This window comes from Gemella haemolysans, assembly GCF_901873445.1.
Classification (GTDB): Bacteria; Bacillota; Bacilli; order Staphylococcales; family Gemellaceae; genus Gemella; species Gemella haemolysans_C.
On record NZ_CABFLN010000016.1, the window covers coordinates 1 to 57,671 of the forward strand.

Genomic DNA, 57,671 nt, shown 5'->3' on the forward strand with positions numbered 1-57,671 from the left:
TTTTTATAAAATATATTCTTATTTTTAATATTATTATACTTAGTGAATTCTTTATTTTTTACCTTTGTTTAATTTTAAATTTTATTAATTTAAATTATTATTTTCGTAATTATATTGAATATAGATTATAAAAATCTCTTTTCTTTAGTTATTTAATTTACATAAACAACTTCAAACACTGTGTGATATTCTTAGTTTTTTAATCTTTTACATATTAAAACTAATATGAATTTATCTATTACAATACACTGATTTTCATTTCTAAATCCAGTGGTTTATTGATATCTAAATTCACTTTATAAAAGTTTTGTAAGTATATGCGAGGGGGTCTCAATAGAATCTATTTCTCTGAAATCAAGATTTTTAACGCTTCCATCATACTTTTCACATTAAGACATAAAAAAAAAAAAAAATAAAGCTATAAATTAACTTGAAGTCACAAAAACATTTTTCAACTTCAAGCCAATTTTATAGCTCTACTTTATCTTCCTAATTTTATTTTAACTTTTCTAATCACAAAAACTAAAAGATTCATCATAATACTAGCAAAAACAATCGGCATATATACATTAAGCACTGATGCTCCTACTTCTTGTCCTTCTATTAATTTATAGTGTATTCCTATGAATAATACTGCCAACGCAAGCGCATTTATTAATAGTGGTGAAAGCCAAAGTTTTTTAAATGCTACATTTAAAATATGGGTAATAAACCAAGCTCCTAATATATACCATTTACTATATGTATACCAATACGCTAATAAAACTAATACACTCATTATCTCAACTCACTTAAAAACCTTGTCGCAATTTCTTGCGGTCTTGTTATTGCTCCACCTACAACTATACAATGCGCCCCCGCTTCAAGCGCTTGCTTCGCCTGTTGAGGTGTATGAATTTTACCTTCCGCGATAACCGGAACTTTTACATTTTCTACGATCTCTTTTACTAAGCCAGGATTAAATTGTTTTGAATCTTCCGTGTATGGTGTATATCCATTCATAGTTGTCCCAACAAAATCAACGCCAGCTTTTTCAGCTTCAATTGCTTCTTCTAAATTCGAAATATCTGCCATCAATAAGATATTCGGATATTTTTCTTTAATTTCTTTTACAAATTCACTTGGAGTTTTTCCATCTCCTCGCTCTCTATTTGTACAATCAAGAGCAATAATATCAGAACTAACTTCAACTAATTTATCAACCTCATCCATTGTAGCTGTTATATAAGAAGCGTATCCTTCATATGATTTTTTTATTATTCCAATTACTGGTAAATTTGTTTGTTCTTTTATTTGTTTGATATCTAAAACTCCTTGAGCTCTAATAGCTTTTACCCCTGCATTTTTAACAGCTTGCGCCATTAAACACATTACTCCACCTTCTTCTTTATATAAAGCTTCTCCTGGTAAAGCTTGACAAGAAACTATCATTTCTCCTTTTAGATATTCTAATAATTGTTGTTTGTCCATAAGATTATCCTTTCACCGCTCCTAAAGTAACACCTTGAGTAAAGTAATTTTGGAAACAGATGAACACAATTATCATTGGTAGTGAAGCTAATGATGCCCCTGCCATTAGTAATCCGTAGTCATTAGAGAACTCTTGACCTTGTGCTAATGCCGCTAATCCTAATGGTAATGTAGACATATCAGGTGTGTTAGAAAAGATTAATTGTGAGAAGTAATCATTCCAACTAGCAATAAATGTAAAGATTGCTAACGCACCAATACCCGGTTTAATAATCGGTAATGCAATGTTCATAAATGTTCTTACTTCACCGCAACCATCAATTCTTGCTGATTCCAGTAACTCCGTTGGAATCGCTTGAGAGAATTGTCTCATTAAAAATACTCCAAATGGCCACCCTACCGCTGGTAAAATCAATGCATAGTAAGTATTCATTAAGTTAAATTCAGTAATTAAGTTTAATAAAGGTATTAAAATTACTTGTTTTGGTAATGCCATCGCAGCAACAAAGACCATGAAAATTACTTTAACTCCTGGGAAATTTTTCTTAGCTAATGCATATCCTGCTAATGCCGATGTTGCACATACTAAGAATGTTGTCATAACTGAAATAAATACTGAGTTAAAGAACCATCTTAAAGTGTTTGATGTAAATAACTTTTCATAGTTTTCCAATGTTGGAGTTGATGGCCACCACTCAGGTGGAATTGTTATTGCTACATCTTGTAGTTTAAATGAACCCGATGCAATCCAATAAAATGGGAAAATAAAGAATATAGTTAACCCAATTAATATTATCATTGATACTATTTTAAAAATACTTATACCTTTCATTCTAAATCCTCCTAATCATTGTCTGTAGATAGAAACTTGAATTGTAAGATAGAAATTATTCCAATAATTACTGCAAGGATAATACCCATCGCACTAGCTACACCATGATTTCCGTTTTTAATTGCTGCTTCATATACTAAATACATAATTGTACTTGTTCCGTAGTTCGGTCCCCCAGCTGTTAATAACTGAATTAAGGCGAAAATTTGGAACGAGTTAATTGTTGTTACAACAACGATATATAATGTTGTCGGTTTAATCAGCGGCCAAGTGATTTTTGTAAATACTTGCCATTTTGTTGCTCCATCAATTTCTGAAGCTTCTAATAATTCTTTTGGTACGTTACCTAAAGCAGCAACATAAAGAATTATTGGTTGTCCTAATGAAGTAGTAATCAGAATCGTAATAATAGCATATAATGCTGTTTTCGGATTTCCTAACCAGTCGACATTTTCACTAATTAAGTGCATTGACTTAAATACATAATTTAAAATTCCATATTCTGGGTGATAAATCCAAGCCCACACTACAGTAACAGATACTACTGAAGAAATAGCTGGGATATAGAATACTCCACGGAAGAATGATCTTACAACTGCACTCTTATTATAAATTGTTACCGCAACAAATATTGAAACTAATACAACTATCGGTACTGCAACTACAGTTACAACAACTGTATTAATAAGAGATTTCATAAATGGTTCATGGATTGTTGCTCCATTCCCACTGAATAGTAAATCTGAATAGTGTTTCAATCCTACAAATACTGGATTTTTCTTAGCAAAACTATATAATGATAACTGAAGCCCACGTAACATCGGGACTAATACGAATGTTATGAAAAATAAACTAACTGGCAAAATAAATAGATATGCACTAAAGTCTATTTTTTTTCTTTTCTTAGTAGTTTTCATATAACCTCCTAAAAAATTTATTTTTTATCTGAAAAGGGGATAGAAGCAACTCTATCCCCTTCATACGTCAAATTACAATGCTTCTTTTATTGTTTTATTTGCATCTTCAACAAATTTATCTAATCCTTCTTTAGGTGTTGTTTTACCGTTTAATACACCTTGAACCATATTGAACCATAGAGGTCTCATTTTTGCGAATCCAGGAATAGTGTTGTAGTAAGTTGCATATTGTCCAGTTAATCCTTCAGCAAATTTAAGTTCTTCAGAATCATATAGTCCTGTTTCACCTTTTTTAGCTGAGAAGTTCCCAGATGCTAGTAATGTACGTTTACCCCAATCTTTATCATTAACCATGAAGTCTACGAATTTTTTAGCTGCTGCTGCTTTATCTACATCACCATTATCAAAAATAGCTGGTCCAGCAACTAAGTAGTCGTATTTAGCTTTTCCACCATTATTAGGGAATGGTAAGAATTTATAGTTAAATCCTGATGCGTGTGATGCTGCGATACCAGGTGAGAATAAGATTGTACTTGCTGCACGTCCTGATTTGAATGCTTCAAGAGCGTCTTTAGCTTCTAATGCGACACCTTGTCCTAATAATCCTTCATCATATGCTTTTTTAACCCATTCTAATCCTTTAACACCATTAGCATCGTTAATAGTGTATTTACTGTTAGCATCATCTGTAATCCAAGAGTTGTATAAATTTGCTACAAATGCTCTTGGTCCTTGGTCACCCGCTTGTGATTTAGTGTAGAATAAAGCTGGAGTGATACTTGAATCTTTTTGTTTAACTGCTTTTAAGAATTTTTCATATTCTTCAACAGTCCAACTTCTATCTTGTTTGTTAAGAGGTAGAAGATCTGTTACACCTAGTTTATCAGTTAAATCTTTGTTAACACCCATTAAGAATGGTGCTACACCTTGTGGATACATGTAAAGTTTATCTTTATAACTAGATGCTTTAACAGCTGCTTCACTTAATTTTGATTTATCAACATCATCTAATGGAACTAATAAATCTTTTGCTGCCCAAGCAATTACACGTCCTGGTGCATCATAGATTACGTCTGGAGCAGTTTTCGATTGAATAGCAGTTTCAATTTTAGCTGGCCCATCTGTAAATTCAATTTTTTGATAATTAACTTTAATATTTGGATTTTTCGCTTCGAATGCTTTTATTAACGCCGCATCGAATTCCTCAGTTTTCTTAAATTCTTTATCTTTTGTGAATTGTGGGAAGTCCCAATAAGTAATTTCTACTTTTTTGTTCGGGTCAGCTTGTTTTTCTTCTTTTTTACCACCCACACATCCTGTTAAAACAAGTGCAGTAGTTGCTGCTACAGCAAACAGTTTATTTATTTTTCTCATAATATGAGCCTCCTTATTTATTTTATTATTTTTAAAAATTTGACGTCTTATTTAAATTATTCTAAGATACTAAGCTCTGTATCTACATCGAAGAAGTGTGCTCTGTTCATATCTAAAGCAAATGTCAATTCATCACCCATTTTAATATTTTGTCTTGAGTGAACAATTGCTTTAATGCTTTCACCGTTTAAATCAGTGTGAACAATATATTCAGAACCTAATAATTCAGCAACAATTACTTTTGAAGTAATTTTAGCATGTGAATAAGTTTCTAATACTAGTGGATCATTTGAAATGTTTTCAGGTCTAATTCCTAAAACAACTTCTTTTCCTTCATAACCTAATTCTTTAAGTCTTTCATAATATCCAACTGGTATCTCTATCTCTCCTCCACCTTTTGTAACGAAGTTACCTTCTACAACTTTACCTCTCATGAAGTTCATCGTTGGTGCTCCGATAAATCCAGCTACAAATAGATTTTCTGGGTGATCGTATATATCTTTAGGACTACCTACTTGTTGAACTACACCTTTTTTCATTACAACAATTCTATCGGCCATTGTCATCGCTTCAGTTTGGTCATGCGTTACATATATTGTAGTTGCACCTAAAGTATTATGAATTTTGATGATTTCCGCTCTCATGTTACTTCTTAATTTTGCATCTAAGTTTGATAACGGTTCGTCCATAAGGAATACTTTAGGACTTCTTACAATTGCTCTTCCTAATGCAACCCTTTGTCTTTGACCACCAGAAAGTGCTTTAGGTTTTCTATCTAGAAGCTCTTCTAATCCTAAAATTTTTGCGGCTTCTTCAACTTTTGCTTTAATTTCCTCTTTTGGTACTTTTCTAAGTTTAAGAGCAAAAGCCATATTGTCAAAAACTGTCATATGAGGATATAAAGCATAACTTTGGAATACCATCGCAATATCTCTATCCTTAGGTTCAACATCATTAACTAATCTATCACCTATATAGAATTCACCTTCTGTTATGTCTTCTAAACCTGCAATCATCCTAAGAGTAGTAGATTTCCCACACCCAGATGGTCCTACGAATACTACGAATTCTTTATCTGCTACTTCTAAATTAAAATCTGTCACTGCACAGAAGCCATTATCATATTTTTTATAAATATTCTTTAATGATAAACTTGCCATATTAGCCTCCTATAAATTTAATATTTATCTTGTCACTAAAATAGTACCATATATGAAACCGTTTGTAAAGATATATATTTAATAATTTAATGTTGTAACTTTATAAAACAACTATTATTTTCACATTTCATTTAAACATTAATCAAACTTGTTACTTTATAAAATAAAGGGGATATCCTCAAAAAGAACATTTAATAATAAAAAACAAACATTTTTTAAATTTTATATTTATTATATTTTATAAGTTATTTAAATCTTAAATTTAACACGTTAACCTTAATCTGATTTTATATATCTATTTAAAGTATTTATATTTACCTATTTTCAATCTAAAATTATCTTATAGTTTGAAATACTTCATTGTAATCGTTTTATTGATATTTTTTTAAATCTGATTAGCCCAATACTGACTCTCTTTGTTATATTTTATTATGAAATATCCTTAATATATTTATATAATAAATTATATAAAACTATAATTTTTTCAAACTAAAAAAGCAAGAGCCTTTAGCTCTTGCTTCTTTTAAAATATTCTAATTAGCGTTTGATGTTGTAGAATGCTTGAACACCTGGGTATACAGCTGTAGCATCTAATTCATCTTCAATACGTAATAATTGGTTGTATTTAGCAATACGGTCTGTACGGCTAAGTGAACCTGTTTTGATTTGTCCTGCGTTAGTTGCAACTGCGATATCTGAGATTGTAGAATCTTCAGTTTCTCCAGAACGGTGAGAAATTACAGCTGTGTAACGAGCACGTTTAGCCATTTCAATAGCGTTTAGAGTTTCAGTTAAAGTACCGATTTGGTTAACTTTGATTAGGATTGAGTTACCAACACCTTGTTCGATACCTTGTGATAATTTTTTAGTGTTAGTTACGAATAAATCGTCCCCTACTAATTGCACACGGTTACCGATACGGTCTGTAAGTAATTTCCATCCTTCCCAGTCGTTTTCATCCATACCATCTTCGATAGTGATGATTGGGTATTTGTTTACTAATTCTTCTAAGTAATCAACTTGTTGTGCTGAAGTACGAACTGCTCCACCTTCACCTTCGAATTTAGCGTAGTTGTATACTCCGTTTTCGTAGAATTCAGAAGACGCACAGTCAAATCCTAAGAATACATCTTTACCTGGTTCTAATCCAGCAGCTTTAATTGCAGCTAGGATAGTTTCAACAGCATCTTCAGTTCCTTCGAATGTTGGAGCGAATCCACCTTCGTCACCTACTGCAGTTGATAAACCACGGTTGTGTAATAATTTAGCTAAGTTGTGGAATACTTCAGCTCCCCAACGTAAAGCTTCTTTGAATGTAGGAGCACCTACAGGTAAGATCATGAACTCTTGGAATGCGATTGGAGCATCTGAGTGAGATCCACCGTTTACGATGTTCATCATTGGAGTTGGTAATTCTTTAGAGTTAGTTCCTCCTAAGTATCTGTATAGAGGTACTCCTAAAGAATCAGCTGCAGCGTGAGCTACTGCTAAAGATACACCTAAGATAGCGTTAGCTCCTAGACGTCCTTTGTTTTCAGTTCCATCTAATTCGATCATAGCGTAGTCAATTCCTACTTGATCAAATACATCGAATTTACCTTCTAATAAAGGTGCGATTTCTTCATTAACGTTAGTTACAGCTTTAGTTACACCTTTACCTAAGTAACGCCCTTTGTCTCCATCACGTAATTCAACTGCTTCGTATTGTCCAGTTGAAGCTCCTGATGGTACTAATGCACGTCCAAATGCTCCTGATTCAGTTGTTACTTCAACTTCTACAGTTGGATTACCACGTGAATCTAAAACTTCTCTTGCATATACTTCTGCGATAATATCAAATGTTTTTGCTAACATTAACTTTCTCCTTGTTGTTTAAATTTATAATTCTATTATACTATAATTTATTTAATTTTGCTAAAATTAAGCTAATTTTCCACCTTCTAGAAGTGCTAAGAATGACTCAGCTTCTAGAGATGCTCCACCTACTAATGCACCATCAACATCTGGGCATGATAGGTATTCTTTAACGTTTTCAGGTTTAACTGATCCACCGTATTGAATACGAACTTTTTCAGAAACTTCTTTACCGTATAATCCTTCAACTACATCACGAACTGCTTTACACATTTTTTGTGCATCTTCTTTTGTAGCAGATTTACCAGTTCCGATAGCCCAAATCGGTTCATAAGCGATTACTGATGAAGCTACTTGTTCAGCTGTTAAACCAGCTAAAGCACCTTTTACTTGAGCTCCTACAAACTCAGCTGCTTTTCCTGCTTCGTATGTTTCAAGACTTTCTCCACAGCAGATGATTGGTAATAATCCATTAGCAAAGATAGCTTTTGCTTTTTTATTAATATCTTCATCTGTTTCGTGGAAGTAATCACGACGTTCAGAGTGACCGATTACTACATAGTTTACTCCCATTTCAGATAATACTTTAGGTGAAGTTTCACCTGTGTAAGCTCCTGAATTTTCAAAGTAACAGTTTTGAGCTGCAACTTTTAATTCAGTTCCTTCTGCCGCACTAAGTACTGCACTTAAATCTACAGATGGAGCTGCAATTCCTGCTTCTACTTTATCTGATGATGGTAATTTTCCAGCAAGAGCTTCAACAAACGCTTTAGCTTCTTGTGGGTTTTTGTTCATTTTCCAGTTTCCTGCGATAAATGGTAATCTTGACATAATGTTACTCTCCTTGAGTTTTAATATTATTTATTAGATAATGAATCAATTCCTGGTAATACTTTTCCTTCTAGATATTCTAGAGAAGCTCCGCCACCTGTTGAGATGTGTGAGAATTTCTCAGCATATCCTAAAGAAATTGCTGCTGTAGCACTATCTCCACCACCGATAATAGTAGTAGCACCTTCTAAGTTTGCGATAGCTTCACAAACACCAATTGTACCTTTAGCGAAGTTAGGCATTTCAAATACACCCATAGGTCCATTCCAAATTACTGTTTTCGCACCTTCAAGAGTTTTCTTGAATAATTCAACTGATTTTGGTCCGATGTCTAATCCTTCTTCATCAAGTTGAATATCACCTTGTGCTACACGACTTGGTGCATCGTTAGAGAATTCTTTAGCTACTACTGTATCGATTGGTAATACTAATTTTTCTCCTGCTTTGGCCATTAGTTCACGAGCATATTCAACTTTATCATTTTCACAAAGTGAAATTCCGATTTCTTTACCTTGTGCTTTCATGAAAGTATAAGCCATACCTCCACCAATAATTACTTTATCAGCTTTTTCTAATAAGTTTTCAATAACTGCAATTTTATCAGAAACTTTTGCTCCACCTAAGATTGCAACAAGAGGTCTTTCTGGGTTATCAACTGCTCCCCCGATAAATTTGATTTCTTTATCAACTAAGAATCCTGAAGCAGAGTTCCCTTCACCAATGTTAGATGCAATACCTACGTTTGAAGCATGAGCACGGTGAGCTGTACCGAATGCATCGTTTACGAATACATCCCCTAGAGAAGCCCAATATTTAGCAAGTTCTGGATCGTTTTTAGATTCTTTTTTACCTTCAACGTCTTCGAAACGAGTATTTTCGAACATTAAGATTTCTCCATCTTTTAACCCTTTAACTGCTTCTTCTAATTCAGCTCCACGAGTTTCAGCTACGAATTTTACTTCTTTACCTAATAATTCTGATAATCTAACAGCAACTGGTGCTAAACTTTTAGATGCTTTGTCAGCTTCTTCTTTAACACGTCCTAAGTGTGAGAATGCTACTACTTTAGCACCTTGATTTAAAGCATACTCAATAGTTGGTAATGCTGCAGTAATACGATTATCGTTTGTAATTTCACCATCTTTTAATGGCACGTTGAAATCAACACGCATTAAGACAGTTTTCCCTTGTAAGTTACCTAAGTCTTTGATAGATTTCTTCATGGAAAGCTCCTTTAATTTATATTTAGAATATATGAGACAAGATATAAGTCACTTATGACTTATATCTTATCTATTCTTCTATTACCTATTATAGATTATTTAATTAATCCTGCAAAGTATTTTAATGTTCTTACTAATTGAGATGTGTAAGACATTTCGTTGTCATACCAAGAAACAACTTTAACTAATTGTTTATCTCCAACTGTTAATACTTTTGTTTGAGTTGCATCGAATAATGATCCGTAAGAAATACCTACGATATCAGAAGATACGATTGGGTCAACGTTGTATCCGAATGATTCGTTAGAAGCAGCTTCCATAGCAGCGTTAACTTCTTCAGCTGTAACAGTTTTTTCTACTACTGCTACTAATTCAGTTAATGAACCTGTTGGTACTGGTACACGTTGTGCAGCTCCATCTAATTTTCCGTTTAATTCTGGAATTACTAATCCGATTGCTTTAGCAGCACCAGTTGTGTTAGGTACGATGTTTTCTGCTGCTGCACGAGCACGACGTAAGTCTCCACCACGGTGAGGCGCGTCAAGTGTGTTTTGGTCTCCAGTGTATCCGTGAATTGTAGTCATTAATCCTTCAACTACTGTGAAGTTATCGTGTAAAGCTTTAGCCATTGGAGCTAAACAGTTAGTTGTACAAGAAGCACCTGAGATAACTGTTTCTGTTCCGTCTAGAGTTTCGTGGTTTACGTTGTAAACGATAGTTTTAACGTCGTTTCCACCTGGAGCTGAGATAACAACTTTTTTAGCTCCTGCTTGAACGTGAGCTTCAGCTTTTTCTTTAGAAGTGAAGAATCCAGTACATTCTAATACTACATCGATTCCTAATTCTCCCCATGGTAATTCAGTTGGGTTAGGGTTAGCGAATGCTTTGATTTCTTTTCCGTTTACTACTAAGCTTCCTTCAGCTGCTGATACTTCTCCGTCGAAACGGCCTTGAGTTGTGTCATATTTTAATAAGTGAACTAGTTGGTTAACTGGTGTTAAGTCGTTAATCGCTACTACTTCAATTCCTTCTACGTTTTGGATTCTTCTTAAAGCAAGACGTCCGATACGTCCAAATCCGTTAATTGCTACTTTTACTGTCATTTTTTAGTTCCTCCTAAAAATTTTTATTAACTTTTTTTATTATTTTTTTGCAAATAGCCTCGTCAATAATTAATGTCGCGTTTGCTGGTTTAGTATTTAAGTAACTAAATACTGCATCAGCTTTCTCTTCTCCACCAACTATCGTAAAGACATTATCAATGCCATCAACATCTTTAAAACTCATACCTATAGTAGAGGTTTTAAAGATTTCACAGCCGTTTTCATCGAAATAACTTCCAAACGATTCACAAACAGCATTTTTTTCTTCCAATACTTTCAAAATATCTTTAGAAGATTTTCTTCTATTCGCCATTTCAAAAGCATTCCCTATACTATGGATAATTATCGATGTTTTACCTATAACATCAAGAGCATTTTTCACGACTGGTTCTTTTACAAGTTCTTCCAATGCTTTTTGTCCTATATTATCTGGTGCATGTAACAATTGATAATTATGCCCAGAATTTTTGGCCATCTTCGAGGCTATATCATTGGCTTGATATTCTGTATTTACTACAGATAAACCACCTCTTATTGGCGTTATAGTAACATCTTTTCCATAACCAAATGTTTCATTAGCTCTGCCGGCTATGTAGTACATCGTACTACCACCACTGACTCCAATTACGCATTCTTTAGTTATCTTAGCATTAACCTTATCCAAGAGTAAGTTAGTCATTTCTTCTCTAGTGGCCTCATTATTTATAAAGTCACCCGCTACAATATGAACTTGTTTTATCGAAAAATGATTTTTTATAAAACTTCTTTCCTTTGCAAAAGCATCATTTATAACTGTTTCTCTTATCTCCAGTAGAAGTTCTTCTCCTTTTTCCGTAAGATTCATTCCAGTAGCTTTCTTAGTTATTAACCCTAACTTGGATAAAACTTCACATTCCGTACGTAATTGTCTTTCCGTCATATTTATAAAGTTCAATAATGTTTTTCTTCCTACCGGTTGATTAACTTTTATTGCAATAAGCAATTCATACCTATTACTAAACTTCATAAACATATCAGGTACAAGTCTACTTTGCATATGTAACAAATGTAAAATATCCATCTTATATTTCCCCTGTTTATTCGAAAGTTTTTTTTGTGGGCACTCCCCGTCCAGTTAGGTCGTTTTTTGACCAACTTATTTCAAAAAAATAAACTTTCTGATTAAAATTATAGCGAAGACTTATAAAAAAGTCAAGTCTTTTCTATAAATTTAATCAAAAAATTCATCTTATTTCAATATTGTTAGTAATTCGATTAGAATAATGAAATAAAATACAAAAATCATTTCATATTCCTTATAATCAATCGGTAGACTAGAAATATATTGGCTAGGATAATTTACCTCGATATCTTTTTTTAAATTAGCAACATTTATATTATCAAAATTATATCTAGACAATAAATCATTTAATTCTTTATCGCTGTAGTAAAATATCTTCTTCACCTTTGATGAAAATAAACCATCTGCAAGTATAACATTCTCAATCACTGACAATACTGACAACAAATCACGTTGCCCATCTTTTGAATTCTCAGAAATTAATCCATATAACTTTTCCAATAAAAGTCTAGGTATTTTATATTTCAATTCTAATACTTCAAAATCAAATGTTTCAGTTTTTTTCTGAACTTTTGGTTTTGTGACATTTTTGTTTTTATCTATCTTTCCACCGTCTTTATCAACAAAAACTACAAACTTATCATCTATATCCAATATTTCATGTTTATTAAACTCAAATTCATCATCTAAATTCTCTAAAGTTTTCTCTTGATTTAATTTTTGGTATGGTCGCTTAAATTTATTATCTTCTAACAGATAAAATCCTCTATACGACTTATGATATTTAAATTTCAACTCTACACCTCTTTCCTAATTTAAATCATTTAATATACTACCATATTTATAAAAAATATTCAACCTTCTATATGTTTCAATAATTCATCATAGTTAGTTTAAAAATATTCCTTTAACCTATCATTACTAATTCCCGCTTCTAATAAAACTAATAATTTTATCCTTGCCTTTTGACCACTTAAACCCGTTGTAAAAATAACTCCATCTTGTTGGAATTTTTTTCCACCGCCTTCATAATCATAAACGTCTTGAGTAACACCATTAAATGCTCTCGAAACAAACACAACAGGTATATTATTTTTTAAACATTCTTTAATTGCTGGAACAGTTCTCGGTGGAAGGTTTCCTGCACCTAGCGCTTCAATTACTAATCCATCAGCTCCAAGGTTAGCTACCGCTGTAATAAGCTCCGCTCCCATACCAGCATATGCTTTTAATAAGAATACTTTCTTCCCAAAACCATCTACATCATAGTGTTCCTGTTTAATTAATTTTTGAAAATATATTACACTATTTTTCGAAACAAGTCCGATAGGTCCGAATGTCGGTGTTTGAAATGTCGCAACGTTAGTAGTATGTGTTTTTGTAACATAGGTAGCGGTATGAACCTCATCATTCATAACAACCAACACACCCTTGTCACTACTCTCATCACTAATTGCAACTACTAAAGAACTTCTTAAATTAGCTAGTCCATCAGCTCCTATTTCATTACTAGAACGCATCGCTCCTGTAACTACAACCGGGATATTGACATCTAATGTCAGCTCTAAATAATAGGCAGTTTCTTCAAGTGTATCTGTTCCATGCGTTACTACAACTCCATCATATCTCTCATTTACCGCTTCAACTATCCTATTCTTTATCCCTAACATTTCATGTTCTGTTATCTGAGGAGAAGCAAGATGATATAGATCTTCAACTACCAAATCTCCAAGATAAGAAAATATATTTCCTCCAGCTGCTATAGGATTCTTATCTGTAGGCGAAACTTTACCAGTTGTCTGATCTTCACTCATAGAAATTGTTCCACCTGTATTTAAGATTAATATTTTCTTCAAATTCCTATCCCCTTTCTATTTTCTTAGATTTTCATAACCATTAACAACTAAATCAACCTTCCCATTACTTGGATCTATTACTAAACCATGTACAGGAACATCCTTTGGTATTAATGGATGATTCATAATCATATTAACATCATGACTAACACTTTCTTCAACATCATCAAATCCATGTAGCCAAGTATTTAAATCAAGTCCAGAGTATTGAAGAATATCAATAGTTTCTTTCCCAACACCTCTATCTCGCATTTTTTCCATAATTAGATTAGTATCAATATTTTGCATACCACAGTCATGATGTCCCATAACTATAATCTCATCTGCTTTTAACATATATACTGCTATTATCAAACTTCTCATAATCGATCCAAAAGGATGAGTTAATATAGCACCTGCATTTTTCACAACTTTAACATCCCCTGAAGATAGATTCAAAGACTTTGTTGCAAGTTCAACTAACCTTGTATCCATACACGTAAACATTACTACTCTCTTGGCTGGATATTTATCTTCTGTTTTATATTTTTCATACTCTTCAAATTTAACGAAATACTCATTGTATTCTAACATTGAATCTAACAGTCTCATATCTTAACTCCTTTTGAAAATCATCATTTAAATTTTTCTTATATTTTCATTATACTATACTTCATGCTTAACGTAAACTTTCCTAACTAGCAACCCTTTAAAGTGCACCTACACTGCAAAAAAATGTATTGTATGACATAAAGTCTTACAATACATCTTAATAATTATTTAACCCAATCTACTAGATTATCAGCTTCTTTTGGACCTTTTGAACCTTGTTTATATGTATATAATGGAGAACCTTGTTCTTCGTACTTAGCTATAAGTTTATTAACAAATGTCCAAGACTCAACTATTTGATTCCATTGAGAGAATAATGCTCTATCTTCTCTAAAACAAGCTTCTAGTAATCTCTCGTAAGCTTCAGGTGTATTTATTATGTTTTCTAGTATACAACTTTGACAGAAGTCTAACGAGATTGGCTGTAATTCTTGTTCTGTACCTGGTTTTTTAGCATTAAATTGGAAATACACACCTTCTTCAGGTTGAATTTTTATTATTAATACATTTCCTGGAGAAGTTCCTACAGATTTAAATTGAACAACTACTTGAGTTTCTCGTTTTTCTAGTTTCTTACCAGTTCTTATAAAGAATGGTACACCTTCCCAACGTTCATTATCTACAAATAATTTAAGTGCTGCATAAGTTTCTGTTTTAGAATCAGCAGGAATATTTTGTTCTTGTAGATATCCTTCATATTGCCCCATTACTAAACTTCCATGAACATCTTCAATCGGTTTAAGCGCAGAAAGAAGATTGTATTGACTCTCGTGAATACCACGACTTCCCTCTTCTTTTGGTTCTTCCATAGCTACTAATGACATAACTTGAAGTAAGTGATTTTGAATCATATCTTTTAAAGCTCCACTCTTATCATAGTAACTTGCTCTTGTTTCAACTCCAACTGTTTCATCAGCAATAATTTGAACATTCTCTATAAAATCTTTATTCCAAATACCTTTAAAAATAATATTTTCAAAACGTAAAGATAAAATATTTTGAATCATCTCTTTGCCTAGATAATGGTCAATATGATAAATTTCATCTTGATTAAAGAATTTAGCAAGCTCATCATTTAGTATCCCGGCTTTTTCTAAATCCTCTCCAAATGGTTTTTCAATAATAACTTTCGCATTATTTTCTGAGCAATATTTTTTTAGACCATTTGTAATAGTTATGAAGAATGATGGAGCCACCGCGAAGTAGTATACATGATTTTGTATATCTTGTTCAGCATAAAATGCTTGTAACATCTCATAGTCATCTTCATTTGTCATATCCATTTTAAAATAGATAATTCTTTCAGCATAAGCGTCGAATTGTTCATCGTCGAATTTAGTACGCGCATACTCTTTTACCCACGTACGAGCAATATCTATATATTCTGACTGTGTATAAGCTCTACGACCAATCACAACTATCTTAAAATCATCAGCTAATTTCCCTAATACATTTAAATTATATAATGCAGGTAACAGTTTTCTATATGTAAGATCTCCTGTTCCTCCAAAAAGTGTTATTGCTGTTTTATTTTCCATTGTTTCCAACCCAGTCATAGTGATAACTTCCCTCTTTATCAGTTCTTTCAAAAGTGTGTGCTCCAAAATAGTCACGTTGTGCTTGAATTAGGTTAGCACCACTATCTGCTGTAGTGTAGATATCTAAGTAAGAAATTGCTGAAGTCATAGCACTTAGTGGTAATCTATTAGAAATCGCTAATGCTGCGACTTCACGTAAACTATCTTGTCTTGTTTCAATCACTTCTTTAAAGAATGGATCAAAGATTAAGTTTTCTAATTTTGGATTATTTTGGTATGCTTCGATAATATTTTGTAAAATTTTCGCTTGAATAATACATCCACCACGGAAAATTTTAGCAATTTGTGAATAATCAAATGTCCAGTTATATTCTTTTTCAGCAGCTTGTAATAATTTAAATCCTTGTGCATAAGATACAATTTTAGAAATAAATAACGCATCTTTTACAATATTTTTTAATCTCTCTTTATCTTCTACAACTGCATAAGGTTTACGAGCAAATTCTTTTTCAGCACGAACACGTTCTTCTTTAAGATTTGACATATATCTTCCATTTAACGCAGCTGTAATAACTGATACATCAATTCCTAAATCAATAGCTTGTTCGTTAGTCCATTTCCCAGTACCTTTTTGTTGAGATTTATCTAAGATTTTATCTACTAAGTAGCTTCCATCTTCTTCTTTTACTTTGAAGATATTAGCTGTAATTTCAATTAGATAAGATTCTAATTCACCTTTATTCCACTCTTCAAATGTTTCTTGTAATTCTTCATTAGTGAAACCACCTAGGTGTTTAAGCACTTTGTATGCTTCAGAAATTAATTGCATATCTCCATACTCGATACCATTGTGAACCATTTTCACATAGTGACCTGCTCCACCTGTTGAAGTATAACTACAACATGGAACACCATTAACTTTAGCCGCAATAGCTTCTAAAATAGGACGAATTTCTTCGTAAGCTTTTTCATCACCACCAGGCATTAAAGCAGGACCAAATCTAGCACCTTCTTCTCCTCCAGATACACCTACACCAAAGTAGTTAATTCCTTTTTCTAATAATAGATCATATCTTCTTTGTGTATCTTTAAAGAATGAGTTCCCTCCATCAATAATGATATCTTCTTTATCAAGAAGCGGTGTTAATTGTTCAATTAGGCTATCAACAGCAAATCCTGCTTTAACCATTAAAACAATTTTTCTAGGTTTTTCTAATCCATCGATTAATTCTTGTAGTGAATATCTACCTACTACATTTTCATGTGGGTGCTCTGCTAACATTTTATCAACAACAGATGTTGTTCTATTGAATACTGCAACTTTAAATCCACTGTCTGCAATATTTAATGCTAGGTTACTTCCCATTACTGATAAACCGATAACTCCAATATTTTGTTTCATTAATGAACCTCCTAATGTTTCTTACCTAAGATTATACCACCAAATATGCTGATAATGGAAATATTTTTGCTCGAAAAAATTTTTTACTATTATTTATATTACTTACTTAATACATTAAAAATAAAATTTAATATTAATCTGTAATAATTATAATTTTTTCATATATAATACTTATGAAAGAATTATCAATTATGTATACGTTTTAATTGCTATATTACAGAACTTTTATTTTATTCTAATTTCTATAACTTCAATCAACTTTCACTTACTTTTAAAAATAAATATACATTATTTTTTTAATAAATTCATATTTACCTATGTTTAAATATATAAATATACATCAAAAATATAAACAAAGTACTTGATTTTAATTTTTTCATAATATATAATGTTAGCAAAGAAATGGTAACGTTTACTTATCAAAAAAGTATAAAGGAGAATTAAACTATGAGTGAAGTTAAAGTTTTGAAAAATTTTATTAACGGGGAATTTGAAGATAATTCAAATTACGACTATATTAACGTATTAAACCCTTCTACTGAAGAAGTTATTGCAAAAATTCCTTCTTCTTCAGAAGCAGATGTAGACCGTGCAATCGATGTTGCTGAAGTTGCACAACGTGATTGGGAAAAATTACCTGCAGTTCAAAGAGGTGCTTACCTTAGAAAACTTGCTGAACGTATTCGTGAACGCGAACCTGAAATTACACAAACTATTGTTAACGAAGGTGGTAAAACTTTCGATTTAGCTAAGGTTGAAGTATTATTTACAGCTGATTACTTAGATTATATGGCTGAATGGGCTAGAAGATATGAAGGAGAAATTATTCAAAGTGATAGACAAGACGAGCACATCTTCTTATTCAAACGTCCTCACGGAGTAACAACTGGTATCTTACCTTGGAACTTCCCATTCTTCTTAATTGCAAGAAAAGCTGCACCTGCACTACTTACTGGTAATACAATTGTATTAAAACCAAGTCAATTAACACCAATAAACGCTGATATCTTTGCTGAAATCTGCGTAGAAGTAGGTCTTCCAAAAGGTATTCTTAACGTTATTCACGGACGTGGTTCTGTGGTAGGAAATAGATTAGCTTCTAACCCTAAAGTGGGCTTAGTAAGTTTAACAGGTAGCTTAACAGCTGGACAAGAAGTTATGAGAGCTGCTGCTGAAAACATCACAAATGTTTCTCTAGAACTTGGAGGAAAAGCCCCAGCTATCGTATTTAAAGATGCAGACCTTTCTCTTGCTGCTAAAGCTATCGTTGCATCTCGTGTAATCAACTCTGGACAAGTATGTAACTGTGCTGAAAGAGTGTATGTTCACGAGGATGTTAAAGATGAATTCGAAAAATTATTATTCGCTGAACTTGATAAAGTTAAATTCGGTGACCCTAACAAAGAAGGTGGTTTAGATTACGGTCCACTTATCGAAAAACGTGCTGTAGACGCTGTTGCAGAAAAAGTTGCTTATGCAGTAAAACAAGGGGCTACTCTATCATACGGTGGAACTCGCGATGAAAATCAAGTAGGTTACTTCTTTGGACCAACTGTTTTAACAAATGTAACTAACGAAATGAAAATTATGAAGGAAGAAACATTCGGACCTGTAATCCCAGTAGCAACATTCAAAACATTAGAAGAAGTATTAGAATATGCAAATGATTCAGAATATGGATTAACTTCATCAGTTTACACTACTAACCTAAATACTGCATTCAAAGCTGTAGATGGGCTAAAATTCGGTGAAACATACATCAATCGCGAAAACTTCGAAGCTATGCAAGGATTCCACGCTGGACGTCGTAAATCTGGTATCGGTGGAGCTGACGGTAAACATGGTTTAGAAGAATACCTAACTACTCAAGTCGTTTACATGCAATTAGACAACGAATAATCTATAAAAATACTAATCAACAATCTAATAAATCATCATACTCAAGTATATATTTGAATATGATGATTTATTTTATTATACGATTATTCTTTGCTCCTTACCTCCTTATTTCCCATACAAGAGAAACAAACTAAAAGTTTTCAAAAAATTATTGACAAATTTTCAGATAAATGTTAAGATTTTAATTACAATTAATAAAGGAGCTACTCAATAATGAAAACTAATATTTTAACTAGTAAAAGAGAATACTTTTTCGTGCCATTTTAGCAGCACTTATATCTCATAGCATTGTAGATATAAGTGCAACGATGTCTACAATGGCTAGTTAAATGTATTTTCAAGCCATTGGTAAAAATACTAAATGGCCTTGAGTATAGTATTATATATATTTTTTAAAAGCTATTTAGTATTTTCTAGATAGCTTTTATTTTTTTAAACAATTAACAGGAGGAAAAATTTTATGTCAGAAAATTCAAAATGGAGTTCTAAAATAGGTTTCATACTTGCGTCAGCTGGATCTGCAATAGGTTTAGGTGCAGTGTGGAAGTTCCCATATATGACAGCAGCAAATGGTGGAGGTGGATTCTTACTAGTCTTCCTTATCTTTACACTTTTAATTGGTTTACCACTACTTCTTGCTGAATTCGTACTTGGTCGTGGTGCTGGAGTATCAGCGATTAAAACTTTTGGCAAACTAGGAAAAAACAAAAATTATAACATTATTGGTTATATTGGCGGATTCGCCCTATTCATCTTACTTTCTTTCTATAGTGTTATCGGTGGATGGATTTTAGTATACTTAGGAATTTCAATTGCTGATGCCTTAGGAATTCATGCTACTGGCGATCACGCAGCACTATTCGTAAGTATTATTTCTAATTCTTGGATTGCATTAGGCGCACAAGCTTTATTCATTTTATTGAATATTCTTATAGTATCACGTGGTGTGCAAAAAGGTATTGAAAAAGCATCAAAAATCATGATGCCATTGTTATTCATCATATTCCTAATAATAATCGCTAGATCATTAACATTACCAAATGCAATGGCTGGAGTTACTTACTTCCTAAAACCTGATTTTTCTAAAATCACAAGCTCTGGTATTTTATTTGCACTTGGTCAATCATTCTTCGCTCTTTCTATCGGGGTTACAGCTATGTTAACTTATGCATCATACCTTGATAGAAGAACTAACCTGGTTCAATCAGGTATTTCTGTTGTTTTAATGAACATTGCCGTTTCTATAATGGCTGGATTAGCAATCTTCCCAGCTATGAGTTCATTCGGAATGGAATCTGAAGGTGGGCCGAGTTTATTATTCATCGTATTACCACAATTATTCAACAATATGGCATTTGGTAAAATTTTCTACATTTTATTCTTAATATTATTCTTATTCGCTACTATTACTTCATCAGTAGTTATGTTAGAAATTAATGTAGGAAATATTACTAACCAAAAAAACACTAACCGTACTAAATTCAGTGTAATCATCGGAATCTTAACTTTCATCGTTGGAATTCCTTCTGCTCTATCTTACGGTTCATTATCTGATACATTAATATTCGGAAAAACAGTTTTCGATTTAATGGACTTCTTAGTATCTAATATACTTATGCCACTTGGTTGTCTTGCACTATCAATATTCACTGGATATGTACTAGACAAAAAAGTTGCTAAAGAACAATTACACATTAACGAGAATAACAAAACAAGCCTAGTATTATTCAGAACATGGTTATTCCTATTAAGATATATACTACCAGTTATTATTCTTATCGTTTGCTTAGCACAATTTTTATAATCTAATTTAAAACTATTAGGAGTGATTCAAATAACGATTTCGTAGAAGTCCCATCTGTTGAATCACTCTTATTTTTTTATAGCGTTTTAAATATTTTTTTATAAATAAACTATAATTATTGACATGCGTTTTCAATAGTGCTATTATTAAGTCATGAATTAAATATTTCTTCGGGGTCGGGTGTAATTCCCAACCGGCGGTGACTAGTTTCCTAGAAGTCCGTGAGCGCAAGCTGATCTGGTGAGATTCCAGAACCGACAGTATAGTCTGGATGGGAGAAGAAATTATAGCATTAAGATAAATATATCTAATACTACTGATAATATACAACCTAGAATGTATTATAATTATACATTCAGGACTTTTTATCGAATAAAAAACAAACCATCAATCCCGATTATTTGAATCATCAAATATTATCGGGTTTTTATTTTTATAAAGGAGTTGATACTATGCATGAATATTTTATGAATCTTGCTCTACTAGAGGCTAAGCGCGGTGCAAAATATACACATACCAATCCTCTAGTCGGTGCAATTATAGTAAAAGATAATAAAATTGTCGCAAGAGGCGCACACCTTAGATACGGGTGTGAACATGCTGAAAAAAATGCTATTTCTACTTGCAAAACTCCTGAAAAAATATTTAATTCAACTCTATACGTCACATTAGAACCGTGTAACCACAAAGGAAAACAACCCCCTTGTACAGAAGCTATATTGAAAATGGGTATCTCTAAAGTTGTTGTGGCTCAATTAGATCCTAATCCAATAGTTAGCGGTAAAGGAATTAAATTCTTACGTGATAATGGAATTGAAGTAATAACTGGTGTTTTGGAAAAAGAAGCTTATAATCTAAATTACGCTTATAATTTATTCTATACACAAAATAGACCTTATGTAGTCTTAAAACAAGCTACCAGTCTTGATGGAAAATTAGCTTTTACTAATGAAAGAACTCAAATAACAGGAAAAGAAGTTTACGACTTCGTCAGAAAAGAACGAGATAATTATCAAGCTATTCTTGTTGGAGCAAAAACTGTGTTAATAGATAATCCAAAATTAACTGGAGCCAACACTTCGTTATACCCACCAAAAAGAATAATATTAGATAAAGAAGGAACTATTTTTCAACATAAAGAGTTAAATCTCTTTGAAGAAGATTCTTCCGAAGTTATAGTTTTTTCAAAACACAAAAATGAAGACTTACCTTCACATGTAACTATCGTTACACCTAATGAATTTACAATAAAAGAAATTCTTACTGAAATTGCAAAACTTGGTATACAGTCAGTTTACGTAGAAGGTGGCCCTTGTATCCATGACCAATTCCTTGCTAGTGGTTACTGGGATGAAGTAATTTCATATATTTCCCCTACACTCATAGGAGGAAATAATACTTCATCATTTAGTAGTAATAGACCTACAAATGAAAAAATTACTTTACACGATGTTAATATTATAAAACTCGGTGAAGATATACGAATCTCAGGAAGGAAAGAAAGTCAATGTTTACAGGATTAATAAAAGAACAAGGGAAAATAGTAAAAATTATAAAATCAAGTCACAGTATAAAATTAACAATACAAGCAACTAAGAACTTATTGGAAACATATAAAATTGGTGATAGTATGGCAGTAAATGGAGTATGCTTAACATGTGTTCAAAAAAGTTCATCACAATTCACCGTTGATATTATGCCTGAAACTTATAAGAGAACAACATTTAAAGACTTAAAAGTAAATGACTCTGTAAATCTTGAGCCCGCAATGGGACACTCAGATAGATTCGAAGGACATATCGTTTCGGGCCACAGTGATGGCTTAGCACAATTAGCAGCAAGACAAAAAGATGAAAATGCTATTCTTCTAACTTTTGCTTATCCAAGTAAATTCAAAGGAGAAATCATTGATCAAGGCTCAATTACTATAAACGGAATAAGTTTAACAGTAGTAACTTGTGACAATAATAAATTTACCGTTTCGTTAATTCCACATACTACAAAACATACAAATCTAGAAAAACTGAAAATTGGTGACAATGTAAATATTGAGACCGATATTCTAGCAAAATACATAAAAGCTCAATTAAAATTATTTGGAGGAAAGTTAAATGATTAATAATGTAAGACAAGCAATCGAAGACCTAAAAGCTGGAAAATTAATTGTTCTTATAGATGATGACGACAGAGAAGCGGAAGGAGATTTAGTTGGATTAGCTGAACTAGTTACAGGTGAAAATGTAAACTTCATGACAAAACACGCCCGTGGTTTAATTTGTGCACCTGTCTCAACCGAAATAGCTCAACGCTTGAATCTACACTCAATGCTAGATAAAAATACAGATCCTCACGAGACTGCATTTACAGTAAGTGTTGATTATAAAACATCAACAACAGGAATCTCTGCTTTTGAAAGAGCTACAACTATAAAAGAATTAGCAAATCCTAATTCTAGACCTGAAGATTTCAATAGACCTGGACATATGTTCCCCCTTGTAGGGCGTGATGGTGGAATCAAAGTTCGCCGTGGCCACACAGAGGCTAGCCTAGATTTAGCAAGATTAGCTAATAGCACTGAAGCTTCGTACATCTGTGAAATTATGAATGAAGATGGTACTATGGCTAGAAGAGATGACTTGTATGAGTTCGCTAAAAAATGGAATTTAACAGTTGTTGACTTAGATGAACTAACACGTTTTTTGTCATTTGAAGACAGCGTTAAAGTAAAGCTTCCAACAGAATTTGGAGACTTTGATTTACAGCTGTTCGAAGATGAATTTAATAAAGAACATTTAATTATTAGCAAAGGAGATTTAACTTCTGAAGAACCTTTGCTAATACGAGTTCACTCAGAATGCTTAACAGGGGACATATTCGCTTCTCATAGATGTGATTGCGGTGAACAATTACATGCCGCACTTCAAAAAATCTCAGAACTAGGTCGCGGTGCAATTCTCTATTTAAGACAAGAAGGGCGAGGAATCGGACTTAGAAATAAACTTCTTGCTTACCAATTACAAGAACAGGGTGTAGATACTTACGATGCTAATGTGCAATTAGGTTTCGCTCCAGATGAGAGGGACTATAATATTGCAGTAGATATACTAGATTACTTAGGAATAAAATCGGTAAAACTACTCACTAACAATCCTGACAAAGTAGAACAACTAAGCTCTTTAGGAATAAACATAGTTGATCGTGAACCAATTAAGATAAAACCACATAAAGAAAACAAACACTATTTACAAACAAAAAAAATAAAATTTAATCACTTTTTAGATATATAAGGAGAATATTATTATGACAACATTTGAAGGAAAATTTATAGGTAAAGATATTAAAGTAGCAATCGTAGTAGCACGTTTTAACGAGTTCATTACATCTAAATTATTAGGTGGAGCTAAAGATACATTAATTAGAAACGAAGTAAAAGAAGAAAACATCGATGTATACTGGGTTCCAGGAGCATTCGAAATTCCATTTATTACTAAAAAATTAGTAGCTACAAATAAATACGATGGTATCGTTACATTAGGAAGCATTATTCGTGGAAGTACTAGTCACTATGACCTAGTTTGTAACGAGGTAGCAAAAGGTGTAGGACAAATTAACCTTAACAGCGAAATTCCTGTAATGTTCGGTGTTATTACTACTGAAGATATCGATCAAGCTATCGAAAGAGCTGGTTCAAAAGTCGGAAACAAAGGTAGTGAATGTGCTCAAGGTCTTCTTGAAATGATTGACTTAACTAAACAAATTTAAAACTATAGGTTATATAAGAAAGCCGGAGTATAGGTCTAAATCCAACTTCGGCTTTCTTTTTTATTCAAAATAAAGCTAGGAACTTGAACTTCAAGCTCCTAGCTTCTTATTATCTATAATTATTATTTAGAGTAGTTTGGACTCTCTTTTGTAATTTGAACGTCGTGTGGATGAGATTCGATTAATCCAGCACCTGTCATACGAACAAATTGTGAGTTTTCACGAAGCGCACGTAAGTCACATGAACCAGTGTAACCCATACCTGCACGTAATCCACCAATGATTTGGTAAATCGTTTCAGAAACAGCACCTTTATAAGGTGTACGTCCTTCGATTCCTTCTGGAACTAATTTCTTACCATCTTCTTGGAAGTAACGGTCTTTAGATCCTTTTTCCATAGCAGAAATTGATCCCATTCCACGGTATGCTTTAAACGTTCTACCTTGGAAGATTTCTAATTCACCTGGAGATTCCTCACAACCCGCAAGCATAGAACCTAACATTACTGCGTGTCCTCCAGCTGCGATAGCTTTTACTACGTCTCCAGTATATTTAATTCCACCATCAGCGATGATTGTTTTTCCCAATTCACGAGCCACTGTAGCGCAGTCATAGATAGCTGTGATTTGTGGAACTCCTACCCCTGCAACTACACGTGTAGTACAGATTGATCCAGGTCCGATACCAACTTTAACAACATCTGCTCCAGCTTCAAATAAATCACGGGCAGCTTCTCCTGTTGCTACGTTCCCTGCGATAATATCTAAATCAGGATAGTTAGTTCTTAATGTTTTAACTGCATCTAATACCCCTTTAGAGTGTCCGTGAGCAGTATCAACTACGATTGCATCAACTCCAGCTTCTACTAGAGCATCAACACGATCAACTGTGTCGTTAGTAATACCTACAGAAGCGGCTACTAAAAGACGCCCTTTAGCATCTTTTGCTGAGTTAGGATATTTAGCTAGTTTTTCAATATCTTTAATAGTAATTAATCCTGTTAATTTACCAGATTCATCAGTTAAAATTAATTTTTCAATTTTGTGACTACGTAAAATTACACTAGCTTCTTCTAGCGTAGTTTTTTCCGGAGCTGTAATAAGGTGCTCTTTAGTCATTACTTCGCTAATTTTAATATCAAAGTCAGTTAAGAATCTCATATCACGGTTTGTGATGATTCCAACAACTTTCATATCATCTTCATTGTTTACAATTGGTACACCTGAAATTTTGTATTGTTGCATTAAGTTTTCTGCTTCATATACTAGGCTATCTGGCGTAAGGAAGAAAGGATCTGTAATAACTCCACTTTCTGAACGTTTAACTTTTCTTACTTGTTCAGCTTGTTCTTCAATAGTCATGTTTTTGTGGATAACACCGATTCCACCCTCGCGGGCCATTGCTATTGCCATTTTATGTTCTGTTACTGTATCCATCGCAGCAGAAATAATCGGTACTGATAGTTTAATTTTCTCCGTTAAATTAACTTTTAAATCAACTTTTTTAGGTAAAATATCACTTTTAGCTGGTACTAATAGTACATCATCAAATGTTAAACCTTCTTTTTGAAATTTATTTTCCCACATTTTATTTTTATCCTTTCTTATTTCTCATCATCAGCTTTATTAAATTTAACTTCATTATTCTCTAGAGAAGCAATTCTACATAAAGAACAAACATTGACATTTTTTTCATCTAATAGTTTTCTACCATCTTGGAAACTTTTTTCAACAAGGATGCCTACACCTACCGTTTCGGCACCAGCTTTTTCAACTATTTCCATAAGACCTAAAGTAGCTTGACCATTAGCAAGAAAATCGTCAACGATTAGAACTTTATCATCTTTATTAATGAATTTTTCTGAAACTACTATAGTATTAGTTATATTCTTCGTATAGCTATGAACTTCAGCCGTGTATACATCATTGTTTTTTAGTGTCGACGGTTTACTTTTTTTAGCAAAAACCATTGGCACACTAAACAAATTAGCAACCATAATCGCCGGAGCTATCCCACTTGCTTCAATCGTCAAAATCTTTGTTATCTTCTCTTTTTTAAAATACTCATAAAAAGATTCTGCCATTTTCATCATTAAACCAGCATCGATTTGATGGTTTAAAAATGAATCAACTTTTAGGACATTATTATCATAAACTTTACCATCAGTAATAACCATTTCTCTTAGTAATTCCATAACTCCTCCTATATAAACTTTGAGTAATTTTATTAATGATACCAAACTTTTATTAAAAATTCAAGAGCCTAATGAAATGTTAATCATTAAGGCTCTTTATTCATAATATTATTTTAAATTGTCTAATAACTCTGTTATTTCTTTTTGAGAAAAATGATATTTTTCTTTACAGAAAGCACAAACCAACTCTGTAGTCTCCTGTTTAGCAATATCTTCTAATTCTTCTTTTCCTAATGTTACTAGCGCATCAGCATAACGTTCTTTTGAACATGTACATTTAAATACTACATCATTTTTATGTAGGATACGATAATTTTCTTCACCACCGAAGATAATATTTGCAATCTCTTCAGGAGTTTTACCTTCATGAATTAACGTAGAAATTGGTTTAATATTACTAATTGCTTTTTCTATTTTTGTTATTGTCTCATTGGTAGCATTTGGTAAAACTTGTAAAATAAATCCTCCAGCAGCTATTACAGAATTATCAGTTTCTACCAATACCCCTAAAGATACTGCAGAAGGAACTTGCTCACTAGCAGCGAAATAGTAAGTGAAATCTTCTGCGATTTCTCCAGATACTATCGGTGAAGTAGTAGTATACTTTTCATTTAATCCTAAGTCACGTACTACCGTGATATTTCCTCCACCAACTACTCCTCTTACGTCAAGCTTACCTTGAGCATTACTTGGAATATGAACCTGCATATTTTTAGCATATGCTGTAGTTTCCCCTAACTCATTTGATGATGCATAGATTGTTCCTACTGGACCATCTCCACGAACAGCAACGTCAATTCTGTCTCCACTCTTAAGCATAGCACCCATCATTGTAGTAACCGTAGCTGTACGACCTACTGCTGCTATTGCTGTTGGATAAGCATCATGTCTTTGTCTAATTTCTTCTACTAAATCTGTAGTTTTTGTTACAAAAAATCTAATTTCATCGTTAAAGGCTAATCCTCTAATCAAATAATCTTTCATTAAAATAAATTCCTTTCAATTCTAGAACTTCTTATTACGATGTATTATTATACATTTTATTTCCATTATTGTCTATTTATTTACGTTTATAAATTTTTATAATTATCGATGAACTCTTCCATTTCTTTTATACTTACTGTAAATAATGTCCTCTGTCTATCTTCGTTAGTTAAGAAACCTTCCGCTACCATCTTATCAAAATATTGTTCTAAAAAGTCATAATAACCATTGATATTCATTAGAATACAAGGAGCATCTTTTTTACCAACTCTCACCCATGAGATTACCTGTGATATCTCTTCTAGCGTTCCAGGTCCACCTGGTAAAGCAATAAACACATCACCAAAATCTACGAGTCTAGTTTTTCTCACCGACATATCATCAACAACAATCATTTCACTTATATTGTCATGACTAATTTCTCTATCCACTAAAAATTGAGGCATTATTCCAATTACTTCTCCATTATTTTCTAAGACAGTATCAGCAATAATCCCCATCAGACCTACTTTGCCACCACCATATACTAAAGTATGATTATTTCTAGCAATCCATTTACCAAGTTCTATTGCATTCTCTTTATACAATTCACTCTTCCCATTATTTGCTCCACAAAAAACTGTAATTTTCATTGTTATTATATCCTTATTATTGTTTCTTTAATGTTATTTGGTATTATTCATTTTGTACAATTCAATTATACCTTTTAAAGTTAATTCTTCATCAACTATATCCACCACATCACTATACTTTGCGATAAATTTTGATAACCCTCCAGTTAAAACTACCTTATATTCTTTTCCTAAATCTTGTTGTAAATGTTTAATAATATTTTCAAATTGACCTAAGAATCCATAAAATAACCCTGCTTGCATTTGACTAGTAGTATCCATCCCTAAAGATGTACTCACCGCTTCAAATTCCACCCTAGGTAGTTTTGCAGCCCTTGAATATAATGCTTCCGCACTAATATTCATACCTGGACAAATAATACCTCCACGATAGTTCATATCTTCGTCCACACAATCAAATGTTGTAGCTGTTCCAAAATCAACTACTATTGCTGGTAAATATTCACTAACTTTTGCTCCGACAATGTCAACTACTCGATCGGCACCTAATTTACTACTATATGGCTCTGGTACCTTTATACCTGTATTAATATCAGCCGAAACAATAATCGGTTCTTTTTCAAAGTATTTCTTACTTAACAATTCTAGTGCAAACATCATTTTTGGAACAACACTCGATATTACAACTCCATCAAAATCTTCAAACTTAATTCTTTTATCAACGAAGAAATTTCGAATAATAACATATAATTCATCTTCTGTTTTTGTATTATCAGTCGCTATACGCCACGAATGAAGCATTTTATAATCACTTCCAAAAACACCAAGTACTATATTTGTATTTCCTACATCTAATGCAAAAATCATCTTTTATCTCCTATGATTTACTTATTTTAAGAACGATTATATTATACCACAATTACTCTAATGCAAGTAGTAAAATACAAAACATACTATATATAATATTAATACTGCACATAAAAAAAGATTATTGACTAATTTAGCCAACAATCTTTATTATATTATCTTTTAGATAATGACTCTCTATATTTAAGAGGTGTCATTTTCACTAGAGTTTTGAATATTCTAATGAAGTAACTTGTATCGAAGTACCCAATGTAATCCGCTACTTCTGAAATTGAAAAATCAGTATTTGCTAGTAAATAGCATGCATTAGAAATACGTTTATCATGAATGTAATCTACAATACTAATTCCCATATCTTTATTAAAGATAGAAGACAGATAACTCTTATTGACACCTAAGTAATCACTTACGTTATCTAAACTAATTTTTTCTGAGATACGGTCATTGATATAAGCAATACAGTTACGAACTACAGCTTGTTTATCTTTATATTTATTTCTATCGACAAGTAAACAATAACTTCTAATAACATCTTCAGATAAATCATAGTTATCAAGTTTGTTTTTAATTTTAACCCATAGTTCTTCAATTCCTAAGAAATCATCATTGTTTTGTTCTAAAGCGTAACGTAATAAATCATTCATGTTATAAGATTTTCTACGACGTACGTTAATTCCTTGCTCAATATGATTTTCTTCTACACCATGATTTCTACGACGTAAATCGAAAAGCATGTTAACACGAGAAATATTACCTTCAACTACAGCTTGTAAAATTTCATGTTTAAACTTAACTTCACTTTCTAGAATACCATTTAAATAATTATTTTTTCTAGATGATGCTCTTCTTACATTTTTCACACTTGAATCTTCTATTAAGACAATCGCATCTAAGAAATCTACATTTTCATCTTCTACTAATAATTCTATTAAATAGTTGAATTTTTTTCTAGGTGTAATTGGTAATGAAAAATAAACATCACAAATTAATTCACTAATACTAGCCCCATATTTAGTTAATGATTCTTGGAATAATTTAGTTGGAATTAAATACTCTAAGAAAGGCGTAATTAAATAGAAATTATCATCACTATCACTAGGAATAAATAAACATGAAATTCCTAATCCACTTTGACATTTAACAAGCTTTCCATCATGTAACCCTTCTTTAATCTTAGGTAGATTTCTTTTGATAAATCTACTAAAAATACTACTTAGTTGTTCTTCCCCTAAGTTAAGTCGTATTTCTTCATCTGAGTACTTATAAGTTAATACATCTCCATTTAAATCCAAAATATCCTTAATTCGCTCAATCTTTTTTAATGAACTTCTCATTTTTCCTACCTCCTAACAATTTTATACTCTAATCGATTGTAATATCACGTCTTGCATTTACAATATAAGAAATTGTAAAGAATACAAAACTGTATGCTACTAACATAATAATTAATGCATTTGCATTGTCAAACTTAAACAATTCTTTTACAGTGTGACGTCCTGCTTCACTTGCATAATATGAGCTAAATAACGGTACATCAAACATGTGATATTTTGCCCATGAGAATTTTGAAACTGCAAATATTGTTAAAGATTGAATTAATCCAGTTCCTAAAAGTGATAACATAACTAATACCAATGATAGAATTTGTGTTTTAAACACTACACAAACTAATACTACCATCGCTACAAGGAAGATAAATACTGCTAAATCAGCTAAGTTTGTTATAATTATTTGTTTAGCAACTGTTCTCCCAAAGTATCCTTCAGCTATAGTATCATTCAAATGATTTAATCCTACTTTATTTTTAAAGAACACATAATTCTTTGTTACAAAATCAAATACTGTTCCTACTACTAAGAAAATAATATAGTTGATAAATGCTAAAATAATTTTCGCAGTAAGTATCGCAGAACGAGACTTAGGTTTTGTATATAGAAACTTAATCGTTCCTTTTGAGTACTCTTGAGATAAATTGTTTGCTAGCATAATTAGTGAGAATACCGTTGCTGTCCCCACAGCAACCATTGTTATTCCACTTAATATTTTTACCGCATCTACTCCATCTTCAAATTGTCTTTTTGCAAAATAGCTATTTAACAAAATAATTCCAAATGATAGTAAGAAATATAACCATGTAGTTTTCTTTTTATAATCTTTTATAAATTCATTTATTAATAATTTCATTATTTTCTCTCCCCTCCTGTAATTTGTAGGAATCGATCCTCTAATGATGTTGTTAATTCACGAATTGTATCTAATTCAACATTATTAGTTACTAAGTAAGTAATTATACGAGCTTTTTCTTCACGATTTAGATTTTCAAATACAAATCCATCTTTAGTCAGTTCATATCTAACCCCTAGTTCTCTTACTAATAATTCTGTTTTTTCAACATCGTGTGTTGAAATTAATGTTTTAACGACTTCATCTGCTACTAGATTTTCTAATTTATCATCAGCGATAATTTTACCTTTTTCAATTACGATAACTCTATCACAAACTTTTTCAATTTCATCAAGAAGATGTGATGAAATTAAAATTGAAACTCCTGTTGCTGCGATTTCTTTAAGTTTATTACGGAAATCTTGTACTCCTTGAGGGTCTAAGCCATTAACAGGCTCATCAAGAATAAGAATTTTAGGGTCATTTAATAATGCTTGTGCTAATCCAAGACGTTGACGCATACCTAGTGAATAAGTTTTAACTTTTTTTCTAATTACTTTTTTCAGTCCAACAAATTCAACTAGTTCTTTCATACGTGCTCTTGTTACTTTTTTTCCACATACACGTGCAATTTGTTTCAAGTTAGCCCAACCTGACATATAGTTATAAAACTCAGGTGTTTCAATCATAGCTCCAACTTCTTTAAGCATAGAAGTTCTTCCTAATCCAAGAGGTTTTTCGAAACAATAAACATCACCTTTTGTTTTCTTAGTTAATCCTACCATCATTCTCATGATTGTAGTTTTACCACTTCCATTTGGTCCTAATAATCCGATTATCTCACCTTCACGCATATCAAAGGTAATATCTTCAACAATTGTTTTTAAACCTATACGTTTTTTCACCCCTAGCACCTCTAGTACTACAGGTTTTTCCTCAACTTTTTCTACTTTTTTCCCTACTAACGCTTCTTCTTTCTCAATTGCTTGTACTAATTCATTTTTATCTAGTACAACTGTTTCGGCATACTCATCAGTTACTTTTTCTGTAACAGATGGCATAATTACTGTTTCTTCAAGATTCTCTTGTTCATTATGAGTCTTTCTAGTGTAAGTAGACGAATTCTCTATATCAACTTGCTTTCTTATTTTCTCAAGCAGATTTGAATAATCATCTGTTTTTTTACTATTTTTTGCCAATTCATCATTACTTAATATATCTTTATTTTTTTCTGAATTTGTCATTATTTGTAGAAGATTCCTTTCTCATAAATTTTCTTTTATATTATATCATATTTATACTATTATTTCCATTAAATAATGAATAATTATTTTTTATTTTACTACTTTTACCTTGTTAACATTGTAAATCATAATTTAAGATTTTTTTATTTATCAAAATCCCATTATATTATGAAAACCTGAAACCTACACACATCAACATTCATAGAATTTACATCTATTTATATTTTCTTAAAATTTTGATTATACTTGTACATACTTTATTATAAAAATTCTAAAAATTTATAGATAATATTTATCCCTTTACTATAACTTAATCTACTAAGAAAATCTATATTTGTTTTTATAATCGCATTTTATGGAACTTTAGAATAAAATAAAATATTACAGATATAATATACTTTTTCTCATTTACATAATTCTAATTTCATTATTCAAATTCTATACTATATCAAAATTAAAATTGTATTTCAATTTATGCTATAATATAACTTGAGGTGATATACTATGAAAAAAACACTTAGAAAAAAATATATACTTGAAAGAAATAATTTATCTAAAGGCTATAGAGAATCTTCTACTAATTCAATCTTTACAACATTGGAAGAACAAAATTTCTTCGAATCCTCAGAAAAAATATTTATATACGTGGGATTTGGTAGCGAAATCACAACTGAAACTTTTATAAAAAAATGGATAAATAAAAAACAAATCTTTGTTCCAAAAATAGAAAATGGAAAGATGAATTTAATTCACTTAAAATCTTGGGATGAGCTTGCTCCAGGACATTTCGGAGTATTAGAACCAACTTCATCCGACTACTACGAAGGAAAAATAGACTTAGTAATTACTCCTTCTATCGTTTTCGATAACAATGGATATCGACTTGGTTATGGTAAAGGATACTACGATAAATATTTCTCATCAAGAGAATATGATATTAGCGTTGGTTTATCTTACCATAAACTACTACAAGATAATGTTCCTAAAGAAGATCACGATATAAAAGTAGATGTAATCATAACCGAGGAGAAAATTTTTATAATCAATGAAAAATATAATAGTAACAACTAGTGTAAAAACAAATTCAGAACTTAATGAAAAAGCTCAACAACTCGCAGATGATTTAAGATTAAAATATAAAATGAGAAATAAGAAAACAATAAAACAATTATTATCCTCATCAGATGGTGTACTAGTAGTCTATAAGAACAAATTAAGCTACTTCGAAAACGATTCAGAATTTTTCTTTCATTTAGATACAACCGCATTAAAAATAAAAAATTCGGATAACGAACCTTTAGTAGAAATAATTAAAGAAGAAAAACAAAATATTCTTGATTGTACTATGGGATTGGCTGGAGATAGCATTTTATTAAGTTATTACGGGCATAATGTTACATCTCTTGAAAAAAATAATATAGTATATTTAATTACAACTAATGGTCTAGAAAATTATATTTCTTCAAATGAGGCTATAAATAATGCAATGCGTAAAATTAAAACTCATAATATCGATTGTCTAGATTACCTAAAACAATGTCCAAACGATAACTATGACATAATATATTTCGATCCGATGTTTTCTCACAATATTTCAGAATCAAATAATCTGGAAGGAATTCTACCATTAGCTGATTCAACCTTCCCGTACGAAGAATTTATCAAAGAAGCAAAACGTATCGCAAGAAAAAAAATAATAGTGAAAGCCCATTTTAAAGATACTGTTTTTGAAAAATATAATTTCACTAGAATAACAAGAAAAAACACAAAATTTCATTATGGCTATATTAATATAAAATAAAAACCAAAAATCAAGCTTTAAAGCTTAATTTTTGGTTTTTCATTTTTCATTTCTTTTACAGCTAAGTAGCCATCGTAACCTGTAATTTCTTTAAACTCACGATACAGTGAATTCTCTTCAGATTTCGCTCGAACTACGTTTTTAAATTCTTTATACATTGACTTAAACTCTGCAAGTTCCACACCAGTCAAATAACATGCTTCTATTAAATCTAAAAATTTAATGATTACAGTTATTTCTTCTGTATTGTATAAAGTGTAGTCTATAGGATAATTAAATTCCATAATACTACCTACTCAAATGTATATCCAACACCACGAACAGTTCTTAGATTTTTATCATAACCAATTTTTCGTAGTTCTTTTCTTAACCCTGAAATATAAACCTCAATCGCATTAATAGTCGTTTCTGAATCAACACCCCATACACGATCGAAAATTTCTTCTTTCTCTAATACAATATTATTATTTATTACAAAGAATGATAATAATTCAAGATATTTTCCTTTAATAGTATCCAACGTTCCACCATTAGATGATACCAATTCATTTTTAAGATCTAATACTAAATCTTTATATGTAATCTCATTCTCACCTTTCAAGTTACTTTCACGTTGAAGTAAGTTAGACATAGTTGTTAGTAAAAGAGAAGCATCCGCTACACGTGGTAGATATTCTGTAACTCTATGCTTCATAACTCTAGCCTTTTCTTCCGTTGATTCAGCTATAGTTATTACAATTACTGGTATTTTAAGTTCTTTTTCTTCACGAATATAATCTAATAGATCTATTCCACCCATACCGGGCAAGATACTGTCCGCTATGACAAAATCATATACATTTTCATCGACAAATTTTTGTCCATCTAATCCATTATAACAAACATCGGCATCAAATTTCCCTGCGATTGCAGCCTTCAATGATGCAGCTAATAATTTATCATCTTCAACAATAAGTGCTTTAAGCATCAAAAACTCCTCCTTTAATTTTTTAACTTTTATTTCTCTAAGTAAATATTTTATAACTTTTCTAAAAAAAATACAACTAAAAAGTACTATATTTTTTACTATTTTTTCACTATAAGAAAATAGATAATACTAGAAATAATAATTCCAACCAAAGCACCACTACTATCTATTAATACATCAATGACATTACCATCACGACCTACTACAAAAGTCTGGTGAAATTCATCGGTCGAAGCGTATACAACAGAAAATACTTGGCTTAGAATGGCAGTTTTTTTATAATTTCTACGACTATTAACTTTCATAAATATATTTGATAAATAAGAAAATGAAAAAAATCCTAAAATCATGTATTCACTAAAGTGACCCATTTTTCTTACGATTAAATCATTTGATATTTTCGACGATTCCTCTCCAGCTTGATTAGAAAATAAAAATATAACTATACAAACTAAAATCAATATTATTAATGAAAAGTATTTCTTATATAAAACTTTAATAAAAATTTCTCCTTAGTATTTAATTTAATATTTTTTTCCTACTCTATATCATATCACATTCTCTAACTTAATGGTAACATTTGTAAGTAAAATAAGCAAAAAATTACTCTAGATTTTTTTATAATCATCTAAAAAACATAATATTTTCATTAGATTACAGATATAATGAAAGTTATTATTAATTATTATAAAAGAAAATTTAATTTTATAGAATCCTAAAAAACTTCACCCTATATCCTTATTAATTTTTTGTCTATCATGTAAAAATAGAGGATGATTCTTTAAATATGATTTCGAAAATAATCAATTTAGCAGAATCATCCCCTAATAACTTAGTAATATATTTACGAAATACCGCAACCTAGCAATGAACTATACTAATCTAAGCAATAAATATTAAATATACCCCACTAACAAATTATTTTAATTTTCTTTTTTTCTAAGTAGATAAAGAGCAAGTAACACAGCACTTCCGAAGAAGATTGATGTATCTGATTTTTCTTCACCAGTATTAGCCAGTAGTCCCTTTCTAACAGTTCCTTTAACACTATCTAAAGTTGGCGTCAATTGTTCTGAAGCCCCAAAAGGGAGAGGCATTTTAACATTTGATTCTTGCGGTTTGTTTTCTCGTGGCGGCACTACATTGTCTCTTTCTGGTACTTGCGTTTTATCCTCACGCGGTGGTACTGGTTTGTCACCTTTTGGCTCTTGCGGTTTGTCCTCACGTGGTGGCACTGGTTTGTCACCTTTTGGTTCTTGCGGTTTATCCTCACGTGGTGGTACTGGTTTGTCATCTTTCGGTTCTTGCGGTTTGTCATTAGTTGGTTTGTTTTCGCAAGTACATTTACCATCTTTACCATTTTTAATAATCAGTTCATTTTTGCTTCCGTCTGGATTTGTTATGATAATAGTACGACTTCCATCGGCATTTTCTTTTGTTTCAATTGTCGCTGATTTACCATCAACTCCATCGCGTCCATTAACTCCATCTACTCCGTTATAGATATCTTCCTCACTAATCAAAGTATCTCCAGCAGTATATGTTAAACTATTATCATTATCATAATAAACCGTAATATGAACTCCAATTGGCTTAGGTGTTGGTTGCGAAGCTGGAGTAACATCCACACTTCTTGCTCTTCTAGTGCTTCTAGGTTGCGCTGGATAAATTGGTTTCAATTCAACTCTTGGTGCACGACCATCTTTTCCGTTTTCTCCATTTTTAACAGTTGTTGTGATTGGTTCTTTTCCATCTGGTTGTGCGATTGAAATTGTATGACTTCCATCTGGGTTTGTCACAACACTAACTGTAGGTGTGAAACCGTCTTTTCCAGCGTCACCTTTATCACCTTTTGGTCCAGCGACTCCTGTTTCTCCTTTGTCACCTTTTGCTCCTTTGATGTTTCCTGCTTGCTGCCATGTACCATCTCTCTTAACAAGTACATCTCCTGTTGTTGTGTTGATAAATGTATCCCCGTCTTTTCCATCAGTTGCTGTTGGTGTACTTGTGCCACTTAGGATATCTTTTCCGTCGCGTCCATTCGCTCCATCGGCTCCGTTTTGTCCATCATGACCTTGAAGACCTTGGTCTCCTTTGTCACCCTTAGCTCCTTTGATGTTTCCTGCTTGTTGCCATGTACCATCTCTCTTAACAAGTACGTCGCCTGTTGTTGTGTTGATGAATGTATCACCATCTTTTCCATCTTGGGCTGTTGGTATGCTTGTGCCATTTAGAATATCTTTTCCATCACGTCCATTTTGTCCGTTTGTTCCATTTTGACCATCACGTCCTTGAAGACCTTGGTCACCTTTATCACCTTTTGCTCCTTTGATGTTCCCTACTGGTTTCCACTCTCCATCTTTCTTAACAAGTACATCTCCTGTTGTTGTGTTGATGAATGTATCACCATCTTTTCCATCTTGGGCTGTTGGTGTGCTTGTGCCGTTTAGGATATCTTTTCCATCGCGTCCAGTTACTCCGGCTTCACCTTTGTCTCCCTTAGGTCCGGCTACTCCAGCATCTCCTTTGTCTCCTTTTGGTCCGGCTACTCCAGCGCCACCTTTTGCTCCGTCTTGACCATCTTTAATGACAGATATTCCTAGAACCGTATCTGTTTCTTCATCAAACTGATTATTTGCATTCTTATCACTATAGAACGTTAACGTAGTTTCTTTCTTAGTCTCATCACGATCTACTTTGACTTTTGGAGTTTCTCCATCTTTACCATTCTTGATAATTGTTTCAACAGGTTTACCGCCTGGTTGTGAAATCGTAATGGTATGAGTTCCGTCATTGTTTTCCTTCACTGTAACTGTCGGAGTCGGTGGCGTTAAGTCTACAACATCTATCGTAATATCTTTTGTTAGAAACTTGCCTCCTGTACTTGTTACAGTTACTGGTATATCAAATGCTCCAGCTACTGTCGGTGTTCCTGAAATAGTTTTACTTGCTTCATCATACGTTACACCCGCTGGAAGTTTTGTTTTATCAAACGTTAATGTGGCACCCGTTGGTACTGCAAACGTAATTGGACGAAGACCAGTTTTTCCTAGCGCAATCATTTGGCGATCATTTTTGATGTCTAATGATACTGGATCATCTACTACCGTTACAATGATAATCTCTTCTGCACTACCTTTACCTAATGTTTCAGAATCCAATGTTGCTTTTAAACGAACTTTATAGACACCAGGTTTTGTTGGAGTTCCGCTAATTGTATGCGTTGCAGCATTATAATTTAAACCTGCAGTTGATTCAAGATACGAGTCTAAGTCTGTTTCCGGTAAATCTACACTTAAGTAACGAGCTCCTAAGTTCGAATGTTCACTATGAGTAACAAGCATATTCTTAATAGCTGTACCTAGGCGAACCGTTTGTTCTTTTTCTGTAACATTAATGCTTACCGGAAGTGGGCGAACATTAATTTTAATATGTCCCCCATCAACTGGTGATTCTGCCATTTCTGGGAAAGTCGCTTTATATGGAATTAAGTATTCTCCCACTTTAGATGGTGTACCGGAAATAGTTCTTGTATCTGAATTATAAGTAACTCCTGGCGGAAGTTTACTTGTATCTACTTCTAATCTTGCTTTAGTATCTGAAGGATTTAACACTACATTATCGATAGCAGTTAGAACTGTCTTCTCTTGTTCCTTATTCGCAACTTCAACACTTAAATCACGTGGCGTTACCTCAATCGTTAACGTTGCACTTGCTGTTGAATTACCACTAATTGTCGGACTAGTTGCTGTAAATGTCGCTGTATAAGTTCCTACTTTTGTAGGAGTTCCTGAAACAGTTTTTGTCGCAGCATCATAGTTTACACCTGGAGGTAGTGAACCTGAAGTTATCGATAGCACAGCGCCATCTGCTTGGAGGTTAATCGGTGGCAGTTCATCTAAAGCTTTTACTGTTTTTGTATTATCAGGAATAGAAAAGTTTAGTGGTACACTGTTTACTGTGATATTTACATACCCATATGTAGATTGATTTGTACCACCTGCGGTAGTTCTATTAACATAGCCATACACTTGGAAAGTCCCTACTTGAGTCGGAGTACCTGTGATTGTTTTTCTGTCTGCAGACCAGCTTAAACCTCTTGGTAAAGTACCTCCAACTGAACTTACAGTCGCATTTGCAGGAATTTTAAGTGTAATTGGAGTTATTTCATTACCTGCTGTTAATATGTAACTAGCTTCTGGAACGCTGAAGTTTCCTGGCGTTACTGTGAGGTCGACTAACTTAGTAATTGATTTATCATTTTTAGTAGCCTTTACCGGAATAATATAACGACCTTCATATTGCCCCTTCCCTGATAGAGTCTTAGTACTTTCATCATAAGTTATTCCCTCTGGCAACTTAGTAGGGTCAACTGTAACCGTTGCGCCATCAGTAGCTGTGACAACCATATCTTTGAATTTAGTACCTTCTACAACCGTCTGTTTATCATTTGTGATAGATAGAGCTAAATCAGTTACTGGTGAAGCATTCACTTCATAAGTAAACTTAGTCTTAATTTGTCGGCTTTGACCTTCAGTATTAGTATATGTAGCTGTAACAACTGCTTCTTTTCGACCATCAGTTTTTTTCAGAGCATAACCCACTAAACCTGTATTATCCGCATTAGGACTTAGGTGAATATAGTCACCCTCTGATTCAACCATTAATTTAGTAATCTTACTACCATTCGTCATTGAGACAGGAATATTTGGAATTTCTTGACCTTCAGTCAATGTTTTATGATCAATATTATTTATACCATCCATCACTTCAAACTTATATGTACGTGACGGAACATTAGCCCCGAAGTGCCCATCTCGAGCTGTGGCAGTAATTGTATAAACACCTGCAGCTAAAGTCTTACCATTTTGTTTTATTACCTTAAATCTAGTAGGATTCTCAGTATCTTTTGTAATTTCAACTCCATCAGGTTTACTATTGATTTCTAGTATTGCATTAGACTTATTAAGTACTAAATCTCCGATTTTTTGTTCCTTATCAGAGATAGGCACAGCTACTGGAATTGGATTAGTCACTCGGTAAAGCTTGTCCGCATCAAACATAACATCAGCGTTAGTAATAGTATAGTTTGCTCTTAAAACGTCATTTTTATTTGGAGTTGTTTGTGAGACTTCCTTAGTAACTAGATTTAAATGATAGTTTGTTACCCTACCGATATTATCCGTTATTTGAAAATCAACAAAATAAGTACCTGCTCTTTCTGGAAGACTTTTAAAGTTTAATCGATAAGGTGAGATTTCACTCTTATACCACATCCCACTTGTTTGAGACTCCACGCTAACATTATCTGTTAGAACATCTGAAACTGAACTAGAACCGTTAATAAATAGATTATCTCCTGTTGCCGGACCATCTTTTATAAGCTCTACTTTAACTCCATCACTACCACCTGTTTGTTCTAACTTAGTAATAGTTATCGGAGCGACATTATTGACGATATTATATTCATTTCTTTTTCCAGGTAATGACAACCAAAGATTAGATGTATATTGTGGACTATTTGGTGTTGCATCCGCTATCGTCTGCGGTTCATTAGATTCCAGATAATAACCAAAAGGCGTAGCGGTCATATAAGCTGTATTAGTACTACTATCATAGGTTACTGAGTCCCCTCTAGGATTATTGATATCACTAGTATCTCTTAAGTCTTTAACCACTTTAAACACCGGTGGTTCTTCTATTGTTAAGTTAGCTACAGCTCTAGTATATGGATCCGTTTTGGACTGTACTCCAATAACATAATTTCTACTTTCTATTGAATTATTTAAAGTGACTGTTTTTGTTATATAACCTGTTGTTTTGTCGAAAGTATATCCCAACGCCTTAGCATCTGGAGTTAACTCTACATCATCCCAACCTATTCTCGTCAATCCGACCTTATATTTCAGGTCAACTGTAGAACCATCTTTTTTCAATTTATAATCTCGAATGTTACGACCGGAATCATCTCCAAAATAACGCTCTAAGGTCATATAAGGAGCCCCTTCAGAAGATTTCACCTCTACATTTGTAGTATATGATTTACCTCGATAAGTGAATCCCACATTATAAAGACCTGGTTCTACACTTGGTAAAACAGCTCCCGTTAGATACCCTTTATAATGTGTTTTCCCATCAGAACCGGTAAAACTTGAATAACTAGCTCTCAACCCTAATTTCTTAGCATCCTCATTTAAAGCAAAATTTCTGTTTCCATTGTAATATGTGTTCTCATTTGTATCATCATTTCCATACACAACATTTGAAATATCGTAACCAATCTCAGTTGAAATCGGTGCACCGTTTGAATAAATTACTTTTGACCCAGTTCTAGGAGTAAGTTCTGGAGAATCCGTACTTGTCTCTGCAGGAGTTACCGTTGTCTCCAACCTATAACTAACTTTCCCTGAATGCCCCGCTCGTCTAAGCTCTAAATATAGTACCTCAAGAGCCGTTTCTAAAGTTCGAACACTATTATTTAATTCTTCTAAGCTGGCTTTATCTTTTGTTAAAACCTGTTGCGCTTTATTTTCTTCCTGCTTAGAACTCTCTAAATATTTTGTCAACTTAGTTCTAACTTCTGCACTAACATCTTTTCCAGCTATATATTTTTCAGCTTCTTGGCTAACTGCCTTAGATTCCAAAAGTCTGTTCGATAGAGTGTCTTTGGCTTCTTGAACTTCTTTTGATTCCAAAAATTTTTTATCTTCTTTTTCTTTTGCTTCTGAAGTTTTTTCTGCTTCTTTTTCTTTAGTATCTACTTTATCGGCAGTCTTCTTATCAGCATTTTCTTCTGATTTTGGTTTTGTTCCTACGTTAGTCGAACTTTCAACTGTACTTTCTTGTTTTTTACCTATAACCTCAACTTCTGTATCTTTAGGTTTTCCGGCTGATGCATCATCTACCTTATTTACTACCTCAGTTCCGACGACTTCCCCAGCCTGAACTTCAGAAACATCAGATACACTACCTACATAAAACTGTGCTGCAAGAACCGATGCTACACCAACACTAAGTTTTCGAATCGCATATTTCTGTCTTTTTTCTAGCTTCATATTAATAAACAATCTCCTTCTATTAATCATAATTCTTAATTCTTTTCTAAATATATAGTAAACATAATAAACCAAAAGGAGCAGCTAAAAAGTTCTAATTTTTTTAAAAATTTATATACGAACTCATAGTAGAAGTTGTTTATTTATATCTGCATTCGCTTTATAAAAGCTTTTTAGATATCTAATAAACTTCGTGGGAAACTCGACAAAATTGATTTTTGAGTCACTCCCTTTCTACTAACATATCGAACAAACAATTAACAAAACAAAATAATCGTGCTGAACTTAATCGTAAAAAAGTTAAAAACCCATTAATAATATTAAATTAAAATCATTTTTACAATTGAAAAAATTATTCCGTTCTATTGTTTCGCTTAGTACCATAACCTCAATAAAAAACAATTAAATTTTCGATATTTATTATCTCTAAATATATATTTAGACAATACTACAAAAGTATACCACAAATTATAGTCTCAAGCAAATGTCTTCAGTATAATTTTAATACAAATTTAACATAATTTACATTTTATTTTTAAACCATAGCAAATCATAGTAAATGTGAATTAGAGAGTTTTTCACTTTACTTTCTCTTTAAATATAAATAAGTTATTTTTCAAAAAAAATAAAAATATAATCGCTCATATAAAATTCGATTGAGTATATACAAATACAATATTCATCCACCGCTTCCGCTTCTTAACTCATACCTGTGGTTTCAACCTGTTATCTACCCTCAATTAAATACTCTAAATCTACACTAAACTGTTCTTTAAAATTCTTATTCGATTCTTCCTACTTATTATCTAGCTCCTTTTAAAATTAATATAAAAATTATATTCAAACTATTCACAAAAAGAGACTATATTATGATATAATATAAGAAAACGAATTCAAAACATGGAGGTCTATTATGCCACGTATAGTTGCTAGAGGATTTAAAAAAGAAGATTTAAAAAAAGTTAGTGCGGAACTTTTCGATACAATTGCAGAAATAATCGAAAGACCAAGAGAAGCATTTACATTAGATTTAATCGAGAGTGTTGCTATTCTTGATGGAGAAGAAATCAGTAGAGCAAATCTTGAAATTGGTTGGGTTCACCGCCCTGTAGAAGTTTGTGAGAGAGTTGCTAATGCTGTAAATGAACTTTTCAAGCCATTAGGATATGAAACTGTAATGATTTCATTTAAAGATATCGATTTAGCATACGAATTTGTATTCAAAAAATAATTATTAAAAAAGGAGTGATTCGGAAATCAGAATTCAGTAGAACCTGATTTTACGGATCACTCCAATTTTTTATCCTTTTACCTGTGTCTCATACATCTTTTTATAACTACCATTTAAAGATAATAATTGTTCATGAGTTCCACTTTCTATGACCTTACCTTTTTTAAGGACGTAAATCATATCAGCATTTTTTATCGTAGATAACCTATGAGCTATTATAAGAGTTGTTCTTCCTTGCTTTAATTCTTCTATAGCTCGACTTACATTTTGTTCTGTTTCACTGTCTATATTAGCCGTTGATTCATCTAAAATTAAGATTTTTGGATCCTTAGCCAATGCTCTAGCTAAACAAATAAGTTGCTTCTCACCGGTAGAAAAGTTGCTACCACCAACTTCTACTTTTGAATGAAGAGAACGATTTTCTAAAATAAAATCTCCTCCAACTCTAGATAAAGCTTCTCTAGCAATTTTTTCATCGTTAGAAGTCGTAATATTTTCAAGTAAAGTACCTTCAAATAAAAATGAATCTTGAAGTACTATCGCCATTTTTTCTCTTAGATATTCCTTACTATAATCGTTTATGTCTCTACCATTGATTAGGACATTACCTTTGGTAGTACTATAGAATTTCACGATTAGATTCATTATAGTGCTCTTACCGCTTCCTGTATGTCCTACAAAGGCTACAGTTTGATTTTCTTTTATCTCTAGATTCAAATCACGAAGTACATAAAAATCATCTTTATAGGCAAAAGATACATTTTCGAATTTAATATTTCCTCGGAAATCTTCTTCAACTACTTCACTTACTTTATCTTCTTCAATTTCCAACTTTAATATTTCTTGAATATTTATCGCTGCACCTTGAGCTTTAATATAATTAGAAATCCCCATAGTAAAATCAGCAATTCTGTATATAATATCAGTAGTATAATTAATAAACATATATACCATTCCCAATGTTACACCGTAGGCATTATTGAAATGAGAATACGCATAGTAATAAACAATACCTATAAAAATTATTATTCTAAATATTCCTGTTATATTATGAAGTAATAAACTATCTACTAGATTTAATTTTTTCCAATATTTATATCTTTCTTCATTATGTTTATTCCAATCTTCAATACTTTCTTTCTCTTTATTGAAGGCTTTAATAATTTCTAAATTTTGATAATTCTCATTTATAATCCCATTACTTTGAGAAAATTTTCTTCTATATCCTTTAATACTATCGATTGATAATTTATTATATAATTTCAAAACAATATACATTACAGGAAATAGTGCTAACATAAATAATCCGAAGCGAAAATCAACATAAAATAATACCATATAAGAGAAAATTATCTTTAAAGTTATTATTAAAATTTGAACAAATGTTGAAACGAAAAATGTTCTAATTTGATTAACATCACTCGTTATTCTAGAAACAACTGACCCTGCAGGAATATTATCGAAATATTTGATAGGTAGGCTTTGTATATGATCATATACTTGCATCTGAATTCTAACATAGATTTCATTAGCGCCCTTCACTAAGTAAATATTTCTAATATAATTCGATATACCTGAACAAAGTAAAATAAGCCCATATCCTACAATCACAACTAAAGATTTTAAAATTATCTGTTGCGTTAAATCCCCACTTATTCCATCAAATACTTTCGATAATACGTATACTCCTGCTACACCTAAACCTACATTTAATAGCGAAAAGATAAATCCTAATAAATATGATTTTTTAGCTTGTTTCATATAAGGAAGAAATTGAAATAATGGATGTTTAGTTTTCATCATCTTCTACCTCCTTATTTTGATAATCATCTAGTTGCTTATACCAATCGCAACATTCTAATAATTCTTCATGCGTACCTGAATTTAATATTTTCCCATTATCTAATACAACTATCTTGTCTGCATGTCTCACCGCTGAAATTCTATGAGCTACGATGATATTTGTCTTACCTTCTCGATTTTTCTTTATATTTTCTATAATCGTTTTTTCTGTATTAGAATCTACTGCACTTAAGCTATCATCAAGTATTAAAATATCAGGATCTGATAACAATGCTCTCGCTATACCTAGACGTTGTTTTTGTCCACCAGAAAGTGATAATCCATTCTCTCCAACTAACGTATCAATGCCATCTTTAAATCTACTAATATCCTTTTTAATATCAGCTTGTTCTAGCACTTCTTCTAATCTATCTTCTTGTTCATATCTATAGAATAGTACATTTTCTTTTATAGATTTTGAGAATAATTGATATTCCTGTGGTGCATATCCTATCTTAGCCCTTACAGAGTAGTCATAATATCGTTCAATACCTTTTCCATCAAGAAGCAAAGTATTTTCATTTATTAGATATAGTCGTAACAATTGTTTAATAAAAGTCGTTTTACCACTTCCTGTTTTCCCTACAACCCCTATTGTTTCACCTTTATTTATAGTAAAATTAATATTCACTAAGGCATTATTACCCTCTTCATAAGCGAAATTGAAATCTTTAAATTCTATACTACTATTAAATTCAAAATCACTTTCAGCTAGTTCATTATTAACATCAGCTTTTATATCTGAAATTTCTAGGATTCTTTTTGTACCTTGACGAACTTCTATAATCATAATAACCAACTCAGATAAAGCAATATACGGCCATTGAATCATACCTATAACTACACAAACTGAAATCAATTCTCCTAATGTCATCATACCTAGATTAATAAAATAAAAACCACCAGCTACAGCTATAATATAACTTGTAGCTAAGGATACAGTATTCAATGGCTGATAAACAAGAGTTCTCTTCATGTATTTTTCGTTACTTTTAGCATAACTTCTAAGTTTTCCTACAAAACTATTTCTAACTTTATCCAACAGACTATATGCTCTTATTACTCGAATACCTTTAACATTTTCTAAAGTTTCTTCTGTAATTTCATCCATAGTTTTCGCCATCTTGTTATAATATTTTTCTTGTACTTTTCGCCTGCTAACTAAATAAATAGTCTGTATGACTAACGGTATGTGAATTAGCAATAAATATATAAAATTCGATTTGTTAAATATAAGTATACTTATAAATAAATTGTAAATTATTCCATCAAAAATCAGCAGAATACCATATCCAAAAAGTGGGGCAATATAATTTGTAATATCGTTAGTAGATCTACTAATTACCTCACCTATACTAAACTTGTTAAAAAACACAGGAGTATGCCCATAAATATCGTGTTGGATACCATATGTCATATCTTTAATAATCTTATCATAACCTATAAACGTGTAGTATTCTTTAAAGAAATAGACTATATATAATACGATTCCAACTAAAATTATTCTAAGAATTTCATTAACTACACCATTAAAATCAATATTACCACTTGCTATACCATCAACAATATAACTCAATCTATCCATTGGATATAACGTAAAATAATAAGATGCAATCGAGACTACCAATGCAATTATTATTCGTTTCTTATCTCTATATACAAGGCTAGCTATCTTATTTAATATTTGTTTATTATTTATCGTTGTTGTATTCACTTATTCACCCTCTTTCTTCTAGAATTCAATTATATTTTAATAATTATAACACATTTATCTTTTAAGGTTTAATGAAAAACAAGTAGAATTTAAGGTCTTTTAAAATCTACTTGCTTTATCTTACTTAGTATTTTCTTTTTTAAATTGTTCGATAGCATCTTTTGCAAGCTTATCCACAACTTCATTCAACTCAATTCCGGTATGAGCTTTTACCTTCATAAAATTAACTTTTACCACTGTCTTCACCTTATTATAAAATTTTACATAATCTTGAGTATAAGGAAGATTTGCTTTCCAATCTCCAACTGCCCACGCTTCTATCCCTTGATAATCGTAAAACAATGTAATCTCTTTAATTTTTTTATCAACAGCATACCACATAACGAATTTTGCTGCTTCCAATTCTCCAGCAACATTATGTAATTGAGCATAATCTTCACGATTCCCAGCATGTTTATATTCATGTTTTTTATCGCCATCTACTATAACTACACCTGAACCATATATGCCACTAACTCTGTCGAAACTACCATCGATATAAGCATATACACCATCAACTTCTTCAATATTTTCAATTTTTTCTTCATTTCTTTCTAGGAAAGCTTCAGCTTCTGACAAAGTTTTAAAACTTTTATAAACTGCACCTTTAAATCCAGTCACCTGCTCTTTACATTCGTCCCAAGTTGAGAATATTCCTGTTTTTTTACCTTTTTTTACTGCATAAAATTTCGCCATCTTGCTCTCCTTATAAAAATATTTCCTTTTAAATTATACTACATGAAAAATATTAAGTAAATTTTTAAAAAGAAATTTTAAAACAGACTAAGAAAAATTATTTTTTTAGTTTAGATACATTTTTGAAACAAGAAAAAAGCACAAACAAGCCTATACAAGTATTCCCTTAACTTTTTAATAAATAATAAAAAAACTAAATTTGAAATATTATTTTAAATTATCAAGTATAATTTTTATTAATTCAGAAAATTTTATTTTATTTTTTTATATAAAAGATACTGATAATCTATTTCAATTGAAACGTTTTTATGTTATATTATAGATGTCTATTATTTTTAAAGGTTGATTTAATAGTCTTTATGTAAACAGAGTAAGGAGTTTAATATATCTTTGATTAACCTTGAAAATTTAATATTAGAATAAATTATTATATCATATGTAAAAGGAGAAACTACATGAAAACAAATAAATTATTAAAATCAAGTATGAGTGTCGCATTGGCACTTACTATATCTTCTATCACAGCTCAAGCTTGGCCAACAAATAGCAATATAGCAAAAGCTGATTTCGGAGATACTGCAGCCACTCAACAAACTAAGGATGAGCTAAATAAAATAATAAATAAAATCTTTAACGATCAGTCTATCACAAATAGATACTTAGGAACTACATTTTTCCACAAAACTTCTAATTTCCCATATTACCATGTAACATTTGAAAATCATCAAGTTCCAGATGATGTTATCGATACTACACCTTGGTATAACATGTGGAGCGAAGCTGCTGCTGCAAAAGCAAAACTAGACGCTAATTCTTATACAGAAAAAACTGCACAAAATGCAATAAATACTTTAAAATATTATATTCAACTTTATAACTTTGATGTAAATCATGATTTAAAAGATGATGGTTTTTACACTACTACTGACTTTAAAACTCCAACAATGGTAACTGTTTCTAGCGATGGTCAACAAGATTTCTATAAAAAAGTAGTTGATAATAAAGAAGAAATTAAAAATCTATTTAAAGAGTCTTTAGTAGGTATCTATAAACAAGGGCAAGATATCGAAATTAATCTTGTTGCTAATCCTGATAAAGTTAGTAAAATTACAAGCTTTGTTGTTAATAAAGTTTCTGGTTTAGATACAAGCGTTAAACTAGGACCATCTGCTGAAGACCAACGCATCGTCGCCTTCAACGTTCCTGGAGAATTAAAAGCTGAGCAATTGGTAATATCTAACATGACTTATTTAGATAAAAATGGGAATAAACAACAAACAGGTCCATTCGCATTAGATATAAATTACTCAGCTGCTAAAAAAAGTAACGAATCTATTCCTAAATATAGAGAAAAATTAAATGAAAAAATTCAAAATTGGATAGATCGTGGTAATAAAGTTAATGAATGGTTGCTAACAAAAGAGAACACTTCAGACACTGCTCCAGATTTCTCACAAAGAGCTAAAATTACTGAAGCTGTAACAAAATTACAAGAATTGAAACGTTCTGAAAATGCTAATTACGATAAATTATATGAAATTTCAACTCCTATCCACGAAATGGAAGATATTGCAACATTACGTGAAGTTTTGGATATTAAAGTTGCTAAACTTCTAGAATATTTCGAACTATATAACGAAAAAACATATACAAAAGAAAGTATTGAGCAATATAAAAACTACATTAAGAGTGTTCCCGCATTAAAAAATACAAAAAATATCAAAGAACTAGTTCAATTAATAAAAGATTTTGATAATGCGAACTTCACTTATTTAAGATATAACACTACAGAACTAAAAAGAATAATCGATATCGCTGAGAGAAAAATCAGAAGTGAGTATGAACCTGTAAGCCTTGAAAAATTTGAACAAGCTCTAAATCACGCTAAAGACTGGATTAAGCAAACAGAAAGCTATAATCCTCAAATTAACGATACATCAGACCTTGTTAAACAATTAACTGAAGCGATAAATAATCTTACTACAAAAGACGGTCAAAAAGGAGAACCAGTTCCTGCAGCACCAGTTGAAAACACTACAAAACCAGTTGCACCATATAACGTAACAGCTAAATTCGTAGATAGAGGAGCAAAAACTCCTATAAAAACTAGATATAATAGAGATCTGTCTGAATTAATTACTAATGTAGAGGTTCATGAACTAGGAAATGGAAAAAATGAAGTGATATTATCACTAGAACCTAAAATCACGGGAGGATCAGTTGATTTTGCACTAGCTGATACTTTTAAATACAATAGCTTAGGTAAAACGGATACTGACGCTATTGTTTTAGAGAAAAAGAATATTGGTGGTCGTGATTATCCTACTAAATTAAAACTGATTGTTGACTCTACTAAAGAAAATATAGAGATAGCACTTTTAGGAAACTTCAATTTCAAAGACTCTTATTCTTTCAACAATAATCAAATCGATAATTTCACTAAAGCCACAGATTTATACATCGATTACTATTCTAAAGTTGAAGCAAAAAAAGAATCTCCTTTAAAAGCCGCTTTAAGAAATAAAATTGATTATTACACTAGTGATGTTGTACAAAATAATTATAAAGATCTAAGACAAGAGTTTAAAACATACTTTAATCAACTAATAACTAAAGCTCAACAACTTTTAAACAATGACTCATTAACTAAAGACGACGTAGATAATATAATAAATAAACTACTAGATGAAAGTACAAAATTAGATTCTTTAGCTAACTTACACAAATCACTACAAGGAGCAAAAGATTCTTACGAAAACGAATGGAAAAATAATACGCATTATACAAGCGAAAGTAAAACACTAGTAAAAGAAAAACTTGATGCAGTTGAAGGCAAAATAAACGCACTTACTCCGAGCGATATAGAAGGTAAAAAACAAACATACGTAAGTGAATTTGAAAAAGAAGGTACTGTTACAGTTTACGAAAAACTGGATGAACTTACAGGTGAAATCCAACATTTAAGTGATTATCTTCGTATAAATACAGACGAGCTTGCAGGAGAAATCAAAAAAGCTGAAGAAGCATATAACAACTTTAACAAAGTTACTCAGGCAAAACTTAAACTTAAACAATTAATCGATGAAGCAAAATCTTATGTTGCTAATGCTAAATTAACTCCTGAATCTCCTGATACAGATGATCAAGTTAATACAGATTTAACAGATTACTACAAAGAGCAATTTAAATTCGCTATAGAAGACTTAAATAGTTCTCAAAACTCTGGAGCAGAACAAGTTTCAGCCAAAGAGCAACTTAAGAAAAAAATAGCCGAAGTTGAATTAATAAAACAAGGTAAAAAAGAACCAGCAGCCTTCGTTACTTTAACTAATGAGCTATCAAAAGCTAAAGAATTATTAAATAATGATACTTCTACTGAAGAAGCATTACTAGCTGAATTAAATAAACTAAATAGCGCTGTAAATGCATTTAATAATTCTGCTGATTCAGCTCAAAATCAACCAAGTAACCCATCAGAATCTCCTTCTACAGATTCTAATAATAAAGTTCAATTAGAAGGCTCATTGTTAAAACAAGATTTAACTGGACCTTCAATGGCGAATGGAATAATCAAAAATGTATATCTAGTAACTGAAAATGGAAAAAATTACTTAGAATTAGACCTTATTCCTATGAATAATGGAACTACTAATATTGGTGTTATGAGTAAACTTACATATTTCGATGGAACTACTGAAAAAGATGTCCAAGTTTTAAAAGAAGATACTGCTGATGTTACTTATAATAATGTGACTAATTCTTATAAATACCCTTCAAAAATAAGAATTCCTATCGAAGGAAAACCATCTACAATAAAACTTAACACTTTTGCAAGCAGTACATTATTCGGTACTGATAAACATGAAAATATAGCTGTATTATCTGTAAAATATCCTAAAGAAAATGCTGTTATCACTGCAGATAAAAAACAACTAAACGCACTATTCGAAGCTACTACAAGTAAATACTATGACAGTTGGAATAATGTATTTAAAAACGCCAATGTGAGCCAAGACATGGCGGTAATTAAAAACTTTGGTAACAAAATAAATGCTGCACAAAATGTTTTGAAAAATAATAATGCAAGTACCGAAGAAATTTCTAGTGCATTCACAGAATTATCAGATTTAAAAAATCAATATGATTTACTTATCCAACTTAGAACTTCAAATGCTGAAGCTGTAGCTAACTTTAACTCTGATAAAGAAAGTAAAAAATATAGTGAAGCAAGCATAAATGCTGTAGATAACTATCTTCAAGGAAAAATAGATAAACTAGAAGATTTAGTGCACAACAACCCTAAATCTAATGAAATCTTGAAATTATTTAACGATGTTCAAACATACTCTACTATGCTTAGATATGATACTTCTAAACTTGAAGAAGCTGTAAAATCTGCACAAGATAAAATCGCTACTGATAAATACTCAGAAGAATCTAAAAGTAATTTAACTGCAGTTATTACTAAAGCTACAGAATTCATCAACAAAGCTAAAGAAACTAGAAATCTAGAAGATACTCGAGCTGATCTGCTAAAAGAAATTGAAAGTGCAGTTAGTGGATTGAAAGAAACAACTCCAGCTGAGGAAAACAAACCTAACGATAAAGTTGATAATCCAACTAACAACGAAAGCAACAAACCTAACGATAAAGTTGATAATCCAACTAACAACGAAGGCAACAAACCTAACGATAAAGTTGATAACCCAACTAACAGCGAAGGCAACAAACCTAACGATAAAGTTGATAATCCAACTAACAACGAAGGCAACAAACCTAACGACAAAGTAGATAATCCAACTAACAACGAAAGCAACAAGCCTAACGATAAAGTTGATAATCCAACTAACGGCGACACTAACAAACCTGTTGAAAATACTAATGATGAAGTTGCTAAAAAACTTGCTACTGAAAGAGCAAACCTTCTTTTACCTTTAGAAACAGCTAAAATTCTAGTTAATGATGACAAAGATAAAGAAGAAATTAATAAAGAAGCATACTCAAAACTAAAAGAAGCTACTGAAAAAGCTCAAAAAGTATACGATGAAGAAAATTCTATAGATAAAATTTTAGAAGAAAAATCTAACTTAGATAAAGCATTAGAAGAATATACTAAACATAAAAATGATAAAGAAACTGTCCCAAGAAATAACAAACCTGAAAATAAACCTACTCCAGATAATAAACCTAATAATAATTCGGACAATAATGGAACTGTAGATAATACAAAACCTAGCGACAATTCTAATAGTAGCACTGCTAATGATAATGCTAACAACAGTTCTACTGAAGTAAAACCTGGAAACAATGAAAACACAGGAAATAACAAACCTGAAAACAAACCTACTCCAGATAATAAACCTAATAATAATTCAAACAATAATGGAACTGTAGATAATACAAAACCTAGCGACAATTCTAATAGTAGCACTGCTAATAATAATGCAAATAACTCTTCAAATAACGCTAATAATAGTTCTACTGAAGTAAAACCTGGAAATAATGATAATACAGGAAATAACAAACCTGTAGATAAGCCTACTCCAGATAATAAACCTAATAATAATTCAAATGCAGGAAACACTAACACAAACAACAATGTGACTCCATCTGAAGATATAATAAACAATATATTCTCAAATGATGCTTTAGGAGTTAAAGTTACTTTAACTGATAAAACAAATGCAACAAAACTTTCTGCAACTTCTGTAGAAGACAAAGCTTTGGCAAATTCAGTTCTAGAAAAATTAAACTTACCTGCAGACAATCAAATCAGAATATTAGATTTAAAACTTCTAGACAAAGACAATCATGTAGTTAATTCAAATGCGAAACGTACAGTGGCCATCGTCTTAAAAGAAGATGAAAAAGATGTAGATGTTTATCATATAAAAGATAACGGAGAGTTAGAGCTTATAAATTCAACTATAAAAGACGGAAAAGTAATATTTGAAATAGATCACTTCAGTAAATTCGCAATAGTATCTAATAAACCTAAACAAACTTCATCAAATATCAACAATTCAAAACTAGAAAAACACTTAGCTAAAACTGGACTATCAAATAATAATTTAGCTTCATTAGCTGCTATCGGACTAGTATTAAGCGGTGCACTAATATTTGGAAGAAGAAAAAATAGAAAATAATATTATTTCTAAACAATATTTATTAGATTAATTCTAAGAGAGGCAATTTTGAAAACATACTTCTTAATTGTCCTCTTTTAAATTGTCTATAATTTATATAAATAATTATTAGTTAAAAAATGAAAATATAGAAAATTTTTGAAAATATCACGATAGAAAAAACTCCTATTTATTGAATTTTTATCAGTTTTGTTGTAAAATTGAATTGCTTATGAAAAAAAATATTAAAGAAATTTTTTATTTTATTAAAGACAACTTAGGAGATATTATAATGAGTAAATATCATTTTATAGGTATTAAAGGTTCTGGAATGAGCTCTCTTGCACAAATTGCTTATGATATGGGCAATGAAGTACAAGGCTCTGATGAAGAAACATACTTTTTTACACAAGAAAAATTAGAACAAAGAAACATCCCAATGTACAACTACGGGGCTGAAAATATTAAAGAAGGATATGAAGTAATTTTAGGGAACGCATTCGATGAAACTCATGTTGAGTACAGAAAAGCTAAAGAATTAGGTTTAACTACTTATACTTATTCTCAATTCCTTGGGAAACTTCTTTCTGAAATTCCTTCAATCGCTATAACTGGAGCACATGGTAAAACAACTACTACCACAATGGCAAGTAATATTTTTAAACACAGTCATGTTACGTCTTACCTAATTGGTGATGGAACTGGTCATGGTGAAAAAAATTCAGAATTTATGATAGCTGAAGCATGTGAATATTACAGACACTTCCTAGCATATCACCCTGATTATGCTGTTGTAACAAACATTGATTTTGACCATCCAGATTACTTTAATGATGAACACGATATGTTTGATGCATTTCAAAGTTTTGTAAATCAGGTTAAAAATACGGTTGTTATATGTGGTGATGATCGTTTAGCTTCACAACTTAAACCCACAAATGCAAAAACTATAAAATATGGCTTTAACGATGGAAATGATTATCAAATCAAAAATGTTCAAACAACACCTGAGCACAGCAAATTCGATATTTATAAAAACTCAGACCTACTAGGAACATTCACTATGGCAGTATTTGGATTACATGATATTTCTAATGCAACATCAGCTATCGCTCTAGCTGATATAAATGGTATTAGCGTAGAAAAAATCCAAGAATCACTCGATATGTATAAACCTGCTGAAAGAAGATTCAGCGAACACAAACTTGGAAATAGTGTAGTTGTAGATGATTACGCACATCACCCTAGTGAAATTAAAGCAACAATTAATAGTGCACGTAGAAAATATGCAGATAAAGAAGTTATTGCAATTTTCCAACCACATACATACACACGTACAGCTAAATTCCTAAATGAATTTGCTGAAAGTTTAGAAACTGCAGATAAAGTATTCCTTTGTCCAATCTTTGCTTCAGTACGTGAAAAAGAAAAAATCGTAGGTATTGAAGACTTACAAAAAGTAACTAAAGGTGCTCAAATTATAAATAGTGAAGAAGATTTCGATAAATTAAACTTCGACAATAGTGTATTCCTATTTATGGGAGCAGGAAATATCAATAAACTTTGTCACAAATTTATAGAACAAAAATCAAAATAATTGGTTGTATTTATAATAAACTCAAAATATAATTGATTATAACAACCCAAGGAGGAAAATTTTATGTTAGATATAAACTGGTTAATTTTAGCATATGCTGGAATCTTTTTAGCAGGGGTAGGTGTTTTAATCCTATGTATTAGTACTGCTATTACACTTAAAACTGTTAGAAGATCTGTAGTTGTTGCCACTGAATGTGTAGAAGATGTTACTAACATCGCTGAAGATGCTCTTGCTCTTGCTAAAGATTTAAATGAAACAGTTAAAAAAGTTGAAGGTAACTTAGAGCCAATTATGGCAGAAACTAATATTTTATTACAAAACACAAATATCCTAGCTGAAGATTTACAAGTTAAATCTGAAAAATTAGATCCACTATTCAACTCAGCTGAAGGATTAGCATCATCAATCAACGGATTACAATCATCTGTAGATAACATGAAATCTAATGTTACTGGATTTAAAAAAAATACTGATCAAAAAATAGAAAATCTTTCTGAAAAAGTAGAAGAAAACAAAGCTAAAGCTTCGAACCTACTTAATAAATTTTTAAAGAAGGATAAAGTTGAAGAAGAAAAATAATATTTTAATTGGGGCTAATCCAAAAGTCCTAAAATTTAACAAAGTTCATATAAGAACTCATAGACGCAGTAGTTTATTGATATCTAATAAACTGTGCGGAGGTAACTCGATAAAATCTTGTTTCTTAAGAAATCACGATTTTTGAGTCACTCCCAATTAATAAAAAGATTATAGGAGCAACACAAAATCATTAATTTGCGTTGCTCCTCCTTTGTTACTAACCAGCTCTTATCTATTATCTCTTAATTTTATATTTATCTCACTTATACTATTTTTAATACTAAAATATCGAACTATTCCTATTAAAATATAAACCACAGTAGCTGTAATCAGCATTAAAATTAAAGTAGTAAAGCTACTAAACCATTTCAAATAATAACCCGCTAACACAAGTGGTAACATAATAAGAAAATAATGAGATACAAATACTATTACTATATTATCATTTAACTTACTTTGAAATACTTTACCAGCTAATCCTTGTAATATACCTAAAATAGCATATACTAAGGTTTGAATTAATACTGCCATATTTAAATTATCAAAACTCTGGATATACAATGGCATACCAGGATAAAACTGACCATACAAAATACCGAATATCAGATTAATAATATTCCCTGCTCCTATCCCTAACAACATAAATTTTACAATTTTTTGAAATAATTTCATTTTAATACCTCCTATAATCCTAATTTCATCTTAAATTCTTTTAACATTCTACGTGATACATAACTTATATCCGAATTTTTATAATTTATAACTATTGTTCCTCTCAATCCTAAATCTAAGCTATGAATATATTTAATATTAGCTATTTCACTTTGAGATATTTTTATAAAATCCTTAGTTAATGTACTCTGCACTTCATATAATTTTTTTCTAACAATAAATCTACCTTCAACTGTAACTACATATACTTTTCTATCTTCAACATATACCCTTATAATATCCTCCGTATTTAATAAACGTACTTTCCCATCTAAAACTCCTATAAAGTAATCTTCCTTATTTTCTATATAATTCACTAAATTTTGAATTTCATCATTCACTTTATTTGTTGATATAGTAACTATTGTTTCTCCAAATTTCTTATCTATATTTAATTCAACTTTCATATCTTTAGCTCCTTTCATAATTATATTTTATATAATAAATATTTAAAAATCTATAGATAATGAATATTCGGTTAGTTATCTTGTTTATTCGGTAATTTAGATACTAATTACAAATACAGGGAATAATTCAAAAAACGTGATTTCGTAGAAATTGATTTGTCGAGTTATCCCCGCACAATTTATTAGATATCTAAAAAGCTTTTA

Annotated in this window: 45 protein-coding genes and 1 riboswitch; of the genes, 12 read left to right on the forward strand and 33 right to left on the reverse strand. The window is 31.5% G+C overall.

From position 1 onward, the window contains the following. Positions 1-481: 481 nt before the first annotated feature. The 16 genes from JX287_RS02120 to gnd all read right to left on the reverse strand — a co-directional run bounded on the left by JX287_RS02120 (position 482) and on the right by gnd (position 17,211). On the reverse strand, positions 482-778 hold the full coding sequence (locus JX287_RS02120) for a hypothetical protein (RefSeq protein WP_204641569.1): 297 nt from the start codon (positions 776-778) through the stop codon (positions 482-484). Beyond that, positions 778-1,470 carry an N-acetylmannosamine-6-phosphate 2-epimerase gene (locus JX287_RS02125; RefSeq protein WP_204641570.1) on the reverse strand — a complete coding sequence of 231 codons (693 nt, stop codon included), beginning with the start codon at positions 1,468-1,470 and terminating at the stop codon, positions 778-780. The genes JX287_RS02120 and JX287_RS02125 overlap by 1 nt, the downstream gene beginning before the upstream one ends. A 4-nt stretch (positions 1,471-1,474) precedes the next feature. Continuing rightward, positions 1,475-2,302: a carbohydrate ABC transporter permease gene (locus tag JX287_RS02130; RefSeq protein ID WP_204641571.1), complete on the reverse strand. Its 828-nt coding sequence runs from the start codon at positions 2,300-2,302 to the stop codon at positions 1,475-1,477. 11 nt (positions 2,303-2,313) lie between these two features. Continuing rightward, complete coding sequence (locus JX287_RS02135; protein ID WP_204641572.1) at positions 2,314-3,219, reverse strand: carbohydrate ABC transporter permease; 906 nt, start codon at positions 3,217-3,219, stop codon at positions 2,314-2,316. A 72-nt stretch (positions 3,220-3,291) separates the two neighbouring features. Then, the gene (locus JX287_RS02140) at positions 3,292-4,593 is read right to left on the reverse strand and encodes an ABC transporter substrate-binding protein (protein WP_204641573.1); all 1,302 of its coding nucleotides are present in this window, start codon (positions 4,591-4,593) and stop codon (positions 3,292-3,294) included. Between the two features lie 56 nt (positions 4,594-4,649). Next, positions 4,650-5,753, reverse strand: a complete 1,104-nt coding sequence (locus tag JX287_RS02145) for an ABC transporter ATP-binding protein (RefSeq protein WP_204641574.1) — start codon at positions 5,751-5,753, stop codon at positions 4,650-4,652. A 537-nt stretch (positions 5,754-6,290) separates the two neighbouring features. Further along, positions 6,291-7,607, reverse strand: a complete 1,317-nt coding sequence (eno, locus tag JX287_RS02150) for a phosphopyruvate hydratase (RefSeq protein WP_048803384.1) — start codon at positions 7,605-7,607, stop codon at positions 6,291-6,293. 66 nt (positions 7,608-7,673) lie between these two features. Then, on the reverse strand, positions 7,674-8,438 hold the full coding sequence (tpiA, locus tag JX287_RS02155) for a triose-phosphate isomerase (protein WP_204641575.1): 765 nt from the start codon (positions 8,436-8,438) through the stop codon (positions 7,674-7,676). Between the two features lie 26 nt (positions 8,439-8,464). Next, positions 8,465-9,661 carry a phosphoglycerate kinase gene (locus JX287_RS02160; protein WP_204641576.1) on the reverse strand — a complete coding sequence of 399 codons (1,197 nt, stop codon included), beginning with the start codon at positions 9,659-9,661 and terminating at the stop codon, positions 8,465-8,467. Between the two features lie 95 nt (positions 9,662-9,756). Beyond that, a complete protein-coding gene (gene gap, locus JX287_RS02165) occupies positions 9,757-10,764 on the reverse strand; it encodes a type I glyceraldehyde-3-phosphate dehydrogenase (protein WP_204641577.1) in 1,008 nt (335 codons plus the stop codon). A 13-nt stretch (positions 10,765-10,777) separates the two neighbouring features. After that, positions 10,778-11,824 (reverse strand): sugar-binding transcriptional regulator, encoded by a 1,047-nt coding sequence (locus JX287_RS02170; RefSeq protein WP_204641578.1) that lies wholly within the window; start codon positions 11,822-11,824, stop codon positions 10,778-10,780. A 168-nt stretch (positions 11,825-11,992) separates the two neighbouring features. Next, on the reverse strand, positions 11,993-12,619 hold the full coding sequence (locus JX287_RS02175) for an exonuclease SbcC (RefSeq protein WP_204641579.1): 627 nt from the start codon (positions 12,617-12,619) through the stop codon (positions 11,993-11,995). A gap of 98 nt (positions 12,620-12,717) precedes the next feature. After that, complete coding sequence (locus tag JX287_RS02180; RefSeq protein WP_204641580.1) at positions 12,718-13,680, reverse strand: asparaginase; 963 nt, start codon at positions 13,678-13,680, stop codon at positions 12,718-12,720. Positions 13,681-13,695: 15 nt separating this feature from the next. Further along, on the reverse strand, positions 13,696-14,271 hold the full coding sequence (locus JX287_RS02185; RefSeq protein WP_204641581.1) for a beta-class carbonic anhydrase: 576 nt from the start codon (positions 14,269-14,271) through the stop codon (positions 13,696-13,698). 164 nt (positions 14,272-14,435) lie between these two features. Beyond that, positions 14,436-15,827 (reverse strand): glucose-6-phosphate dehydrogenase, encoded by a 1,392-nt coding sequence (zwf, locus tag JX287_RS02190; protein WP_204641582.1) that lies wholly within the window; start codon positions 15,825-15,827, stop codon positions 14,436-14,438. Then, positions 15,799-17,211, reverse strand: coding sequence for a decarboxylating NADP(+)-dependent phosphogluconate dehydrogenase (gene gnd, locus JX287_RS02195; RefSeq protein ID WP_204641583.1), 1,413 nt, complete (start codon positions 17,209-17,211; stop codon positions 15,799-15,801). Before gnd ends, zwf begins: the two co-directional genes overlap by 29 nt. Positions 17,212-17,658: 447 nt before the next feature. Between gnd and aldA the strand changes: the two genes are divergently transcribed. The 6 genes from aldA (at position 17,659) to ribH (ending at position 24,676) form a co-directional block, all read left to right on the forward strand. Further along, positions 17,659-19,110, forward strand: coding sequence for an aldehyde dehydrogenase (aldA, locus tag JX287_RS02200; protein ID WP_204641584.1), 1,452 nt, complete (start codon positions 17,659-17,661; stop codon positions 19,108-19,110). Between the two features lie 460 nt (positions 19,111-19,570). Beyond that, positions 19,571-20,914, forward strand: coding sequence for a sodium-dependent transporter (locus tag JX287_RS02205; RefSeq protein ID WP_204641585.1), 1,344 nt, complete (start codon positions 19,571-19,573; stop codon positions 20,912-20,914). Positions 20,915-21,076: 162 nt separating this feature from the next. Beyond that, a riboswitch (FMN riboswitch) is annotated at positions 21,077-21,201 on the forward strand. A gap of 165 nt (positions 21,202-21,366) precedes the next feature. Beyond that, positions 21,367-22,437 carry a bifunctional diaminohydroxyphosphoribosylaminopyrimidine deaminase/5-amino-6-(5-phosphoribosylamino)uracil reductase RibD gene (gene ribD / locus JX287_RS02210; protein WP_204641586.1) on the forward strand — a complete coding sequence of 357 codons (1,071 nt, stop codon included), beginning with the start codon at positions 21,367-21,369 and terminating at the stop codon, positions 22,435-22,437. Beyond that, a complete protein-coding gene (locus JX287_RS02215) occupies positions 22,422-23,033 on the forward strand; it encodes a riboflavin synthase (RefSeq protein WP_204641587.1) in 612 nt (203 codons plus the stop codon). Before ribD ends, JX287_RS02215 begins: the two co-directional genes overlap by 16 nt. After that, positions 23,026-24,201, forward strand: coding sequence for a GTP cyclohydrolase II (gene ribA, locus JX287_RS02220; protein ID WP_204641588.1), 1,176 nt, complete (start codon positions 23,026-23,028; stop codon positions 24,199-24,201). Before JX287_RS02215 ends, ribA begins: the two co-directional genes overlap by 8 nt. A 13-nt stretch (positions 24,202-24,214) precedes the next feature. After that, entirely contained in the window at positions 24,215-24,676 is a 462-nt protein-coding gene (ribH, locus tag JX287_RS02225) for a 6,7-dimethyl-8-ribityllumazine synthase (RefSeq protein WP_204641589.1), read from the forward strand. Positions 24,677-24,798: 122 nt separating this feature from the next. Here ribH and guaB read toward each other — a convergent pair whose 3' ends face one another. From guaB to JX287_RS02265, 8 genes are all read right to left on the reverse strand, one after another. Continuing rightward, positions 24,799-26,262: an IMP dehydrogenase gene (gene guaB / locus JX287_RS02230; RefSeq protein WP_204641590.1), complete on the reverse strand. Its 1,464-nt coding sequence runs from the start codon at positions 26,260-26,262 to the stop codon at positions 24,799-24,801. Positions 26,263-26,279: 17 nt separating this feature from the next. Continuing rightward, positions 26,280-26,870 (reverse strand): xanthine phosphoribosyltransferase, encoded by a 591-nt coding sequence (locus JX287_RS02235; protein WP_048803370.1) that lies wholly within the window; start codon positions 26,868-26,870, stop codon positions 26,280-26,282. 108 nt (positions 26,871-26,978) lie between these two features. Further along, positions 26,979-27,854 carry an Hsp33 family molecular chaperone HslO gene (gene hslO / locus JX287_RS02240; RefSeq protein ID WP_204641591.1) on the reverse strand — a complete coding sequence of 292 codons (876 nt, stop codon included), beginning with the start codon at positions 27,852-27,854 and terminating at the stop codon, positions 26,979-26,981. 86 nt (positions 27,855-27,940) lie between these two features. Continuing rightward, positions 27,941-28,486 (reverse strand): TIGR00730 family Rossman fold protein, encoded by a 546-nt coding sequence (locus JX287_RS02245; RefSeq protein WP_204641592.1) that lies wholly within the window; start codon positions 28,484-28,486, stop codon positions 27,941-27,943. Positions 28,487-28,519: 33 nt separating this feature from the next. Next, entirely contained in the window at positions 28,520-29,293 is a 774-nt protein-coding gene (locus JX287_RS02250; RefSeq protein ID WP_204641593.1) for a type III pantothenate kinase, read from the reverse strand. 155 nt (positions 29,294-29,448) lie between these two features. Next, positions 29,449-30,627 carry a helix-turn-helix transcriptional regulator gene (locus tag JX287_RS02255; protein ID WP_204641594.1) on the reverse strand — a complete coding sequence of 393 codons (1,179 nt, stop codon included), beginning with the start codon at positions 30,625-30,627 and terminating at the stop codon, positions 29,449-29,451. A gap of 28 nt (positions 30,628-30,655) precedes the next feature. After that, positions 30,656-31,477, reverse strand: a complete 822-nt coding sequence (locus JX287_RS02260; RefSeq protein ID WP_204641595.1) for an ABC transporter permease — start codon at positions 31,475-31,477, stop codon at positions 30,656-30,658. Beyond that, complete coding sequence (locus JX287_RS02265; RefSeq protein ID WP_204641596.1) at positions 31,477-32,700, reverse strand: ABC transporter ATP-binding protein; 1,224 nt, start codon at positions 32,698-32,700, stop codon at positions 31,477-31,479. Before JX287_RS02265 ends, JX287_RS02260 begins: the two co-directional genes overlap by 1 nt. A gap of 504 nt (positions 32,701-33,204) precedes the next feature. On the opposite strand from JX287_RS02265, the gene JX287_RS02270 reads away from it, so the two are divergent. Both JX287_RS02270 and JX287_RS02275 read left to right on the forward strand, forming a co-directional pair. Then, complete coding sequence (locus tag JX287_RS02270) at positions 33,205-33,771, forward strand: 5-formyltetrahydrofolate cyclo-ligase (RefSeq protein WP_204641597.1); 567 nt, start codon at positions 33,205-33,207, stop codon at positions 33,769-33,771. Beyond that, complete coding sequence (locus tag JX287_RS02275; protein WP_204641598.1) at positions 33,746-34,501, forward strand: class I SAM-dependent methyltransferase; 756 nt, start codon at positions 33,746-33,748, stop codon at positions 34,499-34,501. The genes JX287_RS02270 and JX287_RS02275 overlap by 26 nt, the downstream gene beginning before the upstream one ends. 17 nt (positions 34,502-34,518) lie before the next feature. Here the strand turns inward: JX287_RS02275 and JX287_RS02280 are convergent, their stop codons facing one another. From JX287_RS02280 to JX287_RS02295, 4 genes are all read right to left on the reverse strand, one after another. Then, a complete protein-coding gene (locus JX287_RS02280) occupies positions 34,519-34,785 on the reverse strand; it encodes a UPF0223 family protein (protein WP_204641599.1) in 267 nt (88 codons plus the stop codon). Between the two features lie 8 nt (positions 34,786-34,793). Further along, on the reverse strand, positions 34,794-35,468 hold the full coding sequence (locus tag JX287_RS02285; RefSeq protein WP_204641600.1) for a response regulator transcription factor: 675 nt from the start codon (positions 35,466-35,468) through the stop codon (positions 34,794-34,796). A gap of 98 nt (positions 35,469-35,566) precedes the next feature. After that, positions 35,567-35,929, reverse strand: a complete 363-nt coding sequence (locus tag JX287_RS02290; protein WP_239650312.1) for a VanZ family protein — start codon at positions 35,927-35,929, stop codon at positions 35,567-35,569. Positions 35,930-36,391: 462 nt separating this feature from the next. After that, on the reverse strand, positions 36,392-42,523 hold the full coding sequence (locus JX287_RS02295) for a putative Ig domain-containing protein (RefSeq protein ID WP_204641601.1): 6,132 nt from the start codon (positions 42,521-42,523) through the stop codon (positions 36,392-36,394). A gap of 913 nt (positions 42,524-43,436) precedes the next feature. On the opposite strand from JX287_RS02295, the gene JX287_RS02300 reads away from it, so the two are divergent. Then, positions 43,437-43,754, forward strand: coding sequence for a DUF1904 family protein (locus JX287_RS02300; RefSeq protein ID WP_204641602.1), 318 nt, complete (start codon positions 43,437-43,439; stop codon positions 43,752-43,754). Between the two features lie 69 nt (positions 43,755-43,823). Here the strand turns inward: JX287_RS02300 and JX287_RS02305 are convergent, their stop codons facing one another. From JX287_RS02305 to JX287_RS02315, 3 genes are all read right to left on the reverse strand, one after another. Then, entirely contained in the window at positions 43,824-45,557 is a 1,734-nt protein-coding gene (locus JX287_RS02305; protein ID WP_239650313.1) for an ABC transporter ATP-binding protein, read from the reverse strand. After that, the gene (locus JX287_RS02310; RefSeq protein WP_204641603.1) at positions 45,544-47,310 is read right to left on the reverse strand and encodes an ABC transporter ATP-binding protein; all 1,767 of its coding nucleotides are present in this window, start codon (positions 47,308-47,310) and stop codon (positions 45,544-45,546) included. Before JX287_RS02310 ends, JX287_RS02305 begins: the two co-directional genes overlap by 14 nt. A gap of 120 nt (positions 47,311-47,430) precedes the next feature. Continuing rightward, positions 47,431-48,045, reverse strand: a complete 615-nt coding sequence (locus tag JX287_RS02315) for a viroplasmin family protein (protein ID WP_204641604.1) — start codon at positions 48,043-48,045, stop codon at positions 47,431-47,433. Between the two features lie 455 nt (positions 48,046-48,500). Between JX287_RS02315 and JX287_RS02320 the strand changes: the two genes are divergently transcribed. From JX287_RS02320 to JX287_RS02330, 3 genes are all read left to right on the forward strand, one after another. Next, on the forward strand, positions 48,501-54,191 hold the full coding sequence (locus JX287_RS02320) for an LPXTG cell wall anchor domain-containing protein (protein ID WP_204641605.1): 5,691 nt from the start codon (positions 48,501-48,503) through the stop codon (positions 54,189-54,191). Between the two features lie 271 nt (positions 54,192-54,462). Continuing rightward, positions 54,463-55,767, forward strand: a complete 1,305-nt coding sequence (murC, locus tag JX287_RS02325; protein ID WP_204641606.1) for a UDP-N-acetylmuramate--L-alanine ligase — start codon at positions 54,463-54,465, stop codon at positions 55,765-55,767. A gap of 63 nt (positions 55,768-55,830) precedes the next feature. Further along, a complete protein-coding gene (locus JX287_RS02330; RefSeq protein WP_204641607.1) occupies positions 55,831-56,349 on the forward strand; it encodes a DUF948 domain-containing protein in 519 nt (172 codons plus the stop codon). A gap of 228 nt (positions 56,350-56,577) precedes the next feature. Here the strand turns inward: JX287_RS02330 and JX287_RS02335 are convergent, their stop codons facing one another. Together JX287_RS02335 and JX287_RS02340 are read right to left on the reverse strand one after the other, a co-directional pair. Further along, entirely contained in the window at positions 56,578-57,021 is a 444-nt protein-coding gene (locus JX287_RS02335) for a DUF3021 family protein (protein ID WP_204641608.1), read from the reverse strand. Positions 57,022-57,032: 11 nt separating this feature from the next. Beyond that, the gene (locus tag JX287_RS02340) at positions 57,033-57,467 is read right to left on the reverse strand and encodes a LytTR family DNA-binding domain-containing protein (RefSeq protein ID WP_204641609.1); all 435 of its coding nucleotides are present in this window, start codon (positions 57,465-57,467) and stop codon (positions 57,033-57,035) included. Positions 57,468-57,671: the final 204 nt, after the last annotated feature.

Bases quoted from the DNA above. Each gene is read 5' to 3' on its own strand.
- JX287_RS02120 (WP_204641569.1), bottom strand. From the start codon at position 778: ATGAGTGTATTAGTTTTATTAGCGTATTGGTATACATATAGTAAATGG.
- JX287_RS02125 (WP_204641570.1), bottom strand. From the start codon at position 1,470: ATGGACAAACAACAATTATTAGAATATCTAAAAGGAGAAATGATAGTT.
- JX287_RS02130 (WP_204641571.1), bottom strand. From the start codon at position 2,302: ATGAAAGGTATAAGTATTTTTAAAATAGTATCAATGATAATATTAATT.
- JX287_RS02135 (WP_204641572.1), bottom strand. From the start codon at position 3,219: ATGAAAACTACTAAGAAAAGAAAAAAAATAGACTTTAGTGCATATCTA.
- JX287_RS02140 (WP_204641573.1), bottom strand. From the start codon at position 4,593: ATGAGAAAAATAAATAAACTGTTTGCTGTAGCAGCAACTACTGCACTT.
- JX287_RS02145 (WP_204641574.1), bottom strand. From the start codon at position 5,753: ATGGCAAGTTTATCATTAAAGAATATTTATAAAAAATATGATAATGGC.
- eno (WP_048803384.1), bottom strand. From the start codon at position 7,607: ATGTTAGCAAAAACATTTGATATTATCGCAGAAGTATATGCAAGAGAA.
- tpiA (WP_204641575.1), bottom strand. From the start codon at position 8,438: ATGTCAAGATTACCATTTATCGCAGGAAACTGGAAAATGAACAAAAAC.
- JX287_RS02160 (WP_204641576.1), bottom strand. From the start codon at position 9,661: ATGAAGAAATCTATCAAAGACTTAGGTAACTTACAAGGGAAAACTGTC.
- gap (WP_204641577.1), bottom strand. From the start codon at position 10,764: ATGACAGTAAAAGTAGCAATTAACGGATTTGGACGTATCGGACGTCTT.
- JX287_RS02170 (WP_204641578.1), bottom strand. From the start codon at position 11,824: ATGGATATTTTACATTTGTTACATATGCAAAGTAGACTTGTACCTGAT.
- JX287_RS02185 (WP_204641581.1), bottom strand. From the start codon at position 14,271: ATGAGACTGTTAGATTCAATGTTAGAATACAATGAGTATTTCGTTAAA.
- zwf (WP_204641582.1), bottom strand. From the start codon at position 15,827: ATGACTGGGTTGGAAACAATGGAAAATAAAACAGCAATAACACTTTTT.
- gnd (WP_204641583.1), bottom strand. From the start codon at position 17,211: ATGAAACAAAATATTGGAGTTATCGGTTTATCAGTAATGGGAAGTAAC.
- aldA (WP_204641584.1), top strand. From the start codon at position 17,659: ATGAGTGAAGTTAAAGTTTTGAAAAATTTTATTAACGGGGAATTTGAA.
- JX287_RS02205 (WP_204641585.1), top strand. From the start codon at position 19,571: ATGTCAGAAAATTCAAAATGGAGTTCTAAAATAGGTTTCATACTTGCG.
- ribD (WP_204641586.1), top strand. From the start codon at position 21,367: ATGCATGAATATTTTATGAATCTTGCTCTACTAGAGGCTAAGCGCGGT.
- JX287_RS02215 (WP_204641587.1), top strand. From the start codon at position 22,422: ATGTTTACAGGATTAATAAAAGAACAAGGGAAAATAGTAAAAATTATA.
- ribA (WP_204641588.1), top strand. From the start codon at position 23,026: ATGATTAATAATGTAAGACAAGCAATCGAAGACCTAAAAGCTGGAAAA.
- ribH (WP_204641589.1), top strand. From the start codon at position 24,215: ATGACAACATTTGAAGGAAAATTTATAGGTAAAGATATTAAAGTAGCA.
- guaB (WP_204641590.1), bottom strand. From the start codon at position 26,262: ATGTGGGAAAATAAATTTCAAAAAGAAGGTTTAACATTTGATGATGTA.
- JX287_RS02235 (WP_048803370.1), bottom strand. From the start codon at position 26,870: ATGGAATTACTAAGAGAAATGGTTATTACTGATGGTAAAGTTTATGAT.
- hslO (WP_204641591.1), bottom strand. From the start codon at position 27,854: ATGAAAGATTATTTGATTAGAGGATTAGCCTTTAACGATGAAATTAGA.
- JX287_RS02245 (WP_204641592.1), bottom strand. From the start codon at position 28,486: ATGAAAATTACAGTTTTTTGTGGAGCAAATAATGGGAAGAGTGAATTG.
- JX287_RS02250 (WP_204641593.1), bottom strand. From the start codon at position 29,293: ATGATTTTTGCATTAGATGTAGGAAATACAAATATAGTACTTGGTGTT.
- JX287_RS02255 (WP_204641594.1), bottom strand. From the start codon at position 30,627: ATGAGAAGTTCATTAAAAAAGATTGAGCGAATTAAGGATATTTTGGAT.
- JX287_RS02260 (WP_204641595.1), bottom strand. From the start codon at position 31,477: ATGAAATTATTAATAAATGAATTTATAAAAGATTATAAAAAGAAAACT.
- JX287_RS02265 (WP_204641596.1), bottom strand. From the start codon at position 32,700: ATGACAAATTCAGAAAAAAATAAAGATATATTAAGTAATGATGAATTG.
- JX287_RS02270 (WP_204641597.1), top strand. From the start codon at position 33,205: ATGAAAAAAACACTTAGAAAAAAATATATACTTGAAAGAAATAATTTA.
- JX287_RS02275 (WP_204641598.1), top strand. From the start codon at position 33,746: ATGAAAAATATAATAGTAACAACTAGTGTAAAAACAAATTCAGAACTT.
- JX287_RS02280 (WP_204641599.1), bottom strand. From the start codon at position 34,785: ATGGAATTTAATTATCCTATAGACTACACTTTATACAATACAGAAGAA.
- JX287_RS02285 (WP_204641600.1), bottom strand. From the start codon at position 35,468: ATGCTTAAAGCACTTATTGTTGAAGATGATAAATTATTAGCTGCATCA.
- JX287_RS02295 (WP_204641601.1), bottom strand. From the start codon at position 42,523: ATGAAGCTAGAAAAAAGACAGAAATATGCGATTCGAAAACTTAGTGTT.
- JX287_RS02300 (WP_204641602.1), top strand. From the start codon at position 43,437: ATGCCACGTATAGTTGCTAGAGGATTTAAAAAAGAAGATTTAAAAAAA.
- JX287_RS02305 (WP_239650313.1), bottom strand. From the start codon at position 45,557: ATGATGAAAACTAAACATCCATTATTTCAATTTCTTCCTTATATGAAA.
- JX287_RS02315 (WP_204641604.1), bottom strand. From the start codon at position 48,045: ATGGCGAAATTTTATGCAGTAAAAAAAGGTAAAAAAACAGGAATATTC.
- JX287_RS02320 (WP_204641605.1), top strand. From the start codon at position 48,501: ATGAAAACAAATAAATTATTAAAATCAAGTATGAGTGTCGCATTGGCA.
- murC (WP_204641606.1), top strand. From the start codon at position 54,463: ATGAGTAAATATCATTTTATAGGTATTAAAGGTTCTGGAATGAGCTCT.
- JX287_RS02330 (WP_204641607.1), top strand. From the start codon at position 55,831: ATGTTAGATATAAACTGGTTAATTTTAGCATATGCTGGAATCTTTTTA.
- JX287_RS02335 (WP_204641608.1), bottom strand. From the start codon at position 57,021: ATGAAATTATTTCAAAAAATTGTAAAATTTATGTTGTTAGGGATAGGA.
- JX287_RS02340 (WP_204641609.1), bottom strand. From the start codon at position 57,467: ATGAAAGTTGAATTAAATATAGATAAGAAATTTGGAGAAACAATAGTT.